45 protein-coding genes and 9 pseudogenes (1 of these 54 running past the window's edge) are annotated in these 57,671 nt (G+C 66.5%); 26 read left to right on the top strand and 28 right to left on the bottom strand.

Annotated features, from left to right (window positions below; genetic code table 11):
• Nucleotides 1-207, bottom strand: the start of a protein-coding gene (locus OR16_RS34165; protein ID WP_006163436.1) for a hypothetical protein. The gene continues 309 nt to the left of window position 1, outside the view; 207 of the gene's 516 nt are visible here — the first part of the coding sequence; its start codon is at nt 205-207; its stop codon lies beyond the left edge, outside the window.
• Nucleotides 208-224: 17 nt separating this feature from the next.
• Complete coding sequence (locus OR16_RS34160) at nt 225-914, bottom strand: flagellar brake protein (protein ID WP_158001402.1); 690 nt, start codon at nt 912-914, stop codon at nt 225-227.
• Between the two features lie 386 nt (nt 915-1,300).
• On the opposite strand from OR16_RS34160, the gene OR16_RS34155 reads away from it, so the two are divergent.
• Nucleotides 1,301-2,020 (top strand): flagellar brake protein, encoded by a 720-nt coding sequence (locus tag OR16_RS34155; RefSeq protein ID WP_158001401.1) that lies wholly within the window; start codon nt 1,301-1,303, stop codon nt 2,018-2,020.
• A gap of 37 nt (nt 2,021-2,057) precedes the next feature.
• Here the strand turns inward: OR16_RS34155 and OR16_RS34150 are convergent, their stop codons facing one another.
• The 9 genes from OR16_RS34150 to OR16_RS44705 form a co-directional block, all read right to left on the bottom strand.
• On the bottom strand, nt 2,058-3,059 hold the full coding sequence (locus tag OR16_RS34150; protein ID WP_006163433.1) for a bifunctional helix-turn-helix transcriptional regulator/GNAT family N-acetyltransferase: 1,002 nt from the start codon (nt 3,057-3,059) through the stop codon (nt 2,058-2,060).
• Nucleotides 3,060-3,139: 80 nt separating this feature from the next.
• Nucleotides 3,140-3,487, bottom strand: coding sequence for an AtuA-related protein (locus OR16_RS34145; RefSeq protein WP_006163432.1), 348 nt, complete (start codon nt 3,485-3,487; stop codon nt 3,140-3,142).
• Between the two features lie 20 nt (nt 3,488-3,507).
• A complete protein-coding gene (locus tag OR16_RS34140) occupies nt 3,508-4,860 on the bottom strand; it encodes an acyclic terpene utilization AtuA family protein (RefSeq protein ID WP_006163431.1) in 1,353 nt (450 codons plus the stop codon).
• A 38-nt stretch (nt 4,861-4,898) separates the two neighbouring features.
• Nucleotides 4,899-5,714 (bottom strand): Bug family tripartite tricarboxylate transporter substrate binding protein, encoded by an 816-nt coding sequence (locus tag OR16_RS34135; RefSeq protein WP_006163430.1) that lies wholly within the window; start codon nt 5,712-5,714, stop codon nt 4,899-4,901.
• A 497-nt stretch (nt 5,715-6,211) separates the two neighbouring features.
• Nucleotides 6,212-6,610, bottom strand: a complete 399-nt coding sequence (locus OR16_RS34130) for a hypothetical protein (protein ID WP_006163429.1) — start codon at nt 6,608-6,610, stop codon at nt 6,212-6,214.
• Between the two features lie 145 nt (nt 6,611-6,755).
• Nucleotides 6,756-7,025: a hypothetical protein gene (locus tag OR16_RS34125; RefSeq protein WP_006163428.1), complete on the bottom strand. Its 270-nt coding sequence runs from the start codon at nt 7,023-7,025 to the stop codon at nt 6,756-6,758.
• A gap of 123 nt (nt 7,026-7,148) precedes the next feature.
• Nucleotides 7,149-8,507, bottom strand: a complete 1,359-nt coding sequence (locus tag OR16_RS34120) for an NTP/NDP exchange transporter (protein WP_043422185.1) — start codon at nt 8,505-8,507, stop codon at nt 7,149-7,151.
• 7 nt (nt 8,508-8,514) lie between these two features.
• Entirely contained in the window at nt 8,515-9,285 is a 771-nt protein-coding gene (locus tag OR16_RS34115; protein WP_237717322.1) for an aldo/keto reductase, read from the bottom strand.
• 5 nt (nt 9,286-9,290) lie between these two features.
• Complete coding sequence (locus tag OR16_RS44705; RefSeq protein ID WP_006163425.1) at nt 9,291-9,449, bottom strand: hypothetical protein; 159 nt, start codon at nt 9,447-9,449, stop codon at nt 9,291-9,293.
• On the opposite strand from OR16_RS44705, the gene OR16_RS34110 reads away from it, so the two are divergent.
• From OR16_RS34110 to OR16_RS43830, 7 genes are all read left to right on the top strand, one after another.
• Complete coding sequence (locus OR16_RS34110) at nt 9,448-10,068, top strand: DUF3995 domain-containing protein (RefSeq protein ID WP_006163424.1); 621 nt, start codon at nt 9,448-9,450, stop codon at nt 10,066-10,068. The two genes, OR16_RS44705 and OR16_RS34110, sit on opposite strands and share 2 nt — an antisense overlap.
• 164 nt (nt 10,069-10,232) lie before the next feature.
• A complete protein-coding gene (pobA, locus tag OR16_RS34105; RefSeq protein WP_006163423.1) occupies nt 10,233-11,423 on the top strand; it encodes a 4-hydroxybenzoate 3-monooxygenase in 1,191 nt (396 codons plus the stop codon).
• A gap of 79 nt (nt 11,424-11,502) precedes the next feature.
• Nucleotides 11,503-12,369, top strand: coding sequence for a branched-chain amino acid ABC transporter permease (locus OR16_RS34100; RefSeq protein WP_006163422.1), 867 nt, complete (start codon nt 11,503-11,505; stop codon nt 12,367-12,369).
• Complete coding sequence (locus OR16_RS34095) at nt 12,366-13,382, top strand: branched-chain amino acid ABC transporter permease (RefSeq protein ID WP_006163421.1); 1,017 nt, start codon at nt 12,366-12,368, stop codon at nt 13,380-13,382. The genes OR16_RS34100 and OR16_RS34095 overlap by 4 nt, the downstream gene beginning before the upstream one ends.
• Entirely contained in the window at nt 13,379-14,131 is a 753-nt protein-coding gene (locus tag OR16_RS34090; RefSeq protein ID WP_006163420.1) for an ABC transporter ATP-binding protein, read from the top strand. The genes OR16_RS34095 and OR16_RS34090 overlap by 4 nt, the downstream gene beginning before the upstream one ends.
• Nucleotides 14,124-14,825: an ABC transporter ATP-binding protein gene (locus tag OR16_RS34085; RefSeq protein ID WP_006163419.1), complete on the top strand. Its 702-nt coding sequence runs from the start codon at nt 14,124-14,126 to the stop codon at nt 14,823-14,825. Before OR16_RS34090 ends, OR16_RS34085 begins: the two co-directional genes overlap by 8 nt.
• A gap of 127 nt (nt 14,826-14,952) precedes the next feature.
• Nucleotides 14,953-15,414, top strand: a complete 462-nt coding sequence (locus OR16_RS43830; protein WP_141639960.1) for a DUF6869 domain-containing protein — start codon at nt 14,953-14,955, stop codon at nt 15,412-15,414.
• 125 nt (nt 15,415-15,539) lie between these two features.
• Here the strand turns inward: OR16_RS43830 and OR16_RS34070 are convergent, their stop codons facing one another.
• Complete coding sequence (locus tag OR16_RS34070; protein WP_006163416.1) at nt 15,540-16,715, bottom strand: ABC transporter substrate-binding protein; 1,176 nt, start codon at nt 16,713-16,715, stop codon at nt 15,540-15,542.
• Nucleotides 16,716-16,911: 196 nt separating this feature from the next.
• On the opposite strand from OR16_RS34070, the gene OR16_RS34065 reads away from it, so the two are divergent.
• Nucleotides 16,912-17,472, top strand: coding sequence for an NADPH-dependent FMN reductase (locus tag OR16_RS34065; protein ID WP_006163415.1), 561 nt, complete (start codon nt 16,912-16,914; stop codon nt 17,470-17,472).
• A gap of 51 nt (nt 17,473-17,523) precedes the next feature.
• On the opposite strand, the gene OR16_RS34060 is transcribed toward OR16_RS34065, so the two are convergent.
• The 3 genes from OR16_RS34060 to OR16_RS34050 all read right to left on the bottom strand — a co-directional run bounded on the left by OR16_RS34060 (nt 17,524) and on the right by OR16_RS34050 (nt 21,061).
• Nucleotides 17,524-19,068 (bottom strand): methyl-accepting chemotaxis protein, encoded by a 1,545-nt coding sequence (locus OR16_RS34060; protein WP_006163414.1) that lies wholly within the window; start codon nt 19,066-19,068, stop codon nt 17,524-17,526.
• Nucleotides 19,069-19,602: 534 nt separating this feature from the next.
• Nucleotides 19,603-20,049, bottom strand: a complete 447-nt coding sequence (locus OR16_RS34055; protein ID WP_006163413.1) for an HU family DNA-binding protein — start codon at nt 20,047-20,049, stop codon at nt 19,603-19,605.
• Nucleotides 20,050-20,302: 253 nt separating this feature from the next.
• On the bottom strand, nt 20,303-21,061 hold the full coding sequence (locus tag OR16_RS34050) for a Coq4 family protein (protein ID WP_006163412.1): 759 nt from the start codon (nt 21,059-21,061) through the stop codon (nt 20,303-20,305).
• Between the two features lie 247 nt (nt 21,062-21,308).
• Here OR16_RS34050 and OR16_RS34045 point away from each other — a divergent pair, with 247 nt between their 5' ends.
• Nucleotides 21,309-21,920, top strand: coding sequence for a Crp/Fnr family transcriptional regulator (locus OR16_RS34045; protein WP_237717320.1), 612 nt, complete (start codon nt 21,309-21,311; stop codon nt 21,918-21,920).
• A 54-nt stretch (nt 21,921-21,974) separates the two neighbouring features.
• On the opposite strand, the pseudogene OR16_RS34040 reads toward OR16_RS34045, so the two are convergent.
• From OR16_RS34040 to OR16_RS34030, 3 genes and pseudogenes are all read right to left on the bottom strand, one after another.
• Nucleotides 21,975-24,589: pseudogene (locus OR16_RS34040) on the bottom strand (Hsp70 family protein).
• Nucleotides 24,590-24,598: 9 nt separating this feature from the next.
• Nucleotides 24,599-26,394 (bottom strand): annotated as a pseudogene (locus OR16_RS34035) (Hsp70 family protein).
• The gene (locus tag OR16_RS34030) at nt 26,391-26,981 is read right to left on the bottom strand and encodes a DUF2760 domain-containing protein (protein WP_006163409.1); all 591 of its coding nucleotides are present in this window, start codon (nt 26,979-26,981) and stop codon (nt 26,391-26,393) included. The pseudogene OR16_RS34035 and the gene OR16_RS34030 overlap by 4 nt, the downstream one beginning before the upstream one ends.
• Before the next feature lie 302 nt (nt 26,982-27,283).
• Here OR16_RS34030 and OR16_RS34025 point away from each other — a divergent pair, with 302 nt between their 5' ends.
• On the top strand, nt 27,284-27,502 hold the full coding sequence (locus tag OR16_RS34025) for a hypothetical protein (protein ID WP_006163408.1): 219 nt from the start codon (nt 27,284-27,286) through the stop codon (nt 27,500-27,502).
• 268 nt (nt 27,503-27,770) lie between these two features.
• Nucleotides 27,771-29,856: pseudogene (locus OR16_RS34020) on the top strand (NADP-dependent isocitrate dehydrogenase).
• Nucleotides 29,857-29,968: 112 nt separating this feature from the next.
• Here the strand turns inward: OR16_RS34020 and OR16_RS34015 are convergent.
• The gene (locus OR16_RS34015) at nt 29,969-30,820 is read right to left on the bottom strand and encodes a Bug family tripartite tricarboxylate transporter substrate binding protein (protein WP_006163407.1); all 852 of its coding nucleotides are present in this window, start codon (nt 30,818-30,820) and stop codon (nt 29,969-29,971) included.
• Between the two features lie 272 nt (nt 30,821-31,092).
• Here OR16_RS34015 and OR16_RS34010 point away from each other — a divergent pair.
• From OR16_RS34010 to OR16_RS33995, 4 genes and pseudogenes are all read left to right on the top strand, one after another.
• Nucleotides 31,093-31,481, top strand: a pseudogene (locus OR16_RS34010) (sigma factor-like helix-turn-helix DNA-binding protein).
• A complete protein-coding gene (locus OR16_RS34005; RefSeq protein ID WP_006163405.1) occupies nt 31,481-32,527 on the top strand; it encodes a FecR domain-containing protein in 1,047 nt (348 codons plus the stop codon). Before OR16_RS34010 ends, OR16_RS34005 begins: the two are co-directional and overlap by 1 nt.
• Nucleotides 32,528-32,634: 107 nt before the next feature.
• Nucleotides 32,635-34,663: pseudogene (locus tag OR16_RS48575) on the top strand (TonB-dependent receptor).
• A 135-nt stretch (nt 34,664-34,798) separates the two neighbouring features.
• Entirely contained in the window at nt 34,799-36,730 is a 1,932-nt protein-coding gene (locus OR16_RS33995) for a TonB-dependent receptor (RefSeq protein WP_006163404.1), read from the top strand.
• A gap of 7 nt (nt 36,731-36,737) precedes the next feature.
• On the opposite strand, the gene OR16_RS33990 is transcribed toward OR16_RS33995, so the two are convergent.
• The 5 genes and pseudogenes from OR16_RS33990 to OR16_RS33970 form a co-directional block, all read right to left on the bottom strand.
• Nucleotides 36,738-37,070, bottom strand: a complete 333-nt coding sequence (locus OR16_RS33990) for a hypothetical protein (protein ID WP_006163403.1) — start codon at nt 37,068-37,070, stop codon at nt 36,738-36,740.
• 244 nt (nt 37,071-37,314) lie between these two features.
• Nucleotides 37,315-38,634, bottom strand: a complete 1,320-nt coding sequence (locus OR16_RS33985; protein WP_006163401.1) for a GntP family permease — start codon at nt 38,632-38,634, stop codon at nt 37,315-37,317.
• A gap of 116 nt (nt 38,635-38,750) precedes the next feature.
• Nucleotides 38,751-39,143: a RidA family protein gene (locus OR16_RS33980; RefSeq protein ID WP_006163400.1), complete on the bottom strand. Its 393-nt coding sequence runs from the start codon at nt 39,141-39,143 to the stop codon at nt 38,751-38,753.
• Nucleotides 39,144-39,185: 42 nt separating this feature from the next.
• A pseudogene (locus OR16_RS33975) lies at nt 39,186-40,692 on the bottom strand (N-acyl-D-amino-acid deacylase family protein).
• A 2-nt stretch (nt 40,693-40,694) separates the two neighbouring features.
• Nucleotides 40,695-41,597 (bottom strand): MurR/RpiR family transcriptional regulator, encoded by a 903-nt coding sequence (locus OR16_RS33970; protein WP_006163398.1) that lies wholly within the window; start codon nt 41,595-41,597, stop codon nt 40,695-40,697.
• A 149-nt stretch (nt 41,598-41,746) separates the two neighbouring features.
• Here OR16_RS33970 and OR16_RS33965 point away from each other — a divergent pair, with 149 nt between their 5' ends.
• From OR16_RS33965 to OR16_RS33950, 4 genes are all read left to right on the top strand, one after another.
• Entirely contained in the window at nt 41,747-43,015 is a 1,269-nt protein-coding gene (locus OR16_RS33965; protein WP_006163396.1) for an amino acid deaminase, read from the top strand.
• Nucleotides 43,016-43,095: 80 nt separating this feature from the next.
• Nucleotides 43,096-44,031, top strand: a complete 936-nt coding sequence (locus tag OR16_RS33960; RefSeq protein ID WP_006163395.1) for a sugar kinase — start codon at nt 43,096-43,098, stop codon at nt 44,029-44,031.
• Between the two features lie 78 nt (nt 44,032-44,109).
• On the top strand, nt 44,110-44,748 hold the full coding sequence (gene eda, locus OR16_RS33955) for a bifunctional 4-hydroxy-2-oxoglutarate aldolase/2-dehydro-3-deoxy-phosphogluconate aldolase (protein WP_006163393.1): 639 nt from the start codon (nt 44,110-44,112) through the stop codon (nt 44,746-44,748).
• Between the two features lie 130 nt (nt 44,749-44,878).
• Nucleotides 44,879-46,510 carry a phospholipase D family protein gene (locus tag OR16_RS33950; protein ID WP_006163391.1) on the top strand — a complete coding sequence of 544 codons (1,632 nt, stop codon included), beginning with the start codon at nt 44,879-44,881 and terminating at the stop codon, nt 46,508-46,510.
• A gap of 44 nt (nt 46,511-46,554) precedes the next feature.
• Here OR16_RS33950 and OR16_RS33945 read toward each other — a convergent pair whose 3' ends face one another.
• The 3 genes and pseudogenes from OR16_RS33945 to OR16_RS33935 all read right to left on the bottom strand — a co-directional run bounded on the left by OR16_RS33945 (nt 46,555) and on the right by OR16_RS33935 (nt 49,426).
• Nucleotides 46,555-46,686, bottom strand: a complete 132-nt coding sequence (locus OR16_RS33945) for an entericidin A/B family lipoprotein (RefSeq protein ID WP_006163387.1) — start codon at nt 46,684-46,686, stop codon at nt 46,555-46,557.
• A 118-nt stretch (nt 46,687-46,804) separates the two neighbouring features.
• On the bottom strand, nt 46,805-48,151 hold the full coding sequence (locus OR16_RS33940) for a GGDEF domain-containing protein (protein WP_006163385.1): 1,347 nt from the start codon (nt 48,149-48,151) through the stop codon (nt 46,805-46,807).
• Nucleotides 48,152-48,407: 256 nt separating this feature from the next.
• Nucleotides 48,408-49,426: pseudogene (locus OR16_RS33935) on the bottom strand (hemolysin family protein).
• A 215-nt stretch (nt 49,427-49,641) separates the two neighbouring features.
• Between OR16_RS33935 and OR16_RS33930 the strand changes: the two are divergent.
• The 5 genes and pseudogenes from OR16_RS33930 to mdoH all read left to right on the top strand — a co-directional run bounded on the left by OR16_RS33930 (nt 49,642) and on the right by mdoH (nt 56,399).
• A pseudogene (locus OR16_RS33930) lies at nt 49,642-50,394 on the top strand (helix-turn-helix domain-containing protein).
• A gap of 118 nt (nt 50,395-50,512) precedes the next feature.
• A complete protein-coding gene (locus OR16_RS33925; RefSeq protein WP_006163383.1) occupies nt 50,513-51,061 on the top strand; it encodes a surface-adhesin E family protein in 549 nt (182 codons plus the stop codon).
• Between the two features lie 173 nt (nt 51,062-51,234).
• Entirely contained in the window at nt 51,235-51,432 is a 198-nt protein-coding gene (locus OR16_RS33920; RefSeq protein WP_006163381.1) for a hypothetical protein, read from the top strand.
• An 861-nt stretch (nt 51,433-52,293) separates the two neighbouring features.
• Nucleotides 52,294-53,877, top strand: coding sequence for a glucan biosynthesis protein G (locus OR16_RS33915; protein ID WP_006163380.1), 1,584 nt, complete (start codon nt 52,294-52,296; stop codon nt 53,875-53,877).
• Nucleotides 53,850-56,399, top strand: coding sequence for a glucans biosynthesis glucosyltransferase MdoH (mdoH, locus tag OR16_RS33910; protein WP_043422183.1), 2,550 nt, complete (start codon nt 53,850-53,852; stop codon nt 56,397-56,399). Before OR16_RS33915 ends, mdoH begins: the two co-directional genes overlap by 28 nt.
• Before the next feature lie 52 nt (nt 56,400-56,451).
• On the opposite strand, the pseudogene OR16_RS44225 reads toward mdoH, so the two are convergent.
• Nucleotides 56,452-56,862, bottom strand: a pseudogene (locus OR16_RS44225) (hypothetical protein); the annotation flags it as partial.
• Between the two features lie 449 nt (nt 56,863-57,311).
• On the opposite strand from OR16_RS44225, the gene OR16_RS33900 reads away from it, so the two are divergent.
• Nucleotides 57,312-57,671: MFS transporter (locus OR16_RS33900; protein ID WP_006163373.1), on the top strand; the 360-nt coding region annotated here is incomplete at its 3' end.

Here is a 57,671-nt window from a genome sequence, read left to right as displayed (position 1 = left end):
AGCGCCTTTTTTGCCAAAGCGGTACTGCACATACCCCCTTGTCTTGGACAGATCCGGCGAAGCGCAGAGCGATACAAGCTTGTTGCCCTTGACCGTGCAGGAGAACGCAACCTGTTCGTCCTTCGCGCACAGCGAGTCGCGTGCCGTTGCCGTCAGCGAGAACATCGAAAGCAGCAGGGCGCCGAAGACGCGATGCGGGTGGGGCATGAATGACTCCAGCGGGCTCAGGCGAGCAGGACAGCTTGATCGAGTGCGACGAATTCGCAGCCGTAGTGGTGTACCACATCATCGGCTGTGTTCACCAGTTGGTAACGTACCACGCGAACACTGAGCTCGAGCCTGGCCAGCGTGCCGAAGCTGAGGATGCCCTTGGGGAGCACCGTCCCGACGGCCAGCGCGGTCGCTCCCTGCGTGCGTGCGCGCAATCCCACGCCGGAAGCCGACAGGTCGGCGATGTCCAGGCTGAGCCCTGTGCCGTCAGGCAGCTCGGTCTCGAACGTGTAATTGTAATCCAGCGTCTGCGCCCGGTAGTCCCACCGCCGCTGCACTTGCGACAGCTGATCCGGGAAAGGCACCGCGAACGCGGTGGTGCCGGCGAACTGGCAGCGGTTCGCGGCGGCGAGGGGGAGTGTGATCGATACATCATCGAGCACGGTCGCAAGCTCGCTTTGCGCGCTGGCCAGTACCGCTTGGTTGTCTGACTCGCTCCCGCATCCCTCGAGCGTAAACATGTGCGCAGCCGCGTCCACGAACAATACCCTTGTGCGCAGGCAGCGCCCATCCGGCAAGCGCAAGTCGAGGTATCGCTCCTGCCTAGCCAGGACATCCAGCATCTCGCGGATCTCATCCTCGAGCGCGTGCTGGAACCCATCCGGTGACGGTGGGTTAATCGAAGCGGGATCAAGTCTATTCATGGATTGGTGTGGCTCGCAGGCGGAGGCGAGCGCAAGCATGGCCGCTAAACATTGCCTAACGGCAGGATTGCGCAGATCTTTAATCCGGCCGAGAGAGGCAAGGCACCGCATGGTGGCGGCCGTAAATAAAGGGGGGTAAGTGGGCGGCGGATGCCTCAAGAACCTGTTCGGCAATGCCGTTAGAGCCGTGGGCATGCAACGCATGATAGAAGGCCGCCGCGAAGCGGGATGCGGGATGCGGGATGCGTCGTCCGATCCGATACCTTGGTTCTTTAATACCTAAATACCTTGAGTGAGTTAGTTGCGATGAACCGTAGCGCTAGCGCCGCAGTTTTGCTGGGCCACCCGGCACCACGACCATGGCCTCGAAAGCCATAGGCGCGTCCTTGCCGTTTCCATTGGCGTCGAACGGCGATATCGAGCGGATCAGCGATCCGGGCCAGGTTCTTGAGATCCTGCAGGATCTGCTGCGCCAGCGCATCCGGGTTCATCTCCATCCTGCGCGGCAGTGCCGGGTGGCCTCGAGTTTCCTGTTTATCGATCCATCCAAGGGCACCTGCGTGCTCGCCTGGTGCCGCGATGGTGTGGAACTGGAGGCAATCCTGAACGCCAGCGACATCGCGGCCTCGGCATCGATGGGCGACATCACGTTCCAGTTCCGCATCGCATCGGCCGCCGTCACCCGTTTTGATGGCGGCCCGGCGTTTCTCGCTCCGTACCCGACCGGGATCTACCAGGTCCCGCGCCGCAGGCATTTCCGCGTCCGCCCGCAGGCGGAAAAACAGTGCCGCTGCCAGATCTTGTTAAGCGACGGCCAGTTCGTGGAGATGGACGTGGCTGACGTGTCGGTGTCCGGCGTGGGCTTGCGCTCGCGCAGTGTCGGCCCGCAGCGGTTGCCGGTCGGGACCTGGATCGCCGAATGCCACCTGGACCTTGGCGAGCTGGGCGGGTTGAACCTGGCGCTGCAGGTGGTGCGGCATCGAAAGGCCTGGCGCGGCAACGAGGCGCACCATCATTTTGGCTGCCACTTTGGCCAGGTGGATGTCCAGGCGGCGAAGTGGCTGCAGCGCGTGGTGTTTGCGCTGGAGCTGGCCGGGCGTGAATAGACAGGTCGCCCGGCATCACTGTGGCCCTGGCTGAACATCATCGCCCCTCGGCGGCATTGCGCACAAAGCGCTGCTCTGTCACCACAAAGCGCTGCTCTGTCACGGCGGCCCCCCATTGCTCGCCTGGCGCCTCCTGCGCAAGTTGAAACCCGTGGGACTCATAGAGATGGCGCGCCGCGTCGAGGCCCTTGAACGTCCACAGGTAGGTTTGCCGGTAGCGTGAATCCGCGAAATCCAGCGCGCGTTCGAGCAACTGGCGGCCGATGCCGGTGCCGCGCAAGGTGTTGTCGACGATAAACCAGCGCAGGTGGGCCAGGCCGCTCGCCGGGTCGCCATCGATGGCAATGCTGGCCAGCGACCGGCCGCCCTCCAGGCATAGCCACAGTTGCCTGTCTGGCGATGGCAGGCTGGTCGCGAAGCCGGCCAGCTCGGTGGCCACCTTGTGTTCGAAGAAGCTGCCGAAGCCCGCCAGTTGCGAATAGAAGCGGGCATGCAGGCTGGCGATGTCGCCGATGCAGCCCGGCCGGTAGCCTTCCTGGATGCCGCTGTCTACGCTGGCATCGTCCCCGGCGGGCTTTTGCGCGTTGTCGGCGGCAAGCGCATCCGCATAGATCGACAGGGACCGGACCAGCGCTTGCTGGTCGGCCGGGGTCAGCCGGCGCAATGCGCTGGAGACCTGTTCTGTGGCAAAGCCGTCGATCTGGTGGTGCAGGTGCTTGCCGGCGTCGGTCAGGTTCAGATGGAACGAGCGCGCATCATCGGCCGCGGCCCTGCGTGCCACGAGACCCAACGATTCGAGCTTGGCGAGCTGCCGGCTCGTATTGGACTTGTCCAGCCGCAGGATGCCGGCCAGGTCGCGGGCCTGCAGCCCCGGCGCCAGCCCGATCTCGATGATGGCGTGCACGGCGGAGGGTGCAAGCTGGCTATCGGCCAGCGTGGTCCGCATGAAGCCGAGTTCGCGGACCAGCTTTCTGGAGAAGATCCTGAGCGCGGCGATGGTGGCATCACGCGACTCGGACAGGGGCTCGACGATATCCATGGCGGTTCCTTTTGTTGCGCCTCGCAACCATATTAGTTGCGCCTCGCAAGTTTTTCAAGGACCCCAGCCGAGGGGTCTGCCTACGCCGGTCCGCGTAGCAATGGGGTCAAGGCCTGCGGCACCTCGACCTCGAACCGCAGCACCGCGCTGGCCAGCGCCTTGCCGTAGTTGTCCAGCGCCAGGCTGCGCGACACGCCGCCCCCCAGCGCGCCGTGTGCGACGAAGTTGAGCACTTGCAGGCCATCGGCCTCGAACCGATCGACCTTGCCGGTGACCACGCCGCCATAGAACGCCTTGAAGGCCTCCGCGGTGAGCTGCGCCTTGATATGCGGATAGAACGCGGGTTCGTAGGCAATCACCGAAGTGTTCGAGATATCGCCCTTGTCGCCGGACCGGGTATGCGCCACGCGCCTGAGCTGAACTTTCATGTCATGTGCCTCGCAGCGAATCAAAGGAAATGGATCTCGGAGCTGACCTGCGCGCGCGGCACCAGGGCCGACCACACACCGATGATCTCGCGCGTGCGCTCCTGGTGCGGCACGCGCTTGCCGGTGGAGGCCAGGCCGCACACGGCCATGCTGTCGATCTCGCGGCCGACCTTGGCGGCTTCGGCGCGGGTGAGGGTGCGCGCGGCTACGCGCACGGCGATCTCGTTGGGCTCGCAGGCCGGGGCCGGGGAGGCTTCGCCGTGGATGGCGTTGACGCCGAGGAAATCGATGCGCAGCGCTTGCGCGTCCAGCCCGGCCAGCTGGAAGCGGTGCGCCAGGATGGTTTTGGCCAGCCGCGCCTTTTCCAGGCAGCCGGGGCCGGCGTAGAAGAACATGTCCTCGCCGATAAAGCCTTCCGTGCAACCCAGCGATACCTTGAGCGTGGGCGTGCGCGCCGATCCGCTGATACCGCTCACGCGCACCTGGTCGGGTGCAACCTGCTCCAGTTGCGCCGTGGTGAAGTCCACCACCACGTCCGGCGTGATGTAGCGGCGCGGGTCGTGCACCTCGTAGAACATCTGCTCCTTGACCGTCTGCAGGTCGATGCGCCCGCCGGTGCCGGCCACCTTGGAAATCACGGCCGTACCGCTCGCATCCACCTCGGCAATGGGGAAGGCCAGGTTCCACGGCTCGGGCACGTCCTTGTAGCCCGGATCGCCAAAATAGCCGCCGGTCACCTGCGCGCCGCATTCCAGCAAATGGCCGATGGCGCTGCCGCGCGCGAGCAAGGCGGTATCTTCAGGCTGCCATCCGAACGCGTGCATCATCGGCGCGAGAAACAGCGAGGGGTCGGCCACGCGGCCCGTCACCACGATCTGCGCGCCGGCTTGCAGCGCGCGCACGATCGGCTCCGCGCCCTCGTACGGCTCGGCCGAGATCAGCGAGCCACGCAGGGTAGCGATGGGCGCGCCGGTCTCCAGGATCTCCAGGGGCTGGTCGCAGATGGTGCCGGTCAGGTCGGTGGTGGTGACGGCCGCGATCTTCACGCCGGGCAGGCCCAGCTCATGGCATAGCTGCGCGATGCGCCGCGCCGCGCCCAGCGGATTGATCCAGCCCTGGTTGCTGACGATGCGCGTGCCATTGGCGATGCAGTGCGGCAATACCGCGCGCATGCGTTCGTCGAGATAGGTGTCGTAGCCTTCGAAAGCGGGGTCGCGGCGCTTTCGCACCTGCGCGGCGGAGACGGTGGCCTCGGCCATGGTTTCGAAGCAAAGGAAATCGAGCTTGCCGTGCTGCGCGCTGAGCGCAGCGGGTTCCACGCGGTCGCCCCACCAGCCGGAGCCGGAGCCGATGCGCAGGGTTTTGGTTGCCATGACGGGGTCCTGGGTTGGTTGGGTTGCGCTCAACGGGCCTACTGGGCCTGGATGCCGGCGCTCTTGATCACGCGCGACCATTTCTCGGTATCGGCGTGGATCACCGCGGCGAAGGCGGCGGGGGAGTCGCCGCCCGGCACCGCGCCGAGTTGCTCGATGCGTTGCTTGACCTCTGGCGTGGCCAGGATCCTGGCCACGGTTTGCTGCAGGCGGGCCACCAGCGTGGCCGGCGTGCCGGCCGGGACCAGCAGGCCGAACCACGAATTCACCACGTAGCCGGGCAGGCCGGATTCCGCCACGGTGGGCACATCCGGCAGGATGGGCGAGCGCTGCGGGCTGGTCACCGCCAGCGCGCGCACCTTGCCGGCCTGGATTTGCGCCAGCGCCGAGGGCAGGTTGTCATACATGAGGTTGACCTGGCCCGCCAGCAGGTCAGTCATCGCGGGCGCCGCGCCCTTGTAGGGCACGTGCTGCATCTTCACGCCAGCCATGCTGTCGAGCAATTCGCCGGACAGGTGCGGCGAGCCGCCGGTGCTGGTGGAGGCGTAATTGAGACTGCCGGGGCGCTGCCTGGCCAGCGCGATGAGTTCGGCCACGGATTTGACCGGCAGCGTGGCATTGGTCAGCAGCACGTTGGGCGAGTTGGCGACCAGCGTGACCGGCGCGAAGTCCTTGGCCGAGTCGTAAGGCATGCGCGCATAGATGAACTGGTTGGTGACCTGGGTGCCGAGCGTGCCCATCAGCAGCGTGTAGCCGTCCGGCGCGGCCTTGGCCACGGCTTCGGCGCCGATGTTGCCGCCCGCGCCGTGGGGTAGTTGTCCGCTGCCAGTGCTGGCAGCGCGAACTGGGCGCACAGGGCGGCGCAGGCCGTGGCGGCCAGGCGGAGGGTGGCGCGTCGCTGCATCGTTGTCTCCTCGCAGGTGCTGCCATGGCGGCAGTACCCGGTGGTTGTGCTGCTTGCGCGGGTGCGCCGCAGTATTTCGTTCAATGAACTATTTTTGGAAGATCTTATGCATGGGCCAGTTTGCAGGTCAAACAAAGGCCATGAATTTTCATTGAATGAAATTTCGATGCATCGCCAGACGGCTTCACGGTCCTGGTCCCGATGCCTCGCGGGTGGTGGCATGCGACCTTGCCGCGGACAAGCTTGCCGTTGAACGGGAGATGGGCGCCACCGATTGCCTCAAGGCTGGGCCATGTCGATGCGGTGGCGCAGGTCCGAGCAACGACAGCCGGCGGCGTGCATCACGCGCGGGAGCTGGCGGGTTTGGCGCGCGCCGGCGTTCGTCTACCGCATCACGCGGCGTGGTGGGGCACGGCCCTGACGGCCGGTGCTGGCGGGTAGTTGCGCTCAGTAGCCTTGATACCCTTGATAGCCCTGGTATCCCTGGTATCCCTGGTATCCCTGGTATTGCGGCTGAGGCGCCTGCTGATAGTAAACGGGCGCTGGCTGCGGTGCGCATGGTACGTACGCGCGGTCGTAATCCCGGTAGCAGTATCCCGGCGGGGGGCCATAAGCCGGCTGGGGCGGGGCGGCTACGACGACCGGCTGGCTGGCTACGGCGGTGCCGATGACGGCCAGCCCGACCAGTGCGCCGATGGCCAGCGCTACGGCGCCAGCCGAACCGCCACCGCCGTGGTAGCCGCCATCGTGGTAGCGGTCGCGCGCCGAGGCAGGCCCCGCGGCCAGCATTGCGGCGGCGACCAGGCCTGCGCCGATGACGCGGGTGACACGATGGGTGTTGCGCATGACTGACTCCTTGTTGCTGCCCTGGGGCAGCTTGTGATGGCCAGCGAGACCGGCTAGCCATGACGTCATCTTAGGGGGCAGGTGTCTGCGCAGATCCTGGTCGCGGTTAGCAGATGTAACGCCAACTCCGCGACGATCACGGGGTTCAGGGTGCCGGACGCGGTGGCGACGACGGCGGCGGCGGCGGCACCGCGTCGTCGCCCGGGGCTGCCTGCGGCGGCGGTGCCTTCTTGTGATGGTGCTTGTGCTTAGGCTTCTTGTGCCGCGCCGGCTGAGGCGGCATGGGGGTTGCCGTGGCGCGCTCGCCTTGCGCCCGCTGTGGCTGCGGCGGCGCAAGCTGGGCGTGCGAGATGCTGCTGATGGCAAGGGCGGCGACCAGGGCGGCCGCCTTCAGGCTGTGGATTCCGGGGTTCATCAACACTCCTCGTTAAATAATCCGTCACAACAGTCACAATTATCCGGCGCGCTGTGGCGGGTGGCGCAAGACTAAGCCTGACTCGTTTATCGCCTTTGCAGTCCGGTGAATCGGGGCGCCAACTCAGGCGCCACCCCGGTCGCCGGGCACCCGCGCCATGCCGGCACCGGACGCCGACGGCGCCGTCGCGGCCTGGCCTTCATGCTGCCGGCCAAGCCACCATCCCAGCCAGGCCCATCCCAGCGCCAGCGCGGCGCCGGTCAGCGCCACCACGGCCGGGTGGCCGGAAAGCGCGTCGATGGCGGTCTTGAACCAGGCACTGACGGCATCGCCGGCGCGATAGACCGCGGTGTCGATCACATTCTTGGCCTTGTACTTGGTCTCGGCATCCACCACGGTAAACAGCATCTCGCGCCCCGGGCGCAGCAAGGCATATTCCCCCACGCGGCGCAGAATCATCACGCCGGCCAGCACGCCGAACGCTGGCCATAACGCCAGCACCAGGAAGCTCGCCGCCACCGCCAGCGGCACCGCCGTGAGCAGTGAGGCCACGCCATAGCGCCGGGCGATGCGGCCCGACAGGAACACCTGCACCACGATGGTCAGCGCCTGCACGATGGCGTCGATGGCGCTGAACACCTGGGTCTGCTGCGTGCGGCTGGGGAAGGCCTGCGCTACCAGCCTGGCCTGCTCGAAGTAGAGAAAGGTGCTGGCCGTGGCCAGCAGGACCACGAACAGGCTGATGCCAAGCAGGTAGCGCGACCGTGCCACCAGCGTGAGCCCGGCCCAGAGCCCGCCACCGATGGGCCGGGCGGGGTCTTGCGCCGGCACCGGGTCGCCGGCCATCGGCACGCCCGCGCCGGCGCGCTTGCGCCAGCCGAACAAGTACCCCACGCCCGGCAGCGTGGCCGCCAGCAGGGCGGCCGACAGCACCATCAGCCCGGTCAGGCCAATGCGCGTCACCAGCCAGCCGCCTAGCAGCGGGCCGGCCAGGCCGCCCGCGCTGGCGCCCGCGGCCAGCAGGCCGAACAGCCGGCGCGCCTGGCCGGGACGGAACACGTCCGCCATCAGGCTCCACGCCACCGACACCACGAACAGGTTGAATACCGACAGCCAGACATAAAACACCCGCGCCAGCCAGATGCTGTCCGGCGCGCCGCGTGTCGCCACGGCGAAGCCCAGCAGGTTGGCGATAAAGAACGCATAGACCCAAGGCACGAAGCGCCGGCGGGGCAGCCGCGCGCTGCACAAGCCGTAGAACGGAATGGCCACCAGCATCACCACGAAGGTGGCGGTAAACAGCCATTGCAGGTTTTGCACGCCGCCGGCGATGCCCATGGTTTCTCGCACCGGGCGCAACATGAAGTAGCTGGCGAACAGGCAGAAGAAGAACAGGAAGCCAGCCGCTACGGCGCGGCCTTCGCCGGGCTGGATGCCAAGCCCGTGCCGGGTGGCGTGCGTGGTGTTTGCAGGGGCTGCCACGCTGGGCTCAGGCCGCCAGCAGCGCGGCAATGCGCTCGCGCTGGCGCGCGTCGGGCATATGGCCAAGGCCCGCGCCCAGATTGTCCTGCATGTTGCGGGGCTTGGCGGTGGCGGGGATTGCCGCCGTCACCGCAGTGTGGCTGACGATGAATTTCAGGAAGATCTGGCCCCAGGACGCGCAGTCGATCTCGCCTGCCCAGGGCGGCAGCGGCCGGTCCTTGACGGCGCGGAACAGGCGCCCATCCTGGAACGGGCGATTGACCAGCACGGCTACGCCGCGTTCCTGGCACAGCGGCAGCAGCGTGCGCTCGGCATTGCGCTCGGCGAGCGAGTAGTTCAGTTGCACGAAGTCCAGGCGTTCGCTGCGCACGATCTGCGCCAGCGCGTCATGGGCATCCTCGCGGTAGTGGGTGATGCCGACATAGCGTGTCTTGCCCTGTTCCTTCAACTGGCGCGCGTAGCGCAAGTTGTCACGCCAATCGATCAGGTTGTGGACTTGCAGCAGATCAACGGTATCGCTGTGCAGGTCGCGCAGCGACTGTGCCCATTGCGCTTGCGCCGAACTGCCAGCCGAGGTGGAGATCTTGGTGGCCAGGAACACCTTGCCGCGGGCATTGGCGTCGCGCAGCAGGTCGCCGGTGACGCCTTGCGCGCTGCCGTAGCTGGGCGCAGTGTCGATCACCGAGCCGGGTGTTTGCAGCAGCAGGGCCAGGACCTCGGCCAGCGGGGCACGCTCGCTGCGCTCAGTCCCCACATCAAAGGTATTGGCCGTGCCCATGCCGATCACCGGCAGGGTTTCGCGGCCACCGGGCAGCGCTCGGCGCAACGGCCCGGTGCGCCCGGCGCCGCGAGCGCGCTGGCAGGCAAGGCGCCGCAGGCCACGCCGAGCGCGGCGGCCAGGCCTGCGCTGCAGGCAAGGAAGCGGCGTCGATCGGATGACATGGCGATCTCCTTGCTGATGGGCTCGGATCCTGGCCACCGCGGCAGCGGCAAGCAGTGCGGCATTTCGCCACTGCCCGGCCGGGTGCGGCGTGGCTGGCTTAAGCTGGTGGACCCGAACCGGGTCATCTTCTCACAAATCACAGACAGGAATCCCGCCGCCATGGTCGCACTTCTGCTTGCCTGCATCTACCTGCTGCTCGCTGGCGTTCACGTCTACTGGGCGCTGGGTGGCGGCCTGGGCAAGGACGCGGCGGTTCCCCGCCTGCCGCGCAAGGCCAGCGCCGGCGCGCCGGGGCCAGCGGAGCCGGCCATGGTCCCCGCCTTCACGCCCACGCGTACCGGCACGCTGCTGGTGGCCGCCGTGCTGGCGGCGGTGGCCTTGATGGTGGGGGCGCGCGCAGGACTGGCCACGGCGCCTTGCACCGGGCCGGTCCTGCGGTGGGCCATCGGTCTCGTCGCGCTAGCGATGCTGGCCAGGGCGGTGGGCGATTTTCGGCTGGTCGGTTTTTTCAAGCGCGTCACGGGATCGCCGTTCGCCTGGCTGGATACGCGGGTCTATTCGCCGCTGTGCCTGGCGTTGTCCGCCGGCCTGGCGTACGTGGTGATCCTCTCGCCCTGAGCGTTGCCGCGCTCCCGGCAGCCGCGCGCGCCGCATCGCAAAACCCCCGATTGCAAAATGAAGCCGAGCGTCTGACAATGCCCTGCATCAGAGGCCGGGCGCTGCCGCCACGGCCCATCCGGCGGGCCGGGCGGGCAACGAAACACGGGAGACGGGAGACCACGATGCGCACCCAGGTCGCGATCATCGGCGCCGGGCCGGCAGGCCTGCTGCTGGGGCATCTGCTGCTTCGCGCCGGCATCGATGCCGTGGTCATGGAGGACCGCAGCCGCCAGCACGTGGAGCAACGCATCCGGGCCGGTGTGCTGGAGCAAGGGACGGTCGACCTGCTGGTCGCATCCGGCGTGGGCGAGCGCCTGCTGCGCCAGGGTCTGCGCCACCATGGCATCGACCTGCTGTTCGACGCTCGCCGCCACCACATCGACCTGTCCGGGCCAACCGGAGGCCGCGCCATTACCGTGTACGGCCAGCACGAGGTGGTCAAGGACCTGATCGCCGCGCGCCTGGCCGCTGGCGCGCCCACCTTGTTCCAGGTCAGCGGCGTGGCCCTGCATGGCTTTGACGGCAACAAGCCCAGCGTCACGTTTGCGCACGGTGGCCGGCGCCACACGCTGCATTGCGATTTCATCGCCGGCTGCGATGGTTTCCATGGGGTCTCGCGCGAGGCAATTCCGCCGGCTGCGCTGCAGGTGTTCGAGCGCAGCTATCCGTTTGCGTGGCTGGGCATCCTGGCCGAGGCCGCGCCCGCCGCGCAGGAACTGATCTACGCCAGCCATGCGCGTGGCTTCGCGCTGTTCTCGATGCGCTCGCCGCAGATCACGCGGCTCTACCTGCAATGCCGCCCCGACGAGGATCTCGGCCAGTGGCCCGATGCACGGATCTGGCAGGAACTGCACGCCCGCCTGGAAACCGGCGACGGCTGGCGGCTCAACGAGGGCCCCGTGCTGCAGAAGAGTGTGACGCCGATGCGCAGCCACGTGGTGGAGCCCATGCAATATGGCCGGCTGTTCCTGGCCGGCGATGCCGCCCATATCGTGCCGCCCACCGGCGCCAAGGGCATGAACCTGGCTGTTGCCGATGTGCGCGCGCTTGCGCGGGCGTTGGCCGCGCACTACGGCGAGCGCCGCGACGACCTGCTGGCCGCATACTCCGTCACTTGCCTGCGGCGGGTCTGGCGCGCCGAGCATTTCTCCTGGTGGATGACCGCGTTGCTGCATCGCTTTCCCGGCCAGGCTCCGTTCATGGCGCGGCTGCAGCAAGCCGAGCTTGAATACGTTACCGCTTCGCCCGCCGCCGCCGCGACCCTCGCGGAGAACTATGTCGGGCTGCCATTCGCCACCTTCGAGGGCACATGAGCGCCCATCGCGAACGAACCACGGGAGATGTCATGACAAAGCTGGGTTGCCCGCCACCGAGGCCGGGGGAGGGCCGGCGATGACCGCCAGTTTCCTCGGGGTGCTGTTCGACGGGCTCGCCTACGGCTGCCTGCTGTTCCTGATCAGCGTAGGGCTGTCGGTGACCATGGGCCTGATGAATTTCGTCAACCTGGCCCACGGCGCGTTCGCCATGTTCGGCGGCTACGTGGCGGTGGTGCTGATGACCCGGGCCGGCGTGCCGTTCCTGGCGACGCTGCCGCTAGCCTTCGTGGGCGCCGCGGCGGTGGGCTGGGTGCTGGAACGCACCCTGTACCGCCGCCTGTACCGTGCCAGCCATCTCGACCAGGTCCTGTTCTCGATCGGGCTGACCTTCATGGCGATCGCGGGGGCCACCTACGTGTTCGGGCCGGGACAGCAGCCGGTGGCGCTACCCGCCTTCCTGCTGGGCCAGGTGCGCGTGGCGGGCCTGGACCTTGGGGCCTATCGCCTGTTCCTGATCGGCGTGGTGGTGGTCATCACCGCGGCGCTGGGCTGGCTGGTGGCGCGCACGCGCTTTGGCGCGCAGGTGCGCGCGGCGGTGGACAACCAGCAAGCGGCGCGCGGCCTGGGCATCAATGTGGAGCGGGTCTTCAGCCTGACCTTCGCGCTTGGGTCCGGGCTGGCCGGGCTTGGCGGCGGGCTGGGCATCGACGTGCTGGGACTCGATCCCTCGTTCCCGCTCAAGTACATGGTGTACTTCCTGCTAGTGGTGGCGGTGGGCGGCGCGGGCACCATCCGCGGGCCGCTGGTGGCGGCGCTGCTGCTGGGCGTGGCCGATGTAGCCGGCAAGTATTACGTGCCGGCGGTAGGCGCCTTTGTCATCTATGCGCTGATGGTGCTGCTGCTGGTGCTGTTCCCGGCCGGTCTCTACGGGAGGCGGGCATGAGCGCGGCGGACGAGGTACCGGATCGCGCGAGCGTGCGGCGCGCCCATTTGCCCGACGGGCGCTGGCGGGATGGCGAGATTGCCTTCTGGCTGGTGCCGGTGGCGGTGTTCTTCCTGCTGCCCGGCTACCTGATCCTCGGCAGCCAGGTGCTGATCACCGGGCTCTTCGCGTTGTCATTGGATTTGCTGCTGGGCTACGCCGGCATTGTCTCGCTGGGGCATGCGGCCTTCTTCGGGCTTGGCGCCTACACTGCCGGGCTGCTGGCCGCGCATGGCTGGGGCGAGCCGCTGTCGGGCTTGCTCGCGGCCGGCGCGGTGGCTGGGCTGGCGGGCTGGCTGGCGAGCTTCCTGGTGGCGCGCGGCAGCGACCTGACGCGGCTCATGGTCACGCTGGGCATCGGGCTGATGCTGTTCGAGGCGGCCAACAAGGCGGCCTTCCTTACCGGTGGCGTGGATGGCCTGTCGGGGGTCACCATGGCGCCGTTGCTCGGCTGGTTCGAGTTCGACCTGTTCGGCAAGACCGCCTACCTGTACAGCCTGGTGGTCACGTTCCTGTTGTTCGTGCTGGTGCGCAGGCTGGTGGCTTCGCCCTTCGGGCTGTCGCTGCGCGGCATGCGCGAGGGCGCTCGCCGCATGCCCGCGCTGGGCGTGAACGTGCCGCGCCGCCTGGGCGCGGTGTTCGCCGTGGCGGCGGCGCTGGCCGGCGTCGCCGGCGGCCTGCTGGCGCAGACCACGCAGTTCGTCGGCATGGACGTGCTGGGCTTTCCGCGTTCGGCGGAGCTGCTGGTGATGCTGGTGCTGGGCGGCGCTGGCCGGCTGTACGGTGCCTTGCTGGGCGCCGCCGTGTTCATGATCGCCCAGGATGTGCTGGCGGGGATCAATCCGGTGTACTGGCAATTCTGGATTGGCCTGCTGCTGGTGGTGATCGTCCTGTTCGCGCGCGGCGGCCTGATGGGCGCGCTGGATGCCTTGCGCAACGGCATGCGCCGCAAGCCGGGAGGAGGCGGGACATGACAAGGCTGCTGCGTACCGAGGGGCTGTCCAAGTCCTGGGGCGGGTTTGCCGCCAACAGCGATATCTCCCTGCAGTTCCCGCCGGGTGCCCGGCATGCGCTGATCGGGCCCAATGGCGCGGGCAAGACCACCTTCATCAACCTGCTGACGGGCACCTTGCCGGCCAGCAGCGGCAGCATCTGGCTGGACGACGAGGACATCACGCAACTGCCCCAGCACGCGCGGGTGCGGCGCGGCATGACCCGCACCTTCCAGATCAACACCTTGTTCCCCGGCCTGACGGTGCTGGAATCCGTGTTGCTCGCGGTGGCCGAGCGCAGCGGCGCCACGCTTGTCTGGCATCGCACCGTGGCCTCGCAGCGCTCGCTGGCGGACGAGGCCATGGCGGTACTGGCCAGCCTGCGCCTGGACGCCGAGGCCGATACCGAGACGCGCAGCCTGCCGTACGGCAAGCAGCGTTTGCTGGAAATCGCGCTGGCGCTGGCCACCCGGCCCGCCATCCTGCTGCTGGACGAGCCCGCTGCGGGCATTCCGGCCGGGGAGAGCGCCGAGTTGTTCGGCGTGATCGCCGGCCTGCCGCGCGACATCACCATCCTGTTCATCGAGCACGACATGGACCTGGTATTTCGCTTTGCCGAGCGCATCACCGTGCTGGTGGGCGGCCGCGTGCTGACCGAGGGCACGCCGGCGGAGATCGGCGCCGATCCTCGTGTGAGAGAGGTGTACCTGGGGGAGGCCGCGCATGACTGAACTGCTGCGGGCACAGGGGCTGTGCGCGGGCTATGGCGATGCCGTGGTGCTGGACGGCATCGACCTGGCGCTGGAGGCCGGCGATAGCCTGGCCCTGCTGGGCCGCAACGGCGTGGGCAAGAGCACGCTCCTGATGACGCTGATGGGCCTGACCCGGCTGCGGCGTGGCAGCCTGTCCTGGCAAGGGCGCGACCTGGCGCGGCTGGCCGCGCATCAGCGCGCCGCCGCCGGCCTGGGATGGGTGCCGCAGGAGCGCTGCATGTTTGCGTCGCTGACCGTGGAGGAGCACCTGACAGCGGTGGCGCGACCCGGGCACTGGAACGTGGCGCGCGTCTACGAAGTCTTTCCCCGGCTGCGCGAGCGCCGCGCGAACCTGGGTAACCAGTTGTCCGGGGGCGAACAGCAGATGCTGGCGATTGCCAGGGCGCTCATGGTAAACCCGGTCCTGCTGTTACTCGACGAACCGATGGAAGGATTGGCGCCTATTATTGTTCAGGAATTGCAGCACGTGATCCGCCGCCTGATCGAGGAAGGCGGCATGGCTGTGATTGTGGTGGAGCAGCACGCTCGCCTGGCGCTTGGCATGACCCGGCGCGCGATGGTGCTCGACCGCGGCAGGGTCGTGCATGAGTCGACCAGCACGGAGTTGCTGGCGGACAAGGGCAGGCTGGACAGGTTGCTGACGGTTGCGTGAACCCTGCCCCGGTATGGTCAAGCGGGGTTAGGGCGAGGGTTGGCGAATGTTGGCGGTCGTTGGCGGCAACCCCGCTCTCGGCCATTGGTCGTGCTCGTTATTTGCAAGCCGGTAGTAACGGGGGACTATGGAAGCCCATGCGCAACAACGGCTCGTCAACGCCTACATCGAGCGTTACAGCCGCTATGACCCGGCCATCGGCCGGCACGAGGTGCGCTCGTTCTGGGTCTGGCAGGCCTGCGACTGGCTCGGCGTCAACGATCCCGAAGGCCTGTGGCGGCTGGTGCTGGCGGTCCTGGATCGCACCGATAGTCCCCGCGTCCTCGGCGCGCTCGCTGCCGGCGAACTTGAAGACCTGATCGAATACCACGGCCCGGCGTTTATCGGGGGGCTTGGGGCACGAAGCCGCGCGCGACCCGCGTTTCCGGCGCCTGCTGTGCGGTGTGTGGCGCAGCTCCACGCCGCAGGTATGGGCGCGGGTGCTGGCTGCCAGCGACGCCAACTTCAACGAGGTGCCGCAGCGCGCGATGTGGATATGCTACAACCCGCGCGAATTGGACGGACCGGGTGCGGCGCCGCGGCCCGATAGTGCCACCGGCCCGCTCGGCGGGGCGCAAAAAGAGCCCGCCCGCATCGTGCCACCGCCAACGCCAACGCAGCTGCGGCAGCGTGAAGGCGCGATGCACGCGGACGTGCCGCAACGCGCCGCGTGGCCTACTTCCCCGGATCCTTGACGTTGTCGAACTTGTCGAACTCCACGTTGTAGAGCTCGCCGCCAACCTTTTCCACGCGCCGGATGTAGACGGTCTGGACCACGTCGCGGGTTTCCGGGTCGATCGCGATCGGGCCGCGCGGGCTGGCAATCTTCATGCCCTTGAGCGCCGCGATGAACTTGTCGCCGTCGGTGGCGCCGCCGGTCTTCTTCAGCGCGTCGTAGATCGCGCGCATGCCGTCATAGGCCGCCACGGCCATGAAGTTTGGCCGGCCGGCGCCGGGGTTGGCTTCGGCAAAGGCCTTCAGGAACGCCTTGTTTTCAGGTGAATCGTGCGCCATCGAGTAGTGGAACGACGTGATCACGCCCAGCGTGGCGTCGCCCATGGCCGGCAACACGTGGTCGTCGGTCAGGTCGCCGGTGGCGATCACGCGGATGCCGGCCTCGGCCAGGCCGCGCTCGCGGAAGCCCTTCATGAACGCCACGCCTTGCTCCCCGGCGGGCAGGAACAGGAACACTGCCTCCGGCCTGGCATCCTTGATGCGCTGGATGAACGGCGCGAACTCCGGATTGCGCAGCGGCACCCGGATCGATTCGACGACTTGCCCGCCGCCGCCGATGAAATTGGTCTTGAACGCGGTCTCCGCATCGATCCCCGGGGCGTAGTCCGCCACCAGCGTCACCACCTTGCGCACCTTGTTCTTGATAGCCCAGGTCGCCATCGGTGCCGAGATCTGCGGCAAGGTCATCGACACCCGCGCGATATAACCGGATTTGGCGGTGATCGAGGACGACGCCGCGTTGAAGATCACCATTGGCTTCCTGGCCTGCTCGGCAATCGGGGCTACCGCCAGCGCCTCCGGTGTCAGGCCGAAGCCGGCCAGCACGTCGACCTTGTCGCGTACCACCAGCTCCTGTGCCAGCCGCTTGGCCACGTCCGGGGCCGGGCCCGTGGTGTCCTTGCTGATGATCTGCACCTTGCGGCCCGCGACGGTATCGCCATTGAGTTTCTGGAACGCCTTGATGCCGCCTTCCATCTGCTTGCCATAGTCGGCAAAACTGCCCGAGAAGGGCGCGATCAGCCCGATCTTGACCGGGTCGGCGGCGTGGGCGAGCGAAGGCGCCACGGCAAGCACGCTGCAAGCCGCGAGGGCACGCAGCAAGGGGGCAAAGGTCATCGATGGTCTCCTGGTTGAGTGCGCTCTGGTCCCGGAAAGGGGCCGGGTGGGTGCTGGCGCGGGCACTGGCAGAGCAGTGTAGGCGGCGGGGCGGTTTGGTGCAATCGGGGGCGGGGTAAAGGGCCGCGGGCGGCAACGGGCATTGGCTATAGAATGCGCGCTGGCCTAGATACGACCCACGTGGTCCAAACCGGGAATGATGAAAGTACTTGCGCTATCCGGCAGCCTGCGGGCTGTGTCCATCAATTCGGCGTTGCTGCGCGCGGCTGCGAGGCTGGCGCCGCCGGATGTATCGGTTGCCGTGTTTCCCAGCCTTGGCGGCCTGCCGCTGTTCAACCCGGAGCTTGCGGCGGGTCCGCCTGCCAGCGTCACGCGCTTGTTCACCGAGGTCGCCCAAGCAGACGCCCTGTTGATCGCGAGCCCCGAGTACGCGCATGGCGTGACCGGAACGATCAAGAATGCACTGGACTGGCTGGTGGGGTTTGAGCCGTTCGCCTTCAAGCCGGTTGCCGTACTCAATGCATCGCCACGCGCGCATCATGCGGACGCGGCCCTGCGCGAGACCTTGCGGACGATGGCCGCGGTCATTATCGAGCCGGCGTCCATCACGGTGCCATTGCTGGGCGCCGGGCTGGATGAGGATGGCATGGTCTCGACGCCGGGCATTGCCGCTGCCGTTCAAGCAGCGCTGGTGGCGCTGTACGATGCCGTCGTCCTTCACAAGACGACGGCCACCGCCACATTTCCGCTTGCGTGAGCGGCAAGCGGCTGGCGGCGCGCTATAGGCGGATCAGGCGGATCAGGCGGATCAGGCAGCCACGAGGCGGAACGTAGATACCGCTTCTTTCAAGCGCTGGGCCTGCTCTTCCAGCGATCCCGCGGCGGCGGCGGCTTGCTCCACCAGTGCGGCGTTCTGCTGCGTCACCGTGTCCATCTGGGTGACCGCCTGGTTGACCTGCTCGATGCCGGCGCTTTGCTCGGCCGAGGCGGCGCTGATCTCGCCCATGATGTCGGTCACGCGTTTTACCGCGCCCACGATCTCATCCATGGTCTGGCCAGCCGTGGTGACCAGCTGCGAGCCCTTTTCCACGCGCTCGACCGAGTCGCCGATCAGCGACTTGATCTCCTTGGCGGCGGTCGCGCTGCGTTGGGCCAGGCTGCGCACCTCGCCGGCAACCACCGCAAAGCCCCGGCCCTGCTCGCCCGCGCGGGCGGCTTCCACCGCGGCGTTGAGCGCGAGGATGTTGGTCTGGAAGGCGATGCCCTCGATCACGGCGATGATGTCGGCCACCTTGCGCGAGGCGCCGTTGATCTCCTGCATGGTGTCGACCACCTGGCCAACCACCATGCCGCCCTTGACGGCGATCTCGGAGGCGTTGACCGCCAGCGAGCTGGCCTGCTTGGCATTGTCCGCATTCTGGCGGACGATGCTGGTCAGCTCTTCCATGCTGGAAGCCGTTTCCTGCAGCGACGACGCTTGTTCTTCCGTGCGCTGGGACAGGTCCGTGTTGCCTGCGGCGATCTGGCTCGTGCCGGACGCAATGGACTCGGTGCCGGTGCGCACCTGGGTCACGATGCGCAGGATGTTGCCGTTCATGTCGCCCAGCGCGCGCAGCAACTGGCCGGTCTCGTCCTTGCTATCCGAGCGGATGTGGCTGGTCAGGTCGCCCGACGCCACCTTGCGCGCGAAGCCGACGGCGCGATGCAGCGGCGCGGTGATGCCCGCGGTCAGCCATGCCGAGAACGCGACGCCAATGGCCAGCACCAGCACGCCAAGCGCGATCAGGCGATTGCGCGCGGAGAGATAGATCTCGTTGATGGCCAGTGCGGTCTGGTCAATGCTGGCACGCTGGATATCCAGCAGCTTCTGGATCTCCGCAAGATAGGCATTGCCGGCAGGCACGAACTCGCTATCGAGCACCTGGTTGGCTTCATCCGTCTGGCCGGCTTCCTTTAGCTTGGTGATCTTGTCGCGCGATTCGTTGTACGGCTTGCGTACGGTCTGGATCGTTTTGAATGCCGCCTTTTCCGCGTCCGAGGTCAGCATCGGTTCGAGCTTGTCTCGCAACGCCGCGATGGCGTCGACCGACCCCTTCGTCTCGGCGGCGAAGAACGTGCCCAGGCTCGGGTCGGAACTGCGCGCCACGGCGGTGGTGCGGCGCACGCTCGTGTGCATGAGGCGATACCAGTCGCTGACGACGCGCTCCTTGGCCAGCGGCTGCTGCATCATGTCGTGCGTGTGGCTAGCTACGTCCTGGAGTCCCAGGATGCTGAACACGGTCATGAGCGTTGACAGCAGCAGTACTACGCCAAAGCCAATGCCAAGGCGTACCCCAATTCCAAGATTCTTCATTTTCTTCTACCTGAATGGAAATAATACGGCGGCGAAAGGCGGGTCCGGAGGACACGGATTCGCTCTATTGTCAGCCGCGCCGTTCTGTCGCGAACGCATGTGCGGACTATGGTGGATAACGACAATCGGCATGAAGACTTGAGCTTTATCGGCTGTTCCCCGGCGGGCAGTGTCCTTTATTGAAAACGTTCATATCGGCAAACAAAAACACGCAGCACACAGCATTCCCTATCTCTATACGACCTGGTCAGGTGCTCTGTCGGCAGAGCATGATGATCCGCGACCTGGGCGCAGATCGCTAAGTGCATGGAATACAAGGGGGAAATGGGAATGCGACGACTATTCCGGATGGCGATAGCACTGCAGGTGCCGGGGGCTCTTCGCCAGCAACGCGGGGGCACAGGCGCCGCGCTATGACGCGCTTGCCAACCGGGATAGCGAGATCGTGGATCCGCTCTTCCAGTTCCGCAACTATGGCCTGCAACTGCCGGACCACTGGAGCACCATCAGCAACGGGGCGGCGTTCGGCACGGATTACTTCAGCCGTACCGCGGCGGCGAAGTCCAATGCCGGCTTGGCTGCGAACCATTGGTCTTCGCCGGTGAACGGGTTCTTGCCGAAACGCTTCTTGGTGGCGGGAACCTGGGTGGCCACGACCTTGAGCAGGCCCGGCAGGGTGAATTCGCCAGCGCCCTTCTTGTGCACCGCGCTCAGCACGGTGTTTTCCAGATGCGCCAGCACGGTCTTGACCGTCTTGGCATCCAGTTCCGTCTGGGCCACCAGGTGGGCCACCAGGCTGGACTTGTTGAACGTGTCCTTCAGGGGTTTCACCGCCGGCGCGGCCGCTGCGACTTTCTTTGCCGGAGCCGCCTTCGTTGCCGGAGCCGCCTTTTTGGCCGGAGCCGCTTTCTTTGCCGGAGCCGCTTTCTTGGCGGCAGGCTTGGCGGTGGTCTTTACGACAGCATTTGCTTTGGTAGCCATGGATTATGGAGTCTTGTGTTCGTTGAATGACGTTTGTTGCCGACGGCAGCAAACGCATGGGAGCATAGCATTCCCGCTCGCGCGTGCCAAACACCCGCAATCAAAACAATGGACAACGGCAATGAACCCTCAGGGCTGAACCTGTCGAGCGATTATTGATGGATGCGGGATGCCACTTTTGTGGATGGGTGGGACCGCCCTGACAAAATGCAAAATTCGCCCGATAGGCCCGCAGGCAGCGTCCGCCCGGCACTTAGTCGGAAGATAGCGATTGCGAAGCCGCGCCCTGCGGCTGGCATTGCGCGGCCTTGCTGGCCGCGTGGTACACCGCGGGCTCGAGAATGCCCAGCCGCGCGCGCGCTGCCTCGAGCGGTTCATGCAGCAGCGTCTCGTAGTCCTCGGCCATCAGCCACTTCGCCTTGCGTCCATGCCGATAGCCCTCGACAACGGCGCGGAAATACGCAGTGTTGCCGGTCTTGCGCAGGCTCTGCAAGGCGGTAGCAACGGCGATGAATGCCCAGCCGAGGGCGCCGGTCTGCGCGTAGCTGAACGCCACCAGCGCCGCTTCGCCCATGTTCTCGTTAGCCTTGTAGCCGGTGAGCACATGCCAGATGTCGTGGATGTCACGGGTTCGCCTGCCGAACCAGGCGTAGGGATCCTCGACCAGCGGCTCGCTGTTGAGGTTTGAAATCGTGGCAAGTCCGGCGGCGCTGTAGCCCGTTTGCTCCAGGAACGAGCGGTAGGCCGCGCCGAGCGTGCCGGCCGCGAAGCTGGCGATGAACGCCGGGTCGGAGAAGCGCTCCGTCAGTTCGACGCGAAGATAAGCCAGCCGCCGTCCGCTCGTGGTCGTCAGGAGCCGCGCGTAGTTCTTGGGCGCAGACGGCCCATTGAGGGCGCGCATGATGAGAAACACCTGCGTGGTGTCGTCACCGTTGGCCAGCAACTTGCGGATCGCACGGAATGCGGCTGGAAAGTCACGCTTGTAGAGAGCGGGGGAGGTCGCTATGTCCATTGCCTCGTTCCTCTTGTCGGGGTTGTTGCCGGGATGGCGAAGCCGCCAGTGCTTTCAGGGTTTTCATCTAGGCGCCCTGATTGCATTGAGCGATCTTTGCAGGGAATGGCCGACTACAATGTCGCCTTCCTGACATAAGACTACGATTGGCGCTGTGTCAAAGTCATCTACCCCCGAAGATCGTCTCGCCGCCCTGAAATCCAGCGCATGGTTCGCCGGTCTAGCCACTGACTTTCAACGGTGGATCGTGGCGCACGCAAAGGTCAGGACACTGGCTGCGGGCCAGCGCCTTTTCACGCATGGAGACCCGGCGGACGGCCTCTACTTCGTGGTGGCGGGCGCCATCCGGATGACCAGTTCCTCCGCGGATGGCAAGGAGGCATTGCTGGCTTTCGCGGAAACGCCGCAATGGTTCGGCGAGGTCGCCCTGTTCGATGCCTTGCCACGGGCCCACGATGCCTGGATCGAGACCGATGTGGTGCTGCTCCATATCGGCCAGCAGGATGCGGTGCGGTTCCTGGAGGAGAACCCGGCGCACTGGAAGGCGGTTGGCTTGCTGATGGCGCAAAAGCTCCGGCTGGCATTCGAAGCGATTGAATCGTCCGTGCTGATGCCTGTGCCGGTCAGGCTGGCGCGCCGCCTGCTGGCCATCGCCGGCGGTTACGGCGAGCGCCATGGCCTGAGCAAGCGGGTGATCAACGTGCAGCAAGAGCAACTCGGCTTGATGTTGTCGATCTCCCGGCAAACGGTCAACCAGATACTCAAGGATTTCGAGGCGCAGGGGCTGGTGCAGCGCACGCGCGGGTCCATCGAGATCCTGGATATTGAGTCGCTGCGAAGATTCGCGGAGGTCGGCTAGGGCATTGCGGCAAGCGCATCGCGACGATGGCGACGGCGATGACGATGACTGCGATTACCCCATGATCAGCGTCAACCCCGCCGGCAGCGATTCGCCAAAGACCCGGCCTTCATCCGCCTCATCGAGTTCCACCGTTTCGCGCACCATATCGATCCAGCTGCGTGGCGCGTTGGCGGCCTCGAGCCGGCTGACCACGCGCGCGCGGATCTCCAGCGGCAGGTCCCGTGACCGGTCCCCTGTCATGCGGGCGATCTGGACGGCGGCGAACGCACCCGGCTCGACCTTCTTCCAGTCGAGCGCAAGAATCGCCTCCAGCCATCGTGCGCCAACCTCTGGCGGCACGACGCTGTGCGCGCTGCCATAGAACGGCCGGCGCGCGCCGATGCGGCCCACGGCCCACCAGCTTTGATGGTGTTCAGAGGGCTTCTTGAGCCGGGCCAGCAGCCACTCGGCGACTTCGATCTTGCGCTCGACCGGCACGCGTTCCAGCGATCCTGCGAGCCGCACCATGTCGGCGTAGCCCGCCTTGGCGGGGCCGGCGGGGCGCTTGTAGCGCGCCGTGCCCGGGGGCTGCAGGTAGAAGGCGATATCGTCCAGCAAGCGCAACTGCGCGCCTGCGTCCAGGCCGCCCGCGGTGCGCCGCCACAGTGTCCACCACTCCGACCAGATCTGGCTTTCGTTGACGTACTGGATCCCTTGCTCGAACAGCGTCCAGAGTTGCCCGGCGCGCCATTCGTCGAGCGGGTAGCCGAACCCCGGCCGCATGCAATAGCCGGCGAGGTTGAGCCAGAGGCGTTCATGATCCGCCGTGCGGCGGCGGCGGCGCGCGCGTTCCCACAGCGTGCCGAACAGGGCGCGCAGCAACGCGCTGTCCCATTGGTCGCGTGCGCCCAGGAGCTGCTCAAGCTGCGCGCGCAGCCGCTTGACTTCCTTGGGGCCAACGTCTTGCGAGCGGGCGCCAAAGGTGCGGTCGATGCACTCGACGGCTTGTGGCAGGCAGGGATGCGGCGCGTGCGTGGCGGTGTCGGCTGCGGGAGCCTGCGCGCGCAGCTGGAATTCGAGCAGCCAGCGCTGCGAAGGATCGGCGATCTCGCTACAGTGCACTTCCAGCGTGCCGACTTCGGTGAGCGACGTGGTGAGTTGCACCAGCGTCTCCCGCGCGTCGCCGGCGCCGCGCGGTTGCACGACGGTGGCGATTGGCGGCAGACGGACAAAATCGCCGCTGGCAAGGTCGGCCAGCTCGCCCGGCCGCCCCCGCCGATGCGCGGCGCATGCCCGGCGCGGGCGAGCGCGAACGCTACCGCGCCACGCGCGACCGCCACGTCGGGGTTGTCGTTGTGCAGCACGTGCAAGGGCGCCTGGCGCCAGCCGCCAAGCGTGCTCGACAAACGCGCCGTCAGCGCCCCGGCGCGGAACACGCCGCCGTTGAGCAGCAGGGTGTCTGGCATCGGCGGCGCGCCGTCCGGCGCCTCAGGGGTGTCCTTTGCGAGCGCCATGCGTGACTGGGCGGCATGCTGGTCCAGGAACGCCGCAATATGCCGGGTGATCGCCGGGTCGGCCGCATAGGGCAGGCCGAACTCGACGATGCCGCCGCGTGAGCGCCCGGGTTTCTCGCCGCTCGAAACCGCGGGGAAAAACCCTTCCACGATGATCTGCTCGATCTCCGGCCGGGTCACTTCGACGGAACGCGCCCCGCCGATCAGCCGGGAGCCGCCGCCGAGCAGCGTGATCGCGACCGAGTCCGGCGCCTGCGCGCTGAGCAGTTGCTCCTTGGCGGCGCGGCAACGCTCGACGAGCTGGGACAGGCTGCCCGCAGACAGGCGCGAATGCGCCGTGGCGATGCGCGACTCGACCAGGTGCGCCAGGGCGAGGTCCATGTTGTCGCCGCCAAGCATCAGGTGGTTGCCAACCCCAATCCGGGTCAGTTGCGGCTGGCCGTCCTGTACCTCCACCTTGATAAGGGTCAGGTCGGTGGTGCCGCCGCCCACATCGCAGATCAGCACCAGCCGCGTTTGCGCCAGGTCGGCCGCGAGCGTTTCGCGATGATGGAACACCCAGTCGTAGAACGCCGCCTGGGGCTCTTCCAGCAGGCGCAGCGCGGGCAGCCTCGCCATGCGCGCGGCCTCCAGCGTGAGGGCGCGGGCGCCTTCATCGAACGAGGCGGGCACGGTGAGCACCACGTCCTGGTCTTCGAGCCGGGCATCCGGAAAACGGTGGTTCCATGCCGCGCGCACATGTGCCAGGTAGCTGGCGCTGGCGGTGACCGGCGAGACTTTGCCGATCTCGTCGGCGGCGCCCCAGGGCAGGATCGGCGCGACGCGGTCGACCGATGCATGCGACAGCCAGCTCTTGGCGCTGGCCACCAGCCTGCCGGGCACCTGCGCGCCCAGCGAGCGCGCGAGGCGGCCCACGACGACCTGGCCCGCAGCGCTGGCATCCGCACCGCCGGCGTCCCCGGCTGCCTGCCACGGCAACTGCAGGTCGTCCGCGTTGAGCTCCCCCGGCGCCGCGTGGTACCGCACGGACGGCAGCAGCGGGCGCGCGGCAACCTCGCCCAGGCTCACCAGTTGATCGATGTCGAAGACGCGGATGTCCTCTGATCCTGCCTCGCCATAGGCGACGACCGTGTTGCTCGTGCCCAGGTCAATGCCAACGCTATAGCGCTTCATGCAGTGCACTCAGGCATTGGCGTTGCCGCGCACATCGAATTCGACTTTCCAGCGCTCGCCGGTGCCACGCGGCACGGCTTCCAGCTCGAGCGTGCCGGCCTCGGTAACGCGGGCGTGCAGCTTCACCGGGACGACTTCGCCCGGCGTGCGTCCTTCGGTGGGCAACGTGGCCTGGATTTCATCCAGCTCCTGCAGGTCCTCGGGTGCCCAGAAGTCGAGCAGGGTGCCAACCTGGTCCTGGCGTCGCACCGACGAGCCAAAGAAACGGAAGTGCACGGGCTCGCCGACCACCAGCCCGAATTCCTGTTCCGGCAGCGCGGCATCGGTGCCTTCTTCCATGCCGAAGGGCGCCACGCACAGTGCTTGTACGGGCGGTTCGAAGCCGGGGATGGCGGGCATTGCCGATTCCACGGCGATGTAGTAGGCACGCGCGGTGCCCCCGCGAATGCGCACGCCTTGGCCGCGCCGCACATAGCCGTAATACGCGGCGCCGCGTGCGACGGCCAGGTCCAGGTCGGCGCCTTCGAGCAGCCGCGCGGGGGCTGCGCCTTCCGCGGCGAGCCAGCCGTTGAGCGTGAGCAGGATGCGCTCGACCAGCAGGGCGGACTTGAACACGCCGCCGTTGAACAGCACGGCCGTGGGATGCAGGAAGGTGGCGCCTGGCGCGGGCGTGCCGCCGAGGCCTTCGATCTCGGCGAGCGCCGCCACCTGGCGGCCCAGGAATGCTGCCAGGTGCCGCGTGATGGCCGGGTCCTGCGCGTACGGCAGGCCGAGTTGCGTCAGCCCGCCACGGGCCCGGTTCAGCGGGCGAGCTGTGCCCTCCACCTGCGGAAAAAAGCCGTCCAGGATGATCTGGGTGAGCTCCGCACGGGTCAGTTCGGTGCGGATCGAGCCGCCGATCAGCTTGGAGCCGCGGCTCGGCACGACCAGCGGCACCGCGTCCGTGGTGGGGTCGCTGAGCAGTGTTTCCTTGGCGCTGCGGCAGGCATAGGTGAGCGCGCGCAGCTGCCACGGATCGGCCTGCGTGCCCTGGGCCGCGAGCTTGCGCGCCACCACGTGGGCCAGCGCCAGATCCATGTTGTCCCCGCCGAGCAGGATGTGTTCGCCCACGGCGACGCGGTGCAGTTCCAGGTTGCCCTCGCGCTCGATCACGGCGATCAGCGAGAGATCGGTGGTGCCGCCGCCCACGTCGACCACCAGGATGATGTCGCCCACCTTGACCTGCTTGCGCCACTGGCCGCCGCTCTTCTGGATCCAGCTATAGAGCGCCGCCTGGGGCTCTTCCAGCAGGGTCATGTGCGCATAGCCCGCGGTTTCGGCGGCTTCTGCGGTCAATTCCCGTGCCGCCGGATCGAACGAGGCGGGAATGGTGACGGTGATTTCCTGCTCGCCGAACGGGGCCTCGGGATGTGCGTGGTCCCACGCTTCGCGCAGATGCGAGAGATAGCGTACGGATGTATCTAGCGGCGACACGCGCGGCACTTCGGCCGGCGCATCGTTCGGCAGGATCGCCGCACGGCGGTCTACCCCGGGGTGGCACAGCCAGCTCTTCGCGCTCGATACCAGCCGGATCGGCGTGGCCGCGCCGCGGCTGCGCGCCAGCTCGCCCACGGCGAAGTCCCGCGCGGCGTTCCATGGCAAGGCCAGGTCGCCCGGGGCCAGCTCGCTCGGATGCGGCAGGTAGAGGAACGAGGGCAGCAGGGCGGGGTGGTCTTTTCGCCGTCACTGGCGGTGAGGTCGACATAGGAGAGGGCGCAGTGCGTCGTGCCCAGGTCGATGCCGATCGCGTAGCGCGGGCCGTTCATAGCTCGACCTCGGCCGGAGCGATCACGGTGGCGTCATGGCGCTCCGCCAGCCGGGGCAGGCGGACTTCGGCGGCGCGCCAGCCACGGTGGCTGATGTTGCCGTTGAACGGCGCGCTGCCGACCACGTTGCCGGTCAGCCGGATGGCGGTGGCATCGAACCCGTCGGGCACCGTCACGCGGCTGCCCTCGGCTTCCTCGCGCACGGGCCGGATGGTGAAGTGCTCGCGCAGCACGGCGCGGCAGCCGTCATGCACCAGCCGGGCGGCGGCACCGATCTGCGCGTCGGAGTAGCCGGCGATGTCTTCCTCGACAAAGTCGACAAAGCGCGCGTCGCGCTGGAGCAGGCCCAGCAGCTGGAGTGCCGCCTCAGGGCTCGCCTGCTTGAGTTCGCGCGGCGCGGGCGCTGCCTGCGGGGCAGGTGCCGCCACGGGGGCGGCGACGGGTGCCGCGACCGGCGCAGCCACAGGGAGGTTGCCATCGCGCAGACGCCGCACGCCGGCGGCGAGCTCGCGGTCGCCCAGGATGTTGAAAAACGTGCCCACGGCAAGAGAAATCCTGCCGAGGAAAGACATGTTCGAGTCGGTCATCGATGGCTCCAGATGTGCTCTGTTGAAGGACGAGCTGTCCCCTTGCGATGCTGTACAAGGCCTGGCTTGCCGCAGCGCACGCGCTTGCCGTAACGCAACGGCGGGGCGCGCGGAGGTATGGGCTCGCCGCGTCAGCATCTTGTTCTTTGGGCCCGGTCGGGCCGCTCAAGGCGGTATTTTGCCCTAAGGCGCTCATGTTTCGGCCAATGCGGCCCGCAAAGCGCCAATACTTGCCCTTACGCAGGGCGCCGGAGTAGCCTTTAATAGAGCAAATGCCCGTGGCGATCTGCATTGGAGTTGGGATGAAAGCGCTTTCCACCAAGGAACGGACGCGCAGGCGCCCGTCCGACACGGTACTGAACGTTCTCGCGGCGCTCGTAGGCCTGGTTACGCTCGCGGCTGGCATTGCCTGGCTTGTCTACAAGTGGCTCGTAGATATCGAGGTACCGTATTTTGCGATTCCGCTGGTGCTCACCGTACCTGTGATCGCGGCTGCCGCCTTCCGCTGCCTTTGGGACTAACGCGGCCCTGTTTTGCGCCGATTATCTGGTTTTAGGCACAATTAGGCCCGTTGGCCGGCTAGATGGGCGCAGCATAGGCCCCTCCTTCACGCTTCGCGCACCGCAAGCCTTGCGGCCGCGCAAAACTTGCATTTTGCGATTGCGAAGCAAAAACCCCGTGTGGTTCAGACCCCCCTGGAGAAAATTCAGGCAAAATTCGGGCATTCCTGCCGGGCTGTGACCCAGCCGGTGGCGTTCTCCAACCTATTTCTTGATCCTGAGATAAGCAATGAGTAACCAGCAACCCACCATCATTTACACGCTGACCGACGAAGCTCCGCTGCTGGCGACCAGTGCCTTCCTGCCCATCATCCGCACCTTCACCGCCCCGGCCGGCATCAACGTGACGACCAGCGACATCTCGGTGGCGGGTCGTATCCTGGGCGAATTCCCCGAATTCCTGACCGAGGCACAACGCGTGCCCGACAACCTGGCCGAGCTGGGCCGACTGACCCTGCTGCCGGACACCAATATCATCAAGCTGCCCAATATCAGCGCCTCCGTGCACCAGCTGGTCAGCGCGATCAAGGAACTGCAGTCCAAGGGCTACAAGGTCCCGGATTTCCCGGAAGACCCGAAGACCGATGCCGAAAAGGCCATCCGCCAACGCTATTCCAAGTGCCTGGGTAGCGCCGTGAACCCGGTGCTGCGCGAAGGCAACTCGGACCGCCGCGCACCCGCCGCCGTCAAGAACTACGCCCGCAAGAACCCGCACAGCATGGGTGAGTGGAGCATGGCTTCGCGCACCCACGTGGCGCACATGAAGCACGGCGACTTCTATCACGGTGAAAAGTCCATGACCCTGGACCGCGCCCGCGACGTCAAGATGGAGTTGGTCACCAAGAGCGGCAAGACCATCGTGCTCAAGCCCAAGGTGTCGCTGCTGGACGGCGAGATCATCGACAGCATGTTCATGAGCAAGAAGGCGCTGTGCGACTTCTACGAAGAGCAGAGTGAACGTCAACAACGGCCTGGTCAACCTGTACGACAAGCTGGAAGACCTGCCGAGCTCCAAGCGCGAAGAGATCATCCGCGACATGCACGCTTGCCACGAACACCGTCCGGAGCTGGCGATGGTGGATTCGGCCAAGGGCATCTCGAACCTGCACGCGCCCAACGATGTGATCGTGGACGCCTCGATGCCGGCCATGATCCGCATCGGCGGCAAGATGTGGGGTGCCGACGGCCGTCCGAAGGACACCAAGGCCGTGATCCCGGAAAGCACGTTTGCCCGCATCTACCAGGAAATCATCAACTTCTGCAAGACCAACGGCAACTTCGACCCGGTCACCATGGGCACCGTGCCCAACGTCGGCCTGATGGCTCAGCAAGCCGAGGAATACGGCTCGCACGACAAGACCTTTGAAGTGCCCGAAGCCGGCGAAGCCCGCATCGTCGACATCGCCACCGGTGACGTGCTGCTGGTGCAGAACGTGGAAGAAGGCGACATCTGGCGCATGTGCCAGGTCAAGGACGCGCCGATCCGCGACTGGGTCAAGCTGGCCGTCACGCGCGCGCGCAACTCCGGCATGCCCGCCATTTTCTGGCTGGACCCGTACCGCCCGCACGAAGCCGAGATGATCAAGAAGGTCGAGACCTATCTGAAGGATCACGACACCACCGGCCTGGACATCGAGATCATGTCGCAAGTGCGCGCCATGCGTTACACGCTGGAGCGCGTCATCCGCGGCCTGGACACCATCTCGGTGACCGGCAACATCCTGCGCGATTACCTGACCGACCTGTTCCCGATCATGGAGCTGGGCACCAGCGCCAAGATGCTGTCCATTGTCCCGCTGATGGCCGGTGGCGGCATGTACGAAACCGGCGCAGGCGGCTCGGCGCCCAAGCACGTCAAGCAACTGGTGGAAGAAAACCACCTGCGCTGGGATTCGCTGGGTGAATTCCTGGCGCTGGCTGTGTCGCTGGAAGAACTCGGCATCAAGACCAGCAACGAAAAGGCCAAGATCCTGGCCAAGACGCTGGACGCCGCCACGGGCAAGCTGCTGGACAACAACAAGAACCCGTCGCCCAAGACCGGTCAGCTGGACAACCGCGGCAGCCAGTTCTACCTGGCCATGTACTGGGCCCAGGAACTGGCGGCACAGACCGACGACGCGGGCCTGGCAGCGCAGTTCGCGCCGCTGGCCAAGCAACTGACCGACAACGAGCAGATCATCGTTGGCGAGCTGTCGGCCGTGCAAGGCAAGGAAGCCGATATCGGTGGCTACTACAAGCCCGACTTCGCCAAGCTGGACATGGTGATGCGTCCGAGCAAGACGCTGAACGCCGCGCTGGCTGCCATCAAGGCTTAATCGATGCAAGCCTGGCCGCCCTGTCACGCAGGGCGGCCGCCGGCGGCTGCCATGCCTTGGGAAAGGCGAGCCGCCATGGAGATCCCCGGGTACCGGGTACCCGGGCCTCTTGCTACTCCACTTTGATCCTGCCTTCCTGCGCGAGCCGACGATACCGCGTTATGTCGCCTTGCACGCGCTGGCGGAAATCCTCCGCGTTGCCGCGCATGACCCTGATCGACTGCCTCTGGAACGCCGCTTCCACGGAAGGGTCGACAAGCACCGCCTGCAATTCCTTTTCCAGCCGATCGACCACCGCTTGCGGTGTGGCGCGCGGCGCGGCAAAGGGGTCCAGGCTCAGGTCAACCCGCCCGCCGACGACGTCGGCGAGGATCTGTGTGCTGCCGCGATAAGACACGGGCGTGATGTCCGCCTGCAAGTCGGCCGCAATCATGGCACCCACGATGTACGGCGCGGTGCCCGGGCCGGTGGTGCCATAGGTGATGGCGCCCGGATGGGCTTTTGCGCGCGCTAGCAGGTCCGCGAACGACTTGATGCCGGAGTCCGCACGGGTGGAGAGCATCACCGGAGCCTGCGCGATGATGCCGATCGGCGCCCAGGCACTTTCCGCCGCGATGGGCAGGCCGGCGCGCAGCGCTGGGAGCATGCTGAACGTGGTGGAACTGCCCAGGAGCAACGTGTATCCGTCGGCGGGCGCCTTTGCGACCTGCTCGGTGGCGATCATCGTGGAGGCCCCCGGCCGGTTGTCGACCACCACGGGCTGCCCCAGGCGCCTGCGCAGCTTGTCGGCAATCACGCGCGCAATGATGTCGGTGGTACCGCCCGCCGTGAAGGGGACCACCAGGCGCACGGTCCGTTGCGGGAACGCGTCGGGGAGGGGCTGTGCGCTGGACACCGTGGCCGCCATCAGCATGGAAGTGGCGATCAGGCGGCGCAGCGGGTCCAGGGAAAAGAGGAGGTTCATAGGCAGGTCAAGTGGCGTCGGGCAACAGCACCTGCAGGCTGGCGTGAGCAGACAAAAACACGATCGAAAACACTTTAAGCGCCAAACACGGCTTGTATGCGAGGACTGGATGGCTTTGCCGAGCCATCGCGATGATTCTACGTCAGATGGTGCGTCGCAACATGTGTGCCTGGCCGTGCCGCTGGTTGCAATAATCACTTTTCCTATCATACAATGCGAACCATTCTCATTTAAAGTTTGGCCGTGCCAGACACTTCACTGCAAGGGAAGCGATGGCCTCCGCCGAATCCGCGTTACAGCAGCATGTCCATGCCCTCTACAGCGATCACCATCGCTGGCTGCAGGGCTGGTTGCGGCGCCAGCTCGGTAACGCGTTCGATGCCGCCGACCTGGCGCAGGACGTGTTTCTCCGCTTGCTCCACCGCGAACCGTGCGATATCCGGGAGCCGCGTACCTACCTGAGCACCATCGAACCCTGATCGCCATCGACCGCATCCTGGATGCGCTGAAGCCGCAGGTGCGCAAGGCATTCCTGTGGGCCCAGCTCGAAGGGCTGACCTGCCGGCAGATCGCGGAGCGCCTCGGCGTGTCGCTGGCCACCGCCGAGCGCCACGTCGCGGCCGCGCTGCGCCATTGCTACAGCTTGCGCTTTGGCGGTTGATGCCTGTGAGCGATGCCGCCAGGCTGGGCGAGCGAGCGGCTGCGCCCGAACCCGAAACCCCGCTCCCTTCGCGCATCGTCGACCAGGCCATCCACTGGACGGTCAAGCTCGACTTCGGCGAGGCCAGCGCCAGCACGCGCAAGGCTTTCTACCGGTGGCGCGACGCTAGCCCGCTGCACGCGCTTGCCTGGCAGCGCGTGCAGGCACTGCGCATTGATTTCGCGGGCATGCCGCCGGCGCTGGCCCTGAATGCGCTGCAGGCTGCCGATGCCCGGCGTGGCGCGGGTGGGCTCAAGCGCAGGCAGGTGCTCAAGGTGCTGGCGCTGACCGGCATCTCGGTGGTCACGGCGGCGAGCGTGAGCGAACTGGCACCGTGGCAGCGCCTGGTGGCCGATGCGAGCACAGCCACCGGCGAGCAGCGCACCCTGCGCCTGGAGGATGGCAGCACCATCGCGCTCAACACCGATACCGCCATCAGTACCGCGCTGGGCGCCGAGCGCCGCGTGGTCACGCTGCGGCGTGGGGAGATCCTGGTGGCCACGGGACATGACGATGGCTTCGCGGCCCGCAGCGCAACGGTGCGGCCGTTCTGGGTGCAGACGCCGTTCGGCGGCCTGCGCGCATTAGGCACGCGCTTTGTGGTGCGGATCGAGGACGAACGCATCCGCGTTACGGTGCAGGAGGGGGCCGTGGAGCTGCACCCTGCCGCGGGCGGGGCGACCGACGTAGCCCGCGCGGGGACAACCTGGTGGCTCGCCAAGGCCGGCAGCATGCCAGCGCCGTCGCAGCCATTCGAGGCGGACGGCTGGGCCGATGGCGTCATCGCGGGCAAGGACATGCGGCTGGCGGACATGCTGGCGGAGCTGTCGCGCTATCGCACCGGCCACATCGCCTGCGATCCGCGCGTGGCGGATTTGCGTATCTCGGGCGCCTATCACGTGCGCGACACCGATCGGGTGCTGCGCTTCCTGATGCAGGCGCAGCCGATCACCGTGATTTATCGCACGCGCTTCTGGGTTTCGGTCGGCCCGGCGGAAGTGCGTTGATCCCATGCCAGGCATGCCCGAAAAAAAATTCACGAATATTGAGGGGATTTCGATTCTCGACCGGCCTACAGCGTAGGAACCCAAATTACACGCTGCCGGAGAAAGGAATCATGTCTGCAACTCGTTATGCCACTGTCATCGCCGCTGCGCGCCCACCCCGACCCAAGCCGTTTGCGCTCGCCGTGCACCACGCCATGGTCTGCCTTGCCATGAGCGCGACCCTGGCGCCGCTTGCCGTGAGCGCGCAATCGCAGGCAGCCCCCGCGGACGGCGCGCCGACGCTGCCGGCAGTGACCGTTACCGCCGGCGCCGAAGCGCCGGGCGACCTGCCGCAGCCCTATGCGGGCGGCCAGGTGGCGCGCGGCGGTCGCCTGGGGCTGCTGGGCAACAAGGGCGTCATGGACACGCCATTCGCCGTCACCAACTACACCGCACAGCGCCTGGAGGACCAGCAGGCCACCACGCTGGCCGAAGTCGCGGCGTGACCGACTCCTTCTATATCCGTGGACGGCGTGTACGGCGTGTCGCCGAATTACCATCTGTTTACCGAATACCTGGAGCGGGTCGAAGTATTGAAAGGGCCGGCCGCCTTGCTGTATGGCATGTCGCCGAACAGCGGCGTCGGCGGCGTGGTCAACGTCGTGCCCAAGCGCGCGCTGGCAACGGACCTGACGCGCTTCACGCTCGACTACGCCTCCGATGCGCAGGTGGGCGGCGCGGTGGACCTGAGCCGCCGTTTCGGCGAAGACCGCGAGTGGGGCATTCGCTTCAACGGCCTGCATCGCCAGGGGCCGACGGCGCTCGACAACCAGAAGTCACGCGCCGAGGTGGCCGCACTGTCGCTCGACTACCGTGGCGAGCGCCTGCGGGCCTCGCTCGACCTGATCGAGCAGTACCAGTGGGTCGATGCCCCCACGCGTCCCTTCCTGATCACAGCCGGCGTGCAGGTACCGTCGGCACCGGACGGCCGGCGCAATGTCAGTCAGCCCTGGGGCTGGTGGAAGTCCAATGATCATCCTGAATTCGGCCGGCGCCACCTCGTCGGCTGTGCAGAACTGGAAGTTCCAGGTCAACCGATCAAGCTTCGATACCGGCGTCAGGAGCCAGTTCAAGACCGGCCCGGTCAAGCACGCGCTGGCGCTACAGGCCAACCTGTACATGGACCGTTTCGCCAGTGCCAACGTATCCGGCACACCCGTCACATCCAACATCTATGTCCCGACCGACCGCCCGGCGCAGAACATCGCCGCGCCGCAAAGCGTGCCGAAGGTGTCCGACTCCACGTTGTCGGGCCTGTCGCTGGCCGATACCCTGAGCGTGCTGGACGACCGCTTGCAGTTCACCCTTGGCCTGCGCTACCAGCAGGTCAAGTCGAGCAACTATGCGGCCACCGGCACAAAGACCGCTTCGTACGACGAAAGCGCCGTCACGCCGCTGGCCGGTATTGTCTTCAAGCCCTGGCACAACGTGTCGCTCTACGCCAACTATGTGGAAGGGCTCAGCAAGGGAGATATCGCGCCAGCGATCGCGTCGAATGCGGGGCAGGTCTTTGCGCCGTACAAGACCAAGCAGCAGGAGGTGGGCGTCAAGCTTGAATCGGGCAAGGTGATGGCCACCCTGGCCGCCTTCCGCATGACCAAGCCCAGCGGCCAGCTGTTCGGGACGATCTACGCCATCGACAGCGAGCAACGCAACCAGGGGCTGGAGCTGACCGTGTCGGGCCAGGCCTACAAGGGCGTGCGCCTGCTCGGCGGCCTGACCCTGCTTGACGGCGAGCTGACCAAGACCAACAGCGCGGCCACGCGTGGCAATCGCCCCGTAGGCGTGCCTGCCGTCATGGCAAACCTGGGCGGAGAGTGGGACTTGCCGTGGGTGCCGGGCCTGACGCTGACCAGCGCGGTCAACTACACGGGCAGCGAGTATGTCAACCAGGCAAACACGCAGCAGGTGCCGTCGTGGACGACAGTCGATCTCGGCGCGCGCTACAAGACGTCGATGTACGGCAAGTCCACGACCTTCCGGGCGGGTTTGTTCAACGCATTCAACCGGAAGTACTGGTCCGGGGTGGCATCGTACGGCACCATCTCGCTCGGCGCGCCGCGGACCTTCATGGCTTCCATGAGCGTGGACTTCTAAGCATTGCGTGCACGACGCCTCGCGCTTGGCAGCGCCTTCGCTTGTCTCGCCCTGGGCCTGGGGCACGCAGGCAGCGCCATTGCTGCCCACGGTGACGATCTTCGGCGCGGCTGCGAGCGAGCTAACACTGACATCATGGACGCGCCATTCAGCGTCACCAGCTACACCGCCAAGGCAATCGAGGACCGGCAGGCGCGCACGGTGGGCGATATGCTGGCCAACGATTCGTCGGTGCGCTATGTCAGCCAGCCAGGGGGCATCCTCGACGCTTTCACGATCCGCGGCTTTCCTGTTGGCAACGGCAACTTCGGGGAGATTGCCTTCGACGGCATGTATGGCGTTGCCTCCAACTACCGGGTATCGACCGGCTATATCGAACGAATCGAGCTGATCAAGGGCCCGACCGCCATGCTGATCGGCATGGCGCCCAGCGGCAGTGTCGGCGGCGGCATCAATATCGTGCCCAAACGGGCGACCGGTCCCGACCTGGCGCAAGTCACGGCGGACTATGCCGCGTCGTCGCAGCTTGGCGGCAACCTTGACGTGAGCCGGCGGTTTGGCGCGGAGCGCCAGTTCGGCATCCGCATCAATGGGAACTACCGGGCGGGAGACACCAACCTGGACAACCAGTCGCGCAACGCCAGCGCGCTTGCGTTGGCGCTGGACTACCAGGGCGAGCGCCTGCGCGCAACGCTGGATCTGATCGGCCAGCGGGAGACGATCACCGCGCCATCGCGCCTCTTGCATATCGTCCCCGGGATCGCCGTGCCCGATGCGCCGGACGGAAGGCGCAATATCTCGCAGACGTGGGAGAACTCCGGCATCCGCGACCAGTCCCTGCTGGTGCGGGCGGAATACGACATCAGCGACCAGCTCACCGGGTTCGTTGCGGGCGGCGGTGGCCGTACCCGGGTGGCCAGGCTCTTTGCCATTACGCCCACGATCATCGATGAGGTCGGCGATATTGCCGTGCTGGACTCGAACTACAAGTTCAATGTAGCCCGCACCACCGCGGACACGGGCCTGCGCGCCCGTTTCGGCACCGGGGTGGTGGGCCATGACCTGAGCGTTGTCGTCAGCGACTATCGTGACCAGCTGGAACGCAGCTTCAACAACGCCACGACCACCTCGCTGACCAACCTGTACCAGCCCGTGGCGCTGCCTGCGCAGCACATCCCGGAACCCGCCAGCGTGCCAAAGGTGTCCCAGACGCGGCTGTCCGGCGTGGCCTTGGCCGATACGTTGTCGATGCTGGACAAGCGCCTGCAGTTGACGCTGGGCCTGCGTCATCAGCAGGTCAGGTCGGACAATTTCAGTACCGCCGGCGCCATTGCCTCGCATTACGACCAGGGCGCCTGGACGCCAATGGCCGGCCTGGTGGCGAAGCCGTGGCAACACGTATCGCTGTATGCCAACCGCACCGAAGGGCTGAGCAAGGGCGACACCGCACCCGGCAGCGCCAGCAATGCCGGCGAGGTATTTGCGCCCTACAAGTCAAGGCAGTTTGAGCTAGGCGTGAAGGTCGAGCAGGGCGGGATGATGGCAAGCGTCAGTGCATTCCAGATCACCAAGGCGAGCGGCCAGATGTCCGGGACGCGGTTCGCCGCGGACGGCGAGCAGCGCAATCGCGGGCTGGAATTCGGGCTGTACGGGGAGGTCGTGGCCGGGGTCCGGCTGCTAGCCAGCGCCACCGTGCTCGATGCCAGGATCGTGCGCAGCAGCAACCCCGAGTCGGCAGGCAAGACCGCTGTCGGCGCGCCGGCGCTGCAAGCCAACCTGGGCGCCGAATGGGATGCCGGCTTCGCCCCCGGCCTGACGCTGGCGGGCGGCCTGGTCTACACGGGCCGGCAATATGTCGACCAGGCCAATGCGCAAAGCATTCCACACTGGACCCGCGTCGACATCGGTGCGCGGTACCGGACCACGGTGGCGCGCAGGCAGGCCACCTTCCGGCTCAATGTCCGCAATGTCTTCGACAGGCATGACTGGGCGGCCGTCGATGCCTACGGCGGGCTCGCGCAAGCCGAGCCGCGCACGCTGCTGCTTTCGGCGACGCTGCGCTTCTGAGCTAGTGTTACTTGGTGACGGGCGATTCCGAAGCACGCTTGTCGGCATCGCGCAGGCGCTTGACGGCTTTCCCCAGCAGCCCGCCTTCGCTGTCCGATACCGCTTCTTCCAGCGTGGCCAGGGCGGCCTTGATCTGCGTGCCGTGGGCGTTCGAGTACGCCTGGTCTTCAATCAGCGCGTCGGCTTCCTTGCGCACACGCTTGCCCAGCTTGCGGGCGAACTCGGGGTCGAGCTGGCCTTGCGCCGTGGCATTGGCGATGTGGTCGAGCAGGGCGATCAGGCCCGGCGCGGTGGTGGTGGCCGGGACGGCTTCGTCGGTTTTCCTGATTTTTTTGGGCATATTTCTTTTCCTCCGGTTGGGACTCGATTCTAGCGCTAGGGGGAAACCCGGGCCTGCTTCCCAGTATGAAAGATTTGTGACAGATTGGCGTGCGACCCGTGGTGTCCAGGTCATGGCAGCGGCAGGAAAAGCGCGCGGCGCCGATGATTTGCTGCGGTGCACACAATAGCACATTGCGCTGGGCATAAAAAAAGGGAGGGGCACGGCATGTGCCTCCTCCCCTTGGCCGGCGCCTTGCTGGCGGTCAGACTACCGTGGCCAGCGCCAGGGTCAGCAGCAGCGCGATCACGGAGATGAGCGTTTCGCACACCGACCAGGTCTTGAAGGTCTGGGCCACGGTCATGTTGAAGTACTCCTTGACCAGCCAGAAGCCGCCGTCGTTGACGTGCGACAGGATCAGCGAACCCGCGCCGGTGGTCAGCACCAGCAGTTCGGGACGGGTGCCCGGCACGCTGGCGGCGATCGGCGCGACGATGCCGGCGGCCGTGGTCATGGCCACGGTGGCGGAGCCGGTGGCAATGCGGATCAGCACGGCGACCAGCCAGCCCAGCAGCAGCACCGACACATGGGCGCCGGTGGCCACGTCGACGATGGCGTTGGAGATGCCCGAGTCGCGCAGCACGCGGCCAAAGCCGCCGCCCGCGCCGACCACCAGCGTGATGTTTTCCCGGGTGAAGCCGCGGCGCTTGCCGAAGGTGTAGAAGCTCACCAGCGCGGCGATCAGCAGCGCGATCACCGAGTTGCCGATCAGCTTGAGGAAGTCGTTGGCGAAGGTCTTGGGCGTGGTGATGAGGTCGGCCCAGCTGCCGATCAGCATCAGGATCACGGGCAGCAGGATGGTGAACAGCGTGATGCCGAAGCCCGGCAGCTCATGCGAGGCCTGGACGCGTTCGTCTTCCTCGGTGAACTGCGCGGCCAGCGGATTCACATCCGGCAGCGTCACGTAGCGGGTCATCAGCTTGGCGAACAGCGGGCCAGCGATGGCCGCGGTGGGAATGCCGACGATGAGCGCGTACAGGATGGTCTTGCCGATATCCGCCTTATAGGCGGTCACGGCCAGCAGCGCGGCGGGGTGCGGCGGGATCAGCCCGTGCACCACCGACAGGCCGGCCACCATCGGGATGCCCACCAGCACCATGGAGGTGCCGGTACGCTTGGCCACGTTGAAGGCGATCGGCACCAGCAGCACGAAGCCCACTTCGAAGAACACGGGCAAACCGACGATAAAGGCGATGGTCACCATGGCCCAGTGCACGTTCTTCTCGCCGAAGGCATCGATGAGCGTGCGCGCGATGCGCTCGGCACCGCCGGATTCCGCCATCATCTTGCCGAGCATGGTGCCCAGGCCCACCACCAGCGCGATGTGGCCGAGGGTGCCGCCTACGCCGGCCTCGAACGATTTGACGATGTCGCCCATCGGCATGCCCACGGCAAAGCCGAGCAGGACCGAGACGACCACCAGGGTGATAAAGGGGTTGAGCTTGAACTTCGCGATCAGCACGACCAGTGCGATCACGGCGATCAATGCGTACAGCAAGAGGGTGGTTCCGGTTACGGCGCCCATGTTGTCTCCTTTGTGCGAGGTCCGCCGGGGCTCCGGCGGGGCTCCCTCGCGTCCGCTATGAAAAGGGCCGCGCTGGCGGCGGCCGGTTCAGGTTTTCGTGGCTGGCTGGCCTGGGATCAGGCAGCCGGCTTCTTGTAGGCAATGCAGTCCACTTCGACCTTGCAGTCCACCACCATGCTCGACTGCACGCAGGCGCGCGCGGGCGGGTTGGCGCCGAAGTATTCCTTGAAGATCTTGTTGAACGATGCGAAGTCGCGCGCGTCGTCCAGCCACACCCCGCAGCGCACGATGTGCTCGGTGCCGTAGCCGGCTTCGGCCAGGATGGCCAGCACGTTCTTGATGGCCTGGTGGGTCTGCGCAACGATGCCGCCATCGATCACCTCGCCGGCCACCATGGGCACCTGGCCAGACACGTAGAGCCAGCCGTCGGCTTGCACGGCTCGGGAAAACGGCATGTGCTGGCCGCCGGTGCCGGCGCCGCCCTCAACGCCAAATCGTTTGATATCCATGGGGACTCCTGAAGCAGATTGCAGATTGCGGTTTAGGTGTGTTTACTGCGCCGGCGCCGCGCCGGCCCCGGCAGGCTTTGCGCGCGCAAGGAAGCGGCCGGCTCGCGTGCCGGTGGGCTTGCGCTGCAGCCATGACAGTTCGCCGTTGACCCACACGCAAGCGATGCCCTCGGCCGGCTGCATGGGATCGGTGAAGCTGGCCGCGTCGCGGATGGTGGCGGCGTCGAACAGGACCAGGTCGGCCCAGTAGCCTTCGCGCACCAGGCCGCGCTCGGCCAGGCCGAAGCGCTCGGCCGACAGCCCCGTCATCTTGTTGATGGCGACCGTCAGCGGGAACAGTTCGCGGTCACGGGCGTAGTGGCCCAGCACGCGCGCAAAGGCGCCCCACAGGCGCGGGTGCGGCAGCGGATCGTTGGGCAGGCCATCGGATCCCACCACCGTGGCGGGATGGCTCAGGATGCGGTCGACGTCCGCGTCTTCCATGCAGTGATAGACCGCGCCGGCCGGCTGCAGGCGGCGCGCGGCGTCTTCGAGACCCAGCTCCCACTCGGCTGCGATATCGGCCAGCAGGCGTCCGCCCATCTCGGGGTGCGGCTCGGACCAGGTCACCATGATGTCGAAATCGCTGGTGACCTGCTTGATATCCAGTGTGGACGAGCTGGCCGTATAGGGATAGCAATCGCAGCCCACAGGCTGCCAGCGCTGCGCGCGCTCCAGTGCGTCCAGCACTTCGGCGCTGCGGCCCCAGTTATCCAGGCCGGCGCATTTCATGTGCGAGATCACCACCGGCACGCGTGCATGGCGGCCGATGCGGAACGGTCATGCGGAACGCTTCATCCATCGCCTCCAGGATGTCGGCGAACTCGCTGCGCAGGTGGGTGGCATAGAGCGCGCCCGCGCGGGCCAGCGGTTCGGCCAGCGCCAGCACTTCGTCCGTGGTGGCGGCAAAGGCGTTGGCATAGGCCAGGCCGGTGGACAGGCCGATCGCGCCATGCTCCAGCGCTTCTTCCAGCTGGGCGCGCATTGCCGCGATCTCGGCCGCGGTGGCGGTGCGGTCCAGCCGGTCCATATGGTTGCTGCGCAGCGCCGTATGGCCGACCAGCGCGGCCACGTTGACAGCGGGCCGCGCCGCCTGAACGGCCGCGACATAGGCGGCAAAGTCCGGGTAGTGGAAAGCGTCGGCGGTGCCCAGCAGGTTCATCGGGTCGGGCGGCTCGCCGCGCAGCGTGACAGGCGCCGCGCTGATGCCGCAGTTGCCGACGATCACGGTGGTGACGCCTTGCGACAGTTTGGGCGTCATCTCGGGCTGGCGGACCACGTTGGTGTCGTCATGGGTGTGCACGTCGATGAAGCCTGGCGCGAGCACCAGCCCTTCGCCCTGCACCACGTGCGCGGCGCTGCCAGGGTCGATGGCGTCGCCGCCGTCTTCCAGCATGGCGATGCGGGCGATGCGCCCGGCGCGCAGCGCCACGTCGGCCCGGCGCGCCTCGGCGCCGGAGCCGTCGAGCAGGGTCACGCTGCGGATGAGGGTGTCGAACAATTCAGGCATGGTCAGTCTCCGAGCGGCTGGCGGCTATCGGTGGCGCCCGGTCCCGCGGTGCCGCGGTGCGCGTCGAGCACGTACTTGAGCCGGCGCAGGTTGTCCTGGCTCTGGTCTTGCTGCAGCAGGGCGAGCTGGGTGGCCAGCACGTCCATCACCAGCAGCATCGCGTAGCGCGAGGCCGAGGGCTTGAAAATGAAATCGGTTTCCAGCGTGCGCACAGGCAGCAGCACGTCCGCGCGTGCCGCCAGCGGCGAGCCCAGCGCAGTCACGGCCACCAGTTTTGCACCGTATTCGCGGGCGATATCGCAACTGGCCAGCATCTCGGGCACGTTGCCCGTGGCGGAGAACGCAAGCACGACATCGTCCTTGTGCAGTGTGGCTGCCACCATCTTCTGCAGCAGCGCGTCCTGGTAGCTGGCCACGGGACGGCCCAGGCGGGCCAGCCGGTACCGCGCCTCGTCGGCCATGAAGGACGAGCCGCCACCCATGCCAAAAGCGTAGACCATGCGCGCCTCCAGCAACAGGCGCGCCGCACGCGCCATGTGGTCGGGATCGATCAGCTTGCGATTGACCTCAAGAGAGTCCAGGATATCCGCATGAATGCTGTCGGCCAGCGTGACAGGGGACGGCTCCGCCGCGCGGGCGACTTCCGCCTGCAGGAAGCGCTGGCCCACGGCTGTGGCTTGCGCCAGGCGCAGCTTGAGATCGCGCACGTCGCGGCAGCCGATGGCCTTGGCAAAGCGGGTCACGCTGGCCTCGCTCACCCCGGCCTGGCGCGCCAGTTCGTTGATGCTGGTAGCGGCGGCGCCCGCCAGGTCCTGCAGGATCACCTGGGCGACCTTCTGCTCGGCCAGGCGCAGCGTGGGGCCACGCTCGGCGATGCGGGTCAGGATGTCGAAGGGCGCGGACATGGTTGGCGGGTCGGTGGTGAGGGCGAGCCGTCCCGGGTGCGTAATGTCGCCCCGGAGCCAGCTTTGAATGTTACTTTATAACAAGGGTGAAATATCGTAATTTCAAGGCTATCATTACGTCAATCGGAATTTTGCAGGATGATGACAGCATGCGTGAAATAAAGTACCAGGCCGGCACGATCGATCCGCTCAACAAGGCGCTGGGCAAGCTCGATGCCCCGCTGGCACCCGATGAAGCCGGCCAGGTGGGCTGGCAATTGCTGGCGGAAGACCTCAGCCTGCCGGCCGCGGTGCTGTATGAAGAACGCCTGGTGCACAACCTGGAATGGATGCGCCGCTTCATGGGCGAATACGGCGTGCAGTTGGCGCCGCATGGCAAGACCACCATGGCGCCCAAGCTGTTCGCGCGCCAGCTGGCCGCTGGCGCCTGGGGCATCACACTGGCCACCGCGCACCAGACGGCCGCCGCGTACGCGCACGGTGTGCGGCGCGTGCTGATGGCCAACCAGCTGGTGGGCCGGCGCAACATGGAAATCGTGGCCGACCTGCTGCGCGATCCCGATTTCGAGTTCTTTACGCTGGTGGATTCCGCGGCGCTGGTGGACCAGCTCGGCACGTACTTCAGCGCGCGTGGCCAGAAGCTGCAGGTCCTGCTGGAGCTGGGCGTGCCCGGCGGGCGCACCGGCGTGCGCGGCGCGCAGCAGCAAGAAGCGGTGCTCGCGGCGCTGGCGCGCTGGCCCGGCGTGCTGTCGCTGGCCGGCGTGGAAATCTACGAAGGCGTGCTCCTGGAAGAGTCCGACATCCGCGACTTCCTGCGGCGTACCGTGGCGGTGACGCGCGAGCTGTTCGCGGCGGGCCGCTTTGGCCGCAGCCCAGTGGTGATGTCGGGCGCGGGCTCGGCCTGGTACGACGTGGTGGCCGAGGAGTTCGCCCGCACCGATATCGGCGCGCCGATCGACATCGTGCTGCGTCCCGGCTGCTACCTCACGCACGACGTTGGCATCTACCGCGCTGCGCAAAAACGCATTCTTGCCAGCAATCCGGTGGCGCAGAAGATGCGCGAAGGCCTGTTGCCGGCCTTGCAGCTGTGGGCCTATGTGCAGTCGATTCCCGAGCCGGAGCGCGCCATCATCGGCATGGGCAAGCGTGACGCCGCCTTCGATGCGGGCATGCCGATCCCGGCGCAGGTGTACCGGCCCGGCACGAGCGCGCCGGTGGCGGTGCCCGCGCACTGGGAGGTGACGGGCATGATGGACCAGCATGCCTACCTGCAGATCCGCCCGGGTGACGACCTCCAGGTCGGCGACATGGTGGCCTTTGATATTTCCCATCCATGCCTTACCTTCGACAAGTGGCGCCACATTCCGGTGCTCGACGGCGACCTGCGCGTGATCGATCTCGTGCAGACGTTCTTCTGAGCGGCATCGCGCGCAACGGCAACGCAACAACAACGCGGCAACGAACAACGACAGCAGTGACTACTGGGGACGCTTGCACCATGAGCATCGACATTCTCGCCTTCGGCGAAGCGCTGGTTGAGTTCAACCAGCAGCCCGACGATCCCGCGCGCTACCTGCAGGGCTTTGGCGGCGACACTTCCAATTTCTGCATCGCCGCGGCGCGCCAGGGCGCCCGCGCCGGCTACATCAGCGCGGTGGGCGAGGACACGTTCGGCGAGCGGCTGCTGGCGTTGTGGACGCAGGAGCGGGTGGACACGCGCCACGTGCGCGTCGACGCGGGCTCGCCCACTGGCGTGTACTTCGTCACCCACGACGCGCACGGGCACCGTTTCGACTACCTGCGCAGCGGCTCGGCGGCCAGTCACTACAGCCACGAGAACCTGCCTCACCACGCCATTGCGGAGGCGCGCTACCTGCATGTGTCCGGCATCAGCCTGGCCATCAGCACCAGCGCCTGCGATGCCGGGCTGGCGGCGATGGAGCACGCGCGCAAGGCTGGCTGCAGCGTGACGCTTGACACCAACCTGCGCTTGCGGCTGTGGACCCTGGCGCGGGCGCGCGGCATCATGCGCGAGGCCTTCGCGCTGACCGATGTGTGCTTGCCGAGCTGGGACGATATCACCGTGCTGACGGGCCTCAATGACCGCGATGCCATCGTCGACTACCTGCTGGGCTGCGGCATCGGGCTGGTGGCGCTGAAGCTGGGCGAGGAGGGCGCGTACGTGGCCACCCCAGAGGCGCGCACGCTGGTGCCACCGTACCCGGTGCGCCCGGTGGATGCCACGGGCGCGGGCGATTGCTTTGGTGGCAGCTTTGTCGCGCGCCTGGCCGGCGGCGATGATCCGTTTGAAGCCGCGCGCTACGCCAACGTGGCCGCCGCGTTGTCCACCACCGGGTACGGCGCCGTGGCGCCCATCCCATCCACCGAGACCGTGCTGGCGCGAATGGCGCAGTCGGTTTCCGTGATTGCCTGATTCCCAAGCCCTGAGCGCCAAGCCCTAAACGCTAAGCGCTTAAGCTAAATCGCCCGACCTGACTGAAGATCCACTGCCATGCAAACTCAATCTCCCTCGCTGATCGAGCGCCTTGTTAACGTGCCGGTGATCCCGGTGCTCGAGTTCTCCTCCGTGGACGAAGCCCTGCATGTGTCCGAAGCCCTGATCGGCGGCGGCCTGCCGGTGCTGGAGATCACGCTGCGCACACCCGTGGCGCTGGAAGCCATCAAGACGGTGGCGGCGGCCTTCCCGCAAGCCTGCGTAGGCGCGGGCACGGTGCTGACGGCGGCCGACCTGAAAGCGGTGAGCGATGCTGGCGCGCAGTTCGCGGTTTCACCTGGCCTCACGCCGGCGCTGGCCGTGGCCGCGCAGGGCGCGGGCGTGGCGCTGTTGCCCGGCGTAGCCACCGCCAGCGAGGCGATGGCTGCGATGGAGGCCGGTTTCAAGTTCCTGAAGTTCTTCCCGGCAGAAGCGTCGGGCGGCGTGGCAATGCTCAAGTCGCTGTACGGCCCGTTCGCGCAACTGCGTTTTTGCCCCACCGGCGGCATCGACCTTGCCCGCGCGCCGACCTATCTCGCGCTGCCCAATGTGGTTTGCGTGGGCGGCTCCTGGGTGGTGCCCAAGGATGCAGTGGCCAAGGGCGACTGGGCCAGGGTGCGCACGCTGGCGCAAGAGGCAGCCGCGCTGCGCAAGTAAGTCCGCCTGGAGCAGCCAAAACGTCGGACAAAGGCGGATAGCGGGCCGCCGCGCCACGTCATAAGCTTGGTTTATCCGGGCTGCTGGAGGCACCATGATTGCGCGATTGGCGGGTCCGGCGCCGGCTAGCATGGCAGGTTCCCTGGGCCGCGGCGCGATGTTGGCCCATTGGCTTGGCTGTGCGCTGATTTGCGCGTTCGTCCTGGCTGCCGAGGGATGCGCCAGCCTGCCGAAGGAAGTGCCACGCCAGCAGAGCGAGGCCTTGGCCGATCCTGCCACCACCGCCCTCGGGCGGCTGGTCGCGCAGAGCTCGCCCGATCCGGCGTTGTCCGGCTTTCACGTGATCGCCTCTGGCGAAGAAGCCTACGGCACGCTGATTTCGCTGGCCGACCATGCCACGCGCACCCTGGATCTCCAGTACTACCTCATCGAGGCCGACGAGTCGTCCCGCGAGATCCTGCTGCACGTGCGGGCAGCAGCCGAGCGGGGTGTGCGCGTACGCGTGCTGGTGGACGACCTGCATAGCGACGACGGCAAGGATCGCGCCTTCCTGCGCTTCGCGGGCCATCGCAATATCGAGGTGCGCATGTTCAACCCGTTTCCTGCCGGGCGGTTCTCCAAGCTGACGCGGGTGCTCTCGTCTGCCACCGATGTCCGGCGGCTCAACCGGCGCATGCACAACAAGGCGTTTATCGCCGACAACGCGCTGGCCATGACAGGCGGGCGAAATATTGGCGACGCCTACTTCCTGCGTGCCCCGGAACAGAATTTCGTCGACCTTGACGTGATCGCCGCCGGCCCGGCGGTACGGCGGCTCTCGGCCGCGTTCGACCGGTATTGGAACAACCCGCTGGCCGTGCCGGTGGAAACACTTGCGAACCCGGCGCAGGCGACGGACTCTGCCGCTGCCACCGGCGCCAGCTCGTCGCGGCCCGGGCCGGCCCTCGTCAGCACAGAGGCCGAAAGCAAGCGCATCGACGCACAGGGCATGACGCCTCCCGGCAAGATCGATGCGCGAGCCAGCTTCCTCGGCCGCCAGTTCGCGGCTGGGGGCAAGCTGGCTCTCGAATGGGCTTCGGCAAGCGTGATGGTCGACGCGCCGAGCAAAGCCGCGCCGGACCAGGCGCCTGCCGCCGGCGAGACCATGAGCAAGGAGTTGGGCCGCACGCTAAGCGGGGCGAGGCAGGAGGTCATCCTGATCTCCCCGTATTTCATCCCTGGCGACCGTGGGGTCACATGGATGGCGGATCTGGTCAAGCGGGGCGTAAAGGTGCGGGTGCTGACCAATTCACTTGCAGCCACCGATGCGCCTATCGTCCACGTGGGCTACCGGCGCTATCGGCGTGATCTGCTGCGCGCGGGGGTGGAGCTGCACGAGCTCAAGTCGCGGCCCGGCCGGCCGCAGAAGATCATCGGGGACTACACGTCGTCGCAGGCCACCCTGCATGTGAAGGCGGCCGTCGCCGATCGGACCAACCTGTTCGTGGGATCCATGAACTTCGATCCGCGCTCGGCCAGCCAGAACACGGAGACCGGGCTGATCATTCATAGCGCCAAGCTGGCGCAGCAAGTCGCGCAGCTGTTCGCCGGGGTGATCGACGACAACAGCTACCTGTTGCGCTTGTCCGAGCAGGGCACGGTGCAGTGGGTGGACGGCAGGGGGGATCAGGCGGCGGTGTTCGATACCGAGCCGGATACAAGCTGGCAGAAGCGCCTGTGGATCGACGTTCTGGCCCCGTTCACGCCGGAGCAGTTGCTGTGACGCCATGGAGCGCCTTGCCTGGCGCTCCTGTGCCGTCGCGCTGATTACTTGCTGCGATCGGCTGCGCCTTCGAGCTTTTGGCCGCCCTTCTGAATATCCTGGCCCAGGCCGGCCATCGTATTGCAGCCAGCCAGCAGGGTGGCAAACAGAACGCAGAAGATCCATCCTTTTTTCACGCCAGACTCCTTTCGATCATTGAATTCGCAGCAATTCTACCGTTGTCGCGATGCTGTTTTGAAGCACGATGCATGCCATTTTGTAACCGATCGTGCCAGGACAACGGCGCACCGCGCCCTAGGCGAGCAATTCACGCGAGCGTGCGCAGATTGCAGCATGTGTCTGCGCCAGCCAGTGGGCCGGGAACGGCTGCGCCAACAAGTAGCCCTGTATCGCGCAGCAACCCCAACGGCGTACTTCAGCCAACTGGTGCCGCGTTTCGATGCCTTTTGCACAGATGGGCAAGCCAAGGCGCCTTGCCTGTTCGCATGCCGCTTGCAGGCGTGCGGCGGCGCCGGCCTGGCCCGGCTGCCCAGGCTGGTCGGCGCTGCCGATGCAGCGCGCGTTGAACGTGAGCAAGTCCGGCTGCAGCCGCTCCAGGGTTGCCATGGCGCCGGGCGCGTCGGCAAAGTCGCTCAGGGCGAACCGCAGGCCCGCGCCGCGCAGCGTGGCGAGCTTGGCAGCGGCAACCTGGTCGCCGGCGAGCAATGCCTCCCCGGGAATCTCGAGGCAGACCCTTGCCGGGTCGAGCTTGCGTGCCGCCAGGGTGCGCAGCAAGGTATCGATCAGCGGGGCGCCGTGCAACTGGGCGCTGGAAACCAGCAACGACAGCTCCACCGGCTTGGCGACGCCCGGGCAGTCGAGCAGGGGCAAGGCATTTTCCATCAGCCAGCGTGCGACCTCGCCCATCATGCCGAGCGACTCCAGCGCCGGCAGGAAGTCCTGCGGCGCTACGCGCCCCAACTCAGGGCTCTGCCAGCGCAGACGCGCCGTGTAGCCAGTCACGCAACCGGTGGCCAGCGATGCCCTTGCTTGCAGGTTCAGCGCGACCTGGCCGCGCGCCAAGGCAAAAGGCAGGGCAGCCAGGAGTGGGGTGGGGAGCGGCACGGACGTGGCAACGACGCCGCCGGCAATGCCGTCGCCGCCGCGTTTGCGCACGCGCAGCATCGCGTCATAGGCCTCATGGAGGCTCCGCTCCGCCGGCTTGTCGGGCTCATCCAGCGCCACGCCAATGCTGCTGGACAGGAATAGCTCGAAGCCGTCCTGCACGAACGGCCGCGCCAGGCCCGCGCCCACGGCGCGCGCCAGGCGCATCGCTGCCTCCATGGGGTCGGCCGCCGGCTGCGACTGCGGGGGCAGCGGCACAACCGCGCCGATATCCGCCTGGCCTAGCCAGCTCACTTCGGCCGTCAGGGCCAGCGCGGCTACGCGCGCCGCGGCCTGCGCGCATAGGCGCGCCGATAGCTCGGCGCCCAGCGTTTCGCTGGCGTGGGTAAAGCGATCGAGGTGGATCACCAGCACCACGAAGCGGCACTGCGTGGCCAGCGACTTCTGCCGCAGCGCCATCAGGGCAGCCGCGAAGTCACCTTTTTCAAGAGGGTCCACCTCCGGCGAGCGGACGGCATCGTCTGCGTCTGGATGCATGGGGGTCCCTGTGGGCAGCATGATTTCGCCGCACGGTGGCATAAGCGCGGCCTGGCAAAGCCTGGACCGCGGTAACCGCCGCGCCATCCGCGCGCCGGCTCGGGGATCCAGCCCTCAAGCCGGTGTCAGGGATGGCACGGCACAGTCACGATCATACGGTAGAGCAGGCGCCGCCCGAAGCGTGCCTGATACAGGGATTGTGCTGATTGGCCGGAGCTTGACGGAGATCAAGTCTCGGCGGCAGGCGGGTAGGGGCTCAGCCGGTGGTGTCGGCGTCCGCGCCGTCGTCGGGCAGCACGCGCGACGCCAGCACCTTGTCGATGCGCTTGCCGTCCATGTCCACGATCTCGAACTTCCAGTCGCCCCAGCGCACGGTGTCGCCGGTCTGCGGGAGGCGGCCGAGCAGCAGCAGCAACATGCCGGACAGCGTGTGATAACGCTCCTTGTCCTCTTCCGGCACATGGCGCAGGCCAATGCGGTCTTTCAACTCGGGGATGGGGATCAGGCCATCGAGCAGCCAGGAGCCGTCCTCGCGTTGCACGGCCCCGAGTGATCGGACTCCTCGATGCGGCGCAGGTTCTCTTCCAGCGGGACTTCCACGTCCAGGCAGACCACATCGCCGCGCGGCACCATCAGCGAGGTGAGCTGGCGGTCATCCAGGCGGAATACATTGCGCACCATGGTGTGCTCGTGCTGCTCGATGACGCCTGCCTCCGAGCCTTCCACCAGCAGGGCATGAATCTCTTCTTCGGTCACCGCCGGGCCGCGGCCGCTTTTCACGCCAAGCATGCGCAGCACCAGCCGGGTTGAACTGGAGAGCAGCTTGACGAATGGGGTGGAGGCCAGCGCCAGGAAGGAGATCGGGCGCGAGACCAGGCGCGCGATGGTTTCGGGGGCCATCTGGCCGAGGCGCTTGGGCACCAGTTCGCCCAGCACGATGGAGAAATAGGTCAAGCCAGCCACCACGATGGTGGTCGCCACGTAGCCGGCGGTCGTGGCCTGCAGGCCAAAGCCCTGCAGCCAGGCGCCGAGCGGCTGCGCCAGGGTGGATTCGCCAACGACGCCGTTGAGCACGCCAATGGAGGTAATGCCGATCTGGACGGTAGACAGAAATCGGGTGGGATCCTCGCCCAGCTTGATCGCTTCGATCGCGCCGCGGTCGCCTTCTTCGATGCGCCGCTGCAGGCGAGCCTTGCGGGATGTCATCAAGGCGATCTCAGACATCGCGAACAGGCCATTGATCAGGATCAGCGCCAGTAATATGGCAATTTCCATCAGGGTGCGCGCCCTGTGCGCGCAGGAGTTATTGAGGTCCAAAGCATAACATTGCTGTGTGTCAGGGCCGCTGCCGGCGCGCTCGAAGGGGTGGGGGTCACCACATTTGTGCTGATTACTCCTTTAGTTTGCGGCTGCGCCGCTTGATGCAGGCAGTCCGAGTGATTACCCCGAAGGTAATCGCCATACCGTCTTCGACGTGCTGTAATGCCGTCATGGATACCCTGACCCCCAGTTCCGAAACCGCGCTCGATTTCCCCGGCCTGCTACGTTACTGGCGCGGCAAGCGCGGCTATAGCCAGCTTGCGCTGTCGCTGGCCGCCGGGGTATCGCAGCGCCATATCAGCTTCCTTGAGTCCGGCCGCGCCCGGCCCAGCCGCGAGATGGTGCTGTCGCTGGCGGACCGCCTTGGCGTGCCGCTGCGCCAGCGCAATCGCCTGCTGCTGGCCGGTGGCTTCGCGCCGGCCTACACCGAGCACGGTCTGGCCGCGCCCGCGCTGCAAATGGTGCGGCAGGCGGTGGCGTTGATCCTCTCCAAACAGGAACCCTATCCCGCCGTGGTGCTGGATCGTTTCTGGAACATGCTTGATGCCAACCAGGCGTACCGCAACATGATTGGCGTGCTGCTGGGCGGCGCGCACCGTCCAAGCTGGAGGAGGGCGGCGGACGCATAGCAGGACCAGACCGCCCGCGAGATCTTCAGCCGCATCGCCGGCTGGCATCCCGATATGGTTGGCCCGGCCGGCGTCCCGTTGTTTGACGACGATGCCGCCGAGCGCACGCCGCCGCCGATGCTGCCTGTGGCGCTTGCCGCCCATGGTTTCCGCGCCACGCTGTTCTCGACGCTGACCACGCTGGGCATCCCGCAGGATGTCACGCTGCAGGAGATGCGTATCGAGTGTTTCTTCCCGGCGGATGACGCGTCGCGCGATGCGCTCGAGGCCCTGTCGCGGAACGCGGCGGCTTGACCCGGACTCGGGTCCCGTCGCCAGCAGCAAGACCGGCAGCCAGCTAGCTCCTTAGCCACTTGCGCAGCGCGGTGTGCGACAATGCCCGCTGTTTTTTGGTCTACACGAGGGTCCGTCCATGTCCTTGCGCGCCTATTTCCACGCTGCCGCCGTGCTGGTTGGCAGCAGTGTCTGTCTTGCCGCGTATGCCGAACCTGTTGCCACGGTTCGCCCCGCCGCCACGGCGGGTTTGTATGAATGCCAGGCTTCCAGCGGGGGAGTGTTCCGTTCCACGCCACGTGAAGGTTGCGCCGTGCAGGCCGCGCCCGATCCTTCGCCGCCTGACCCGCAGCGCTGGCTGCCCCTGATGGGCGCCAACGGGGTGATCTCTTACTTCGACAAGACGTCGGTGCGTCGGCGTGGTCCCGAGGTCGGTGTCGCGGTCATGCGCAATGCGCCGGCCGGCGTGATCCGCACCACTAGTGGCGAGCCGATCCGTTCCTCGCTCAAGCGCATGGTGTTCAATTGCGCCACCTCCATGTATGCGGTGGTGGAGCAGACGCTCTACGCCAAGCGATATGCCCGCGGCGAATCGCTTTACACCATCAGCGCCCCTCGCGCGGGGATGCCGCAGCCTGCCAGTGCAGGTACTGTTCCCGGCGAACTGCTCAGCCGCCTGTGTCCTTGATGCTTCTGGCGGCACGCACAGCGAAGCCTTATGCTGCGCTGCAGTGTCGATAGCCTGGCTAACGCGTCAACCCATTGCTCCCTTGCTCCGTTTTGGTAGTCACGAAGCGCAGGTGCCGAGCGCCACCAGGGGCCGCAGGCAGGCTTCTTTTCACAGCTGACCAGGAGGCTGATATGAAGAAGTGGATCGTGATGTTGACGCTGGCCATGTTTGGTGCGGGCGCCTATGCCCAGGCGTCGGCGCCTGCCGCGCCCGCGGCCGGTGACAAGCCGGCAGCGTCAAGCTCTGGCAAGACGACGAAGAAGCCGGCCAAGAAGAAAAAGAACCACGCGCCTTCTGATGCCGACAAGATGATGAACAAAGGCGCCTGAGCGCCGTTAGTGAAAGGCGACGGGCAGCCAGCGCGCCATTGCGCGCGCACGCTAGCCGAGCTAGTTCGCCACGCCGCCTGTGCCCGCTGCCTCGCGCGTGAAGCGCGCTGGGCCGCGCGCCCGGGTACCGATGTCCAGTGGCGCCAGGCGCCATCCGGGGGGACTGGCATCGAGGCGGAATCCGATCGAGAGGCTACGGCCTCTCTTTTTTTTTGCGTGGCGGCGCAACCGCGCATGATTCTAGTGCAGTGCACGATTTCGCAGGTGCGCCATGCGCCGTTCCAGTGCCGCTCACGTGCTGGCTACGCACGTTGACGACGTCCGGTTCGTGTCCTAGCGTTGCAGATTCGGGGGCGATCCCCATGTAGGAATCGCGGCGCCCCGGTCAAGCGGGCCGGAGCAAATGTTCGGCTGCAGGCTTGCCAGGCCCAGGTGGCGCCGTAGTGGGAATTGGCTGAAGGAATAGCTTCGCCCCCAACGTGCCCTGCGAGACACCGGGCCAGGATTCGACGCTACGCCGAATGTGATGCCCGGGCTCGAGTGGCGCGTGGAAAGCGGCGTTCGGACGGCCGGGGTTTCAATTTGTTGCAAACGTTGCGTGATCGAAACGTGACTTCTTAGTCTCGAATTGTTAAGGTCTTATTGCGCATTGCAGCAAGTCGGATACGCCCCGATACACTCAGACACCCGTTCAGCACCCAGTCGCAAGCGATGCGCCGCAAGATCCCCCTCAGCTTCCCCAGGGTTCGCGCTGGCCGGCACTCCGCCGTTGCCGTAGTCATCCCGGTCGCATGGTGGTCCGCCTTTTGCTGCGGTACCTGATCGGTCCCAACCGTCCAACTACGCCCGTCACTGGCATTCATGTCCGAAACCGTTACCCTGCCGACCGTCGAATATTTCCAGCGCCGTGCCGCGGCGCCTGCGAGCACAGGCGCACTGCGCCTTGGCAGGTGGTTGTGCGGCGGCATGCTGGCGATGTGCGCCGTGGCGGCGCACGCCTTTGACTTTGACACCGTGGCGGCGCGCGCGCGCCAGTTGGCTGCGAGTCCTTACAAGGCACCCGCGCAAAGTCTGCCGCGCGAATTGCGCGAGCTGTCGTACGAGCGCTATCGCGAGATCGAATACAAGCCCGAGCGTTTCCAATGGCGCAATGCCAAGCTGCCGTTCGAGCTGTCCTTCTTTCATGAAGGCATGGTGTTCGACCAGCCGGTGCGCATCAATGAAGTGGTGAGCGGGAGCGCCCGCGAGATCCGCTTCGACCCGTCCGCGTTCAACTACGGGCCGCACAAGGTCGATGCCAGCAAGCTCAAGACGCTTGGCTTCGCTGGCTTCCGCGTGCTCTATCCGCTCAACAGCACCAAGGGCAAGGACGAAGTTGTTTCCTTCCTGGGTGCCAGCTATTTCCGCGCGCTGGGCAAGGACCAGTGGTACGGCTTGTCGGCACGGGGCCTGGCCGTGGATACCGGGCTCAATTCGGGCGAGGAGTTTCCACGCTTCGTGGAGTACTGGATCGAGCGGCCTTCGCCGGCGGACAAGCAACTGACCATCTATGCACTGATGGACTCGCGCCGCATGAGCGGTGCGTACCGGATCGTGATCCTACCAGGCACGGAGACGGTCATGGAGGTGAAGTCGCGCTTGTTCACGCGCGAAAACGTCACCAAGATCGGCCTGGCGCCGCTGACCAGCATGTACCTCTTTGGTGAGAACCAACCATCGTCGGTGCCTGACTACCGGCCCGAGGTGCATGACTCTGACGGCCTCTCGGTGCAGCTCGGCACGGGTGAGTGGCTGTGGCGGCCGCTGAGCAATCCCAAGCGCCTGCTGGTGACTTCGTTTGCCGCGACCAATCCGCAAGGATTTGGCCTGATGCAGCGGGATCGCAATTTCAGCAGCTACCAGGAAATCGGCGCGTGGTACGAGCGTCGCCCGAGCGCCTGGGTGGAGCCAAAAGGCAACTGGGGTTCGGGCCGGGTCGAGCTGGTACAGATCCCGACCCCGGACGAGACCAACGACAACATCGTGGCCTATTGGGTGCCTGACAACCCGCCCAAGCCCAAGCAACCTTTCGATTTCGAATATCGCCTGCTGTGGCAGAAGGACGGCGAAAAACAGCCGCCGCTGTCGTGGGTGACACAGACGCGGCGTGGCCAGGGCCTCAGCCGCAAGCAGGACGACACCAGTTTTTCGCTGGTGGTGGATTTTGAAGGCCCGGCCTTCAAGAAACTGGCCGCCGATACCCGGATCGATCCGGTGATCTCGGCCGACAGCAACGGGGAGCTGCTGAACACTTCGACGCAACGCAATGCGGCCACCGGTGGCTGGCGCATGACCATGGTCGTGCGCCGCAAGGACGAGAACAAACCAGTCGAATTGCGCGGCTATCTTCGCAACGGCAATACAACCCTATCCGAGACGTGGAGCTACATCTTACCCCCAGACTAAAGCGGCGCGCCGCTCCGGCGGCGGCATGCGAGCGCTATCTCGATCGCGTTCCCGTCTCGCCCGACCAGCGTCGCGAGCTGCTTGACAACGTCGGTGGCGGCGCTGCCGACACCGAGTCGGCCATGCATCTGCTGCAGCAAAAACTCGCGGCCAAGGACAGCGAGCCATCCCCGGCGGGCGCGGCCTATGGCTCTTTGGGGCGCCGCCTCAATCTGGCCTATGGCGCCCCGCTGGCAGCGGGCGAGCCGCTGGTGCAGCGTCGCGCGGATGGCACCGTGCATATCGATACCGGCCCCGAGCCCCGGCGCACTTCCATGGTGCCGCGGGCGTGGCCCCCGCACATCGTCACCGGCTTCCTGCGTAACCTGGGCCGGCGCATGCTGGGCCGCCCGCCCGTGCCGGAAACCTGGGACACCTTGCATGACGGTCCCGATGCCGAGGGCAAATGGCATCCGGCGGGCTCGCATCGCCGCTGGGTACTGCTAGGCCTGGTGGCCGGGCAAACCGCGCTGGCAACCTACTTCATGACCAAGGTGCTGCCTTATCACGGTACCGACCCGCTCGAGATCGCCGTGCTGGCGCTCTTCGCCATCCTGTTTTCCTGGGTGTCGGCGGGATTCTGGACGGCCATGATGGGCTTCCTGGTGCTGGCCAAGGGTGGCGACCGCCATCTGATTTCGCGATCGGCCGCCGTGGACGGGCCCATCGCCGAGGCGGCGCGCACAGCGGTCATCATGCCGATCTGCAACGAGGATGTGAACCGGGTCTTTGCAGGGCTGCGCGCGACCTATGAGTCGATGGAGCGCACCGGTGAGCTGGCGCGTTTCGATTTCTTCGTGCTTTCCGACAGCGGCGACCCGGACCTGCGCACCGCCGAGACCAATGCGTGGATGGAAACCTGCCGCGCTGTCAACGGCTTCGGCCGCATCTTCTACCGCTGGCGCCGCCACCGCGTGAAGCGCAAGACCGGCAACGTAGCGGACTTCTGCCGCCGCTGGGGCAGCGCCTATCGCTACATGGTGGTCCTGGACGCCGATAGCGTGATGAGCGGCGAATGCCTGACCACGCTGGTCAAGCTGATGGAAGGCAACCCGGGCGCCGGGATCATCCAGACCGCGCCGCTGGCGGTGGGTCGCGAGACCATGTATGCGCGCGTGCAGCAGTTCTCGACGCGCGTGTACGGGCCGCTGTTTACGGCCGGCTTGCACTACTGGCAGCTCGGCGAGTCGCATTACTGGGGCCATAACGCCATCATCCGCATCCAGCCCTTCATGGAGCATTGCGCGCTGGCGCCATTGCCCGGCAAGGGCCCGCTGGCGGGAGAGATCCTCTCGCACGATTTCGTCGAGGCCGCCTTGATGCGCCGGGCCGGGTGGGGCGTGTGGATCGCCTACGACCTGGAGGGCTCCTACGAGGAACTTCCGCCGAACCTGCTTGATGAGGTCAAACGCGATCGCCGCTGGTGCCAGGGCAACCTGATGAACTTCCGCCTGTGGATGAAGCAGGGCTTTCACGCCGTGCACCGCGCGGTGTTCCTGACCGGCGTGATGGCTTATCTGTCGGCGCCGCTGTGGTTCCTGTTCCTGGTGTTGTCCACCATCATGCTGGCCAAGCACGCGCTGGTGCCGCCAGAGTACTTCACGCAGCCCTACCAGCTGTTCCCTACCTGGCCCGAGTGGCATCCCGAGAAGGCACTGGCGCTGTTCTCGGCGACCGCCACTCTGTTGTTCCTGCCAAAGATCGCCAGCGTGGTACTGCTGATGAAGGATTCGCGCAGCTATGGCGGGGCGTTGCGCCTGGTGCTGTCGATGCTGATTGAAGTGATGATGTCGGCTTTGCTGGCGCCGGTCCGGATGCTTTTTCACACCAAGTTCGTGGTGGCGGCCTATAGCGGCTGGGGCATTACCTGGAAATCGCCGCCGCGCGAAGATGCACAGACCAGCTGGGGCGAGGCGTTTCGCCGCCACGGCATGCACACCCTGCTCGGCTTGGCGTGGGGCGGGCTGGTGCTATGGCTGGACCCGCATTTTGTCTGGTGGCTGCTGCCGATCGTAGGCTCGCTGGCGCTCTCGATTCCGCTTTCGGTCTGGCTGTCGCGGGTTTCGCTTGGCCGCGCCCTGCGCCGGGCCAGGTTGTTCGTGACGCCGGAGGAGGCAACGCCCCCGCGCGAAATGGTGGCCATGCAAAAGCATGTGGAGGCAGCGGGAGAGCCGCCGGCATTTATCGATGCCGTGGTCGACCCTGTCACCAATGCGTTGATGTGCGCTACCGCCTCGTCGCGCCTGGTGCAGCCGCTAGCGACGCAACTGGAGCGCGCGGCGCTGGTGCAGCAGGCCCTTACCGCTGGCCCGGACGAGCTGACAGCCGTGCAGAAACACCTGCTGCTGGGCGATCCCTTCGCGCTGGCCCGGTTGCACGAACTGGTATGGGGCTCGCCGCTGGCGCATGCGCGATGGAAGGAAACCCGTGTGTTGCCCCGGCGCGCGGCCAACGTGGTGCCGCTGCGTCCGCGGCTCGCCTGAGTACGGAGGACTGGGCGGCGCCGGCCTCCCGGCTGCGAATCCAGACAGGGTGTTAGCGCAGCGCCGAGGAGCAGATGGGCGCGTTGATGTAGACGTCGCCAACGCGGCGCTCGCCGCGTTCGTTGCGCGTCATGTAGCGGAACATCATGCTCACGCCCAGCTTGGTCAGGATTTCAACGTCCCGGTTCGCGCAGATATTGCGCTGCAGCGGCGCGGCGTAGCTGAGCTCGAAGCTGGCGAGGTCCAGCATGGGGCCCCGGTACTTGGTCAGCTCCAGCTGGAACAGGATATGTTTGCCAGGGACCGACTGGCAGCGGCGCAGGCGCGTCTCGCCATCGATCTCGATGGGCAAGGCATCGTTGAGCTGGCGGCAGGCGCGCGACAATATGCTGTCGGGCCGGGCGGTATTGCGCAGCAATTCAGGCACGCCTGCCGCACCGGTGTTCTGGCCGGTGGCCGCACCAAACTAGCCGCACAGGCGGCCAGGGCAAGACAGACAGAAAGCAGTTTGTATCTTGTTCTCATGCAGGAAAACGTTGCCGGGAACCGCGCCAGCGGGTGGATTCCCGCGGTGCGTCGGGCTGCGTGATCGTCCGCCACGGGCGGCCGACAGGCTGGCATTGTACCCTTGGCGTTGCTGCCGTTGAAAGCCACGCACTCCTCCAGTCCGCGGCGAAGCGAGGCCCGAACTTGCCGCAATGCCGCGGTATCGCCAAGCCTGTCATCACCGTTGCGCGCGTCCGGTCGGACGTGCGCCAGCATCATCGCCGCGCGGCATGCCGGCTGCGCGGCTTTTTATGCTATGCAACAATTGCGCCTTTAGCCGCTCTCGCGCCGGTCAGCCGTTGGCAGTTTGACGGATTGGGCGTCGGCGGCCATCCCGGCCGCCTAGTTGTTCCTCAGGATGTTTCGATGACCCGCTCTACTCGCGCCCCGCAATCCGGGCGCTTTCCGCTCTGGCTCCTGGTATGCGCTTCGCTTACCGCACTGGCGCCGCTTTCCATTGACATGTACCTGCCGAGTTTCCCCGCGCTGGCCGGAGATCTCGGGGTCGATATCGGCCGCGTGCAGCTCACGCTGGGGACCTTCCTGGTCGGATTGGCGGTGGGGCAGGCATTCTATGGACCGATCAGCGACCGCTTTGGCCGCAAGCCGCCGCTGTATGTCGGCCTGCTGGCCTATGCGCTGGCTGCGGCCGGGTGCGCGCTCGCGCGTGACGTCGATGCGCTGATGCTCTGGCGTTTCCTGCAGGCGCTGGGTGGCTGCGCTGGC

Origin of the sequence: Cupriavidus basilensis OR16, assembly GCF_000243095.1 — a bacterium.
In the GTDB taxonomy this organism is placed as follows: domain Bacteria; phylum Pseudomonadota; class Gammaproteobacteria; order Burkholderiales; family Burkholderiaceae; genus Cupriavidus; species Cupriavidus basilensis_D.
The sequence above is the reverse complement of the archived record's forward strand: the minus strand, read 5'-3'. Positions and strand labels throughout refer to the sequence as shown.

Bases quoted from the DNA above. Each gene is read 5' to 3' on its own strand.
- OR16_RS34160 (WP_158001402.1), bottom strand. From the start codon at position 914: ATGAATAGACTTGATCCCGCTTCGATTAACCCACCGTCACCGGATGGG.
- OR16_RS34150 (WP_006163433.1), bottom strand. From the start codon at position 3,059: ATGGATATCGTCGAGCCCCTGTCCGAGTCGCGTGATGCCACCATCGCC.
- OR16_RS34145 (WP_006163432.1), bottom strand. From the start codon at position 3,487: ATGAAAGTTCAGCTCAGGCGCGTGGCGCATACCCGGTCCGGCGACAAG.
- OR16_RS34140 (WP_006163431.1), bottom strand. From the start codon at position 4,860: ATGGCAACCAAAACCCTGCGCATCGGCTCCGGCTCCGGCTGGTGGGGC.
- OR16_RS34130 (WP_006163429.1), bottom strand. From the start codon at position 6,610: ATGCGCAACACCCATCGTGTCACCCGCGTCATCGGCGCAGGCCTGGTC.
- OR16_RS34125 (WP_006163428.1), bottom strand. From the start codon at position 7,025: ATGAACCCCGGAATCCACAGCCTGAAGGCGGCCGCCCTGGTCGCCGCC.
- OR16_RS34115 (WP_237717322.1), bottom strand. From the start codon at position 9,285: ATGGGCACGGCCAATACCTTTGATGTGGGGACTGAGCGCAGCGAGCGT.
- OR16_RS34110 (WP_006163424.1), top strand. From the start codon at position 9,448: ATGGCGATCTCCTTGCTGATGGGCTCGGATCCTGGCCACCGCGGCAGC.
- OR16_RS44705 (WP_006163425.1), bottom strand. From the start codon at position 9,449: ATGTCATCCGATCGACGCCGCTTCCTTGCCTGCAGCGCAGGCCTGGCC.
- pobA (WP_006163423.1), top strand. From the start codon at position 10,233: ATGCGCACCCAGGTCGCGATCATCGGCGCCGGGCCGGCAGGCCTGCTG.
- OR16_RS34100 (WP_006163422.1), top strand. From the start codon at position 11,503: ATGACCGCCAGTTTCCTCGGGGTGCTGTTCGACGGGCTCGCCTACGGC.
- OR16_RS34095 (WP_006163421.1), top strand. From the start codon at position 12,366: ATGAGCGCGGCGGACGAGGTACCGGATCGCGCGAGCGTGCGGCGCGCC.
- OR16_RS34090 (WP_006163420.1), top strand. From the start codon at position 13,379: ATGACAAGGCTGCTGCGTACCGAGGGGCTGTCCAAGTCCTGGGGCGGG.
- OR16_RS34085 (WP_006163419.1), top strand. From the start codon at position 14,124: ATGACTGAACTGCTGCGGGCACAGGGGCTGTGCGCGGGCTATGGCGAT.
- OR16_RS43830 (WP_141639960.1), top strand. From the start codon at position 14,953: ATGGAAGCCCATGCGCAACAACGGCTCGTCAACGCCTACATCGAGCGT.
- OR16_RS34070 (WP_006163416.1), bottom strand. From the start codon at position 16,715: ATGACCTTTGCCCCCTTGCTGCGTGCCCTCGCGGCTTGCAGCGTGCTT.
- OR16_RS34065 (WP_006163415.1), top strand. From the start codon at position 16,912: ATGATGAAAGTACTTGCGCTATCCGGCAGCCTGCGGGCTGTGTCCATC.
- OR16_RS34060 (WP_006163414.1), bottom strand. From the start codon at position 19,068: ATGAAGAATCTTGGAATTGGGGTACGCCTTGGCATTGGCTTTGGCGTA.
- OR16_RS34055 (WP_006163413.1), bottom strand. From the start codon at position 20,049: ATGGCTACCAAAGCAAATGCTGTCGTAAAGACCACCGCCAAGCCTGCC.
- OR16_RS34050 (WP_006163412.1), bottom strand. From the start codon at position 21,061: ATGGACATAGCGACCTCCCCCGCTCTCTACAAGCGTGACTTTCCAGCC.
- OR16_RS34030 (WP_006163409.1), bottom strand. From the start codon at position 26,981: ATGACCGACTCGAACATGTCTTTCCTCGGCAGGATTTCTCTTGCCGTG.
- OR16_RS34025 (WP_006163408.1), top strand. From the start codon at position 27,284: ATGAAAGCGCTTTCCACCAAGGAACGGACGCGCAGGCGCCCGTCCGAC.
- OR16_RS34015 (WP_006163407.1), bottom strand. From the start codon at position 30,820: ATGAACCTCCTCTTTTCCCTGGACCCGCTGCGCCGCCTGATCGCCACT.
- OR16_RS34005 (WP_006163405.1), top strand. From the start codon at position 31,481: ATGCCTGTGAGCGATGCCGCCAGGCTGGGCGAGCGAGCGGCTGCGCCC.
- OR16_RS33995 (WP_006163404.1), top strand. From the start codon at position 34,799: ATGGACGCGCCATTCAGCGTCACCAGCTACACCGCCAAGGCAATCGAG.
- OR16_RS33990 (WP_006163403.1), bottom strand. From the start codon at position 37,070: ATGCCCAAAAAAATCAGGAAAACCGACGAAGCCGTCCCGGCCACCACC.
- OR16_RS33985 (WP_006163401.1), bottom strand. From the start codon at position 38,634: ATGGGCGCCGTAACCGGAACCACCCTCTTGCTGTACGCATTGATCGCC.
- OR16_RS33980 (WP_006163400.1), bottom strand. From the start codon at position 39,143: ATGGATATCAAACGATTTGGCGTTGAGGGCGGCGCCGGCACCGGCGGC.
- OR16_RS33970 (WP_006163398.1), bottom strand. From the start codon at position 41,597: ATGTCCGCGCCCTTCGACATCCTGACCCGCATCGCCGAGCGTGGCCCC.
- OR16_RS33965 (WP_006163396.1), top strand. From the start codon at position 41,747: ATGCGTGAAATAAAGTACCAGGCCGGCACGATCGATCCGCTCAACAAG.
- OR16_RS33960 (WP_006163395.1), top strand. From the start codon at position 43,096: ATGAGCATCGACATTCTCGCCTTCGGCGAAGCGCTGGTTGAGTTCAAC.
- eda (WP_006163393.1), top strand. From the start codon at position 44,110: ATGCAAACTCAATCTCCCTCGCTGATCGAGCGCCTTGTTAACGTGCCG.
- OR16_RS33950 (WP_006163391.1), top strand. From the start codon at position 44,879: ATGGCAGGTTCCCTGGGCCGCGGCGCGATGTTGGCCCATTGGCTTGGC.
- OR16_RS33940 (WP_006163385.1), bottom strand. From the start codon at position 48,151: ATGCATCCAGACGCAGACGATGCCGTCCGCTCGCCGGAGGTGGACCCT.
- OR16_RS33925 (WP_006163383.1), top strand. From the start codon at position 50,513: ATGTCCTTGCGCGCCTATTTCCACGCTGCCGCCGTGCTGGTTGGCAGC.
- OR16_RS33920 (WP_006163381.1), top strand. From the start codon at position 51,235: ATGAAGAAGTGGATCGTGATGTTGACGCTGGCCATGTTTGGTGCGGGC.
- OR16_RS33915 (WP_006163380.1), top strand. From the start codon at position 52,294: ATGTCCGAAACCGTTACCCTGCCGACCGTCGAATATTTCCAGCGCCGT.